The following is a 57,671-nucleotide window of genomic DNA, read 5'->3' as shown; positions in this document are numbered from 1 at the left end:
TTGGATTGGATTAAGTGCAGAAAAGACCATCTGGAGTGACATACTTTCAAAGTATCGCACCATCATTTTGTCAGAAGCAGGCTCAGGGAAAACAGAAGAAATTCGGCAAATTACTCAGCAGTTAAGGGCTCAAGGTAAAATTGCCTTTTTTATGAGACTCGAAAATATTGCTGATGATTTCGAACTAGCATTTGAAGAAGGAAGTTTAGATGAATTTGAAAACTGGATATCTTCAAATGACGAAGCTTGGCTACTTCTTGATTCCATAGATGAAGCCAAATTACGTTCACCACGTGACTTTGATACAGCCATCAAGAAAATTGGACTAAAACTTAAATTATCATTTCAGCGTGTTCATATCATACTTACAGGGAGAGCATCTGCTTGGCGCCCAAAAACAGACTTAGAACTTTGCAGTAAACAACTCCCATATACTAGACCCATTGAAAATACAGAAGAGAAAGAAAATATCTCTCAGCAAGATGAGCAAGAACCAACTTTTACAATTCTTGCTTTAGAAGATCTAGCAGTAAAACAGATCGAACATTTCGCCAAGGCTAGTGGCGTACTAGATACCCAACAGTTTTTAGATGCTCTTGAACGCGCAGAAGCATGGACGCATACGAAACGCCCCCAAGATCTAGTCGAGATAATAGATTTTTGGTTATGTGAAAACCGTATAGGCAGCCGTTTAGAGCTGATGCAAAATAGTATCAATCAAAGGTTAAGAGAATCTGATCAAAACCGTGATTTAATCATTCCGATATCCACTGAGAAAACGCGAAATGGAGCAAAGTTAGTAGCTTCTGCTTCTACTTTGACTCGTAAACAGATCATCCTTGTCCCTGATAGCCAGAGTAAAGCTGATGGCTTGTCTATAAATAAAGTGCTAAACGATTGGACCGCTCTTGAGTGTTCAGCTCTATTATCGCGTCCCATTTTCGATGAGGCAATTTATGGCACCGTACGTTTTCATCATAGATCCGTTCGCGAATACCTAACTGCGGAATGGTTTGCAGATTTACTCAAAAATGAGGCTTCTCGACAACGAATAGAAGAGTTATTTTTTAAAAAACAATATGGAATAAATGTAATCGTTCCTTCAATGCGGCCAATTTTGCCATGGCTAGTGATATTCGATGAGAAAATATGCGAAAAAGTATCAACTATGGCACCAGAAATCTTTTTTGAAGGCGGTGATCCAAGCCAATTACCTCTTATAACTCGTAATCAAATTTTATCTAGAGTCTGCAATCAAATCTCAAATCAAGGTTCACAACACTCGTCATCTGACTCTAATGCCATTCAAAGGTTTGCAACACCTGACTTATCCGATGAAATAAGAAGATTATTCCATTTATATAGATCTGATGACGAAGTAATTTGGCTTCTTATGCGAATGGTCTGGCAGGGTGAACTTTCTAGTTTATTGCCAGAAGCTATCCAAATTGCAGAGTCCCCGACCACCGAACGCTATACCCGCACAGCAGCTTTGAGAGCAGTTTTTTCACTTGGTTCAGATATAGAAAAGAACAACCTGAGAGATAGGTACTTAAACGAGTCAACAGAACTCAAACGCGATATATTGGCAGAGTTTGTGCAATCCTTATCAAACTCAGATATCAATATTGAATGGCTCTTCGCTTGCTTTAACAAAGCCAAAGCACCTAACGAGAATAACGTAGACCTACTCAAGCGTGAAACAACATCACTAGTCCAGCGCTGTAACTTACCATTTTTAGCTCCCTTTATTGAAAAAGCGACATTATTGTTCAATGAACCTCCACTTGGTAAGCAAGAAGACAGTAAAATCTCTGTCAAGTATGCATGGATATTCGAACCTGCTGCTTTTGCTGTAAAGCATCTAATTCTAGAGAGGAATTCGGAGGCATTAAACTCATCATCTTTATCGATCCTGTCAATGTATACACATTACGAGCGCGAGCACCATCTTGACTTCGATAGGGACAATAAGAATAACTTAAAACAGCTAGTTCAAGAGTGGCCTGAGCTAAATCTCACGCTGTTTTGGTTTTTAGTTGAAAATAAACGTCAGGAACTTGGTGAAAGCAAAAAAGAAGGGTTAGACCACTGGCGAAGAGTAGGAACCTGGAACTCAGTTGTTGGTTTTGCTATCAATGACTTTGAAAGCATTATTGAATTTATCGCTTCTCGCCCACTTATCGATGACAAACTTATTGCGCTTTCATTAGCTTTTGAGCTTTATTTACAATCAGGGCGCCAGCCTGAAAAACGAAGAACATTAAAAAAATCAGTATGTGGAAATCCTGTATTAGAAGAAAAGCTCTCTAACTTTATGTGTCCACCGAAACAAACTGAAGAAGAACGCAAAAGAAATAAAAAACAGCGACAACAGGAAGTTCGTTGGAAGAAACAAAATGATAGTAGAAAGCAAAGAGAGGGTATTAGGCATGCAGAATGGTACGAATACCTAAATGAGAATATTGAAAAATTACGTGATAATGGTCTTAAAGGAGCTAACAATCTATCAAATGCCCAATTGTACCTTTACGATCAACTCCACCAATTAAGTGAAGATAATTCGAGCCGTTCAGAATCAAATTGGCAGCTTCTCGTAAGTAAGTTTGGTCAATCTGTTGCACTCGCTTTCCGTGATGGAGCTGTCTCCTATTGGCGTAATAATTTGCCCATATTGCGTTCAGAAGGCGCTCCAGCTAATAGCACACCTTATATAACTTGCTTTGGTCTAATAGGTTTAGCAATTGAAGCGAATGAAATACCTTTATGGCCATCTACACTTACTGAAAAAGATGCAGAGACTGCATTTAGGTACGCGATGCATGAATTAAATGGATTTCCATTTTGGTTTGAGCAATTGTTCTCAATATTTCCAGGTTTAATATGTAAATTATCACTCGAAGAGATTAACTATGAGCTTGCTAATGAAAATGTGGAAACAGAAAGCCACTACCTTCTAAGTCGTATCGTTTGGTCTGGGAAGTGGATTTGGGATTCCCTAGCCTCAAAACTTTGCTCAGCAATTCAATCTTCCGAGCCCAGAAACTTGCAGAGTTTGGATAAAATACTGAATATTATACAAGGCTCTAGCATTAGCAATGAAGCAATAACAAAATTAGCTACGACAAGAGTAACTACTTCAGAGCATGTTCGTGAAGCTTATTGGTTTGCAGTTTGGACTGGGGTTAATCCAAGCGAAGCAATATCCGAATTTGAAGATTATCTAAAAGTACTTTCTGATGACGCGACCAAAACTACTTGCGCTATGGTCTATGTAGCCCAGTTACTTGGTACTCGCCTTAGTCGTGGCACCTATGTAAGGGATAACTTTAAAACACCTAAATATTTAAAACACCTTTATTTGTTGATGCATCAATACATAAAAGAAAGTGAGGATATAGATCGAGCTTCTGGAGGAGTATATTCTCCTGAATTGAGAGATGACGCCCAAGATGGAAGAGACAAGCTAATCAGATTATTATGTAATATTTCTGGTAAAGAAACTTTTGAAGCACTCCTATCTATTTCAGATCAACATCCAAATGGTAACGTACGCTCTTGGCTGAAAAGAGAAGCTAAAACTCGTGCAGAACAAGATATTGATCTTATTCCATGGATTGCTAATGACATTTGTCACTTTCAAAATGAACAGGAGAAAACACCAAGAAATCATAATGAATTATTTGAGCTTGCGGTGATGCGTATAAGAGATCTTAAGCATGATCTCGAGGATGGAGATAGCAGCATTGCCTCGATCCTGAAACCAATTAAATTAGAAACAGAAATTAGAAAATTCATCGGGAATTGGTGTCGAGATCGCTCAAGGGGACGATACTCTATACCTCAAGAAGAGGAACTAGCGGATGCAAAACGTCCCGATTTTCGCTGGCACTCAAGTGGTATAGACTGTCCTGTGCCAATGGAGCTAAAACTAGCAGACAAATGGTCTGGTCCAGATTTATTTGAAAGGCTAGAAGCTCAATTGTGTGGTCAATATTTACGAGATACTCGGTCTAGTCGTGGAATATTCCTGCTTGTTTATCACGGAAACAAACAACATTGGGAGCGACCCGATACTGATGACAAACTTAACTTTGAAAATCTTATCCACAATTTACAAAATCATTGGGATGATATATCCCATCGGTTTACAAATATTGACGAGATACGAGTGATAGGCATAGATTTGACCAAACGAACAAGCTGATCACCTACACTCATGCCAAAGATACGTACACTTAAGTTTGTTGGGTTCTATTTAATAACTAGTAGTGTGAGAATGGAATCAATTATTACTTACGGCCTTACCATTATTTAAGTAATGCAAAAACGGATCTCCAGAATATCCATAATGATCGATACCAACATGTTTTGTGCCTTATAAGTCAGATATACTGACTTATAAGGCACAAATGCAAAGCTTTGCTTAACCCTTAAGAGCTAAACTGATTTACCTTGTTCAACAGGCGCATAAATTCATCTTGTTCAGCTTCAGTGAGAACATCTAAAAAGCGTTCATTGACCCACTCGGCTTCGTGCACTAAGTCTTGCTCTAATGCTTTGCCGTTGTCGGTTAAAAATATTTGAAAAGCGCGACGATTGTCGGCTTCTTGGTGACGAGTGATATACCCTTGTACTTGTAGGTTGTCTAGCAGGCGGGTCATGGTGTAGTTGGCCACATCACAACGTTTAGACAGCTCAGTTTGGCTTAGCCCTTGTTCTTGCCATAGGGTAAATAATACCGGCCATAATTTACTGTCTAACTCATAACGCTTTAAACGCGTGTCGAGTTCTTGCTGCAAGGCAATATTGAGATGGGAAATCAGGTAACTTAAACTTTCAAATCGTTTCAAATGATACCTCCTACACCGTCATCAACCTGTTTAGTCTGCATCAACACATTGGCAACTAAACACGTTCGAACACAATCAGATTACCATTTCTATACGTGATAAGAAGCACTTTTAGTCAAAAGATAAATACTCATTAATGTATCGATAATAACAAGCACGATTAAGTTGGCCGACCAAGCCTCTAGTCAAAGGTGCATAAATGCCATCATCAGTGACGATAACATCAGCAATATTAACCACAGGAAGCTCTGTACCAATGCTACTAGTAAATATTAATTGAGTATTATGGGGAGGGTTAATTGTCGATCTCGTTTCATAATCCACCAATATCAACGGATAATTGTCTACAGTCACTCTGACCTTTTCAACTGGAGTAATAAGATAATATTCGTTATCTATACAGTGCAAAATACGACTAAATAACGCAGCAAACTTGGAGGGTAATGGGCTATTTAGATACAGCCAATCGCCTGATGATAGAATATGAAACAGCACATCTTCACTGCACAAAGCGGCCCCTTCTGAGTGGGTATATGAATGTAATGCCGCTGTTTCATCTGTCATATTATTGCTCTTGATTTATTGAATTAATGCACTCAGTTTATTAATTTAAGCAGGGCTTCAATTGGATGTTGAGGTTTAAATCCTGCAAAGCGTTTTACTTGGCTACGGCAAGAGTACCCTGACACTAACACTTGGCTATGCGTGGCAATTTGAGCAATAGTCGGTTGCCATGACATTTCAAACAACTGCTCTGAACGCTCAAGGTTTTCTAACTCATGGCCATAAGTACCCGCCATACCACAACAGCCTAAATTGACACTGTTAAGCTTAGCGCCAAAGTGACTGAATATGGCTTTCCATTCGTTAGCTGTATTAGGCTTAGCGGTCGATTCTGTACAATGGCTAAACCAAGTAAACTGTGGAGCATCTTCAGCTAACGGAGCAGTCTGATTGCGAGCCGTAACGATGGAGCTTAACCATTCATTGGCCAGTTTAACTTCAAATGGGCCACGCCGTTGGCCTAATGCTTCTTTGTATTCGTCGCGATAACATAAGACTAGTGCAGGATCGAGGCCTACCATAGGCATACCAAGGGCATGTACGCGGTTTAAGAAATCGGCACTGTTTTGCGCTGTTTTGGCAAACTTGTCTAAAAAGCCTTTAATGTGCGTTGGTTTGCCATTAGGTTTAAACGGCAGTAATACTGGTTTTAACCCTAGTTTCTCGATTAATTGAATGAATCGATAAACTAAACCGGCATCATAAAAACTATTGAATGGATCTTGGACCACTAACACATATTGGCTGCGTTCGGCTTCTGGTATAGCGCATAAGGCATCTAGATCATATCCACGACTGGCATGACCATCTAAGCGTTGCTTGAGCGTAGGTACCGATAATTTAGGTGCATCAACATAGCCAATGGCTTTCTTTATCACCCACTGACTCAATGGATTTTGTGACGCTAGATTAGTGAGTTTTGGCATGGCTGCCATCAGTGGTAATGAGTCTTCAATGCCAGCGACTAAATAGTCTTTAGCTGGGCGCAAATAACGCTTGTAATAAATATTAAAGAACTGCGCCCTAAATTTAGGCACATCGACTTTAACAGGGCATTGACCCGAACACGCCTTACAGGCTAAACAACCTTTAAGTGACTCCATTACTTCATGTGAATAATCGTAATCACGTTGGTTATTGATCGTATTTTGGGTACGTTGCATCCACCCTAGAGGTTTTGACTTTGCTAATGCGTCAACATCGACACCTTCAGCCTCTAACAAGCGCAGCCATTCACGCATAAGGCCCGCACGTCCTTTGGGTGACTGTACTCTATCGCCAGTGGCTTTAAATGACGGACACATGGGTGAATAGCTACTGTAGTTAAAGCACAAGCCGTTGCCATTACAATTCATCACATCAGGAAATGCATCACGCGTTTGTACTGGGATTTGTCTGTCGAAACTGCCTCTTTTGGCACTGTCGACATTAAACATTAACGGCCCAGATTTCGGCGGAGCCACTAATTTACCTGGATTTAACCTGTTGTCTGGATCAAACCAGCCTTTAATTTGCTCGAGTACAGCATAAAGCTCGTCGCCAAATACCGCTGGGCCATATTCGCCGCGGACACCTTTACCGTGTTCGCCCCACATTAAGCCACCATATTTAAGGGTTAACGCAGCCACTTGATCTGATATTACTTTTAGTAATTTCTCATCGGCTTGGTCGCACATATCCAGTGCGGGGCGCACATGCAACACACCGGCATCAACATGACCAAACATACCATATTGCAAATTATGGCTATCGAGTAGCGCTCTAAACTCCATAATATAGTCGGCTAGGTTTTCTGGTGGCACTGCGGTGTCTTCTGCGAACGCTAGCGGCTTACGACTGCCTTTGGTCGCGCCAAGTAGCCCTACTGCTTTTTTACGCATGGCGTAAATACTGTCTATGTCACTGCGCTCTTTAATGATTTGAAAGCCAACTAAACCAAATTGCTCATTGCTAAGCTGTTCTGACAGCATGAGTTCGAGCTGGGCAACTTTTTGAATCACATCTTCATCGTCACCGGTAAACTCAACCATATTAAGACCTTCAATGATCTTATTAGGTACCGCTTTGATTTGGTCTGCTACCGAATGCCAAATAATATCTTCTCGTGCAAGGTTAAGCACTTTTGAGTCGACTGTTTCAACCACTGTCGCCTTGGCTTTAACTAATGAAGGTGCATGACGCAGTGCTGATTCAAATGAGTCATATTTAATGTTCACCATCATCCGTGTTGTGGGTAAAGGTGTAAGATTAAGTTTAGTTTCGGTTATAACCGCAAGCGTACCCTCTGAACCCGCTAAAATTCGTGATAGATCAAACTGTGTTAGGTCATCATTCCACACATGCTTTAAATCGTAACCAGTTAGAAAACGATTAAGCTTAGGGAAGCGTTCAATAATGGTGTCACGCTTTTCACGGCATACCGCTGCGATTTGTTTAGCGATTGTATTGCCTAAATGATTGTCGCCATAGGGTTGTTGCTCAAGTGTTTGGTTGGCCACAGGTATTGTACTCAGTACGCTACCATCTATGAGCACGCTAGTTACACCCAATACATGATCGGAGGTTTTACCATAAACCAATGAGCCTGCACCAGATGCATCTGTATTAACCATGCCACCTATGGTAGCTCGGTTAGAGGTTGATAAATCTGGACTAAAAAAGAACCCATGTGGGCGTAATGCATCATTTAATGCATCTTTAACGACACCTGCTTGTACCCTCGCCCAACCTTCTTTGGCATTAATCTCGATGACTTGGTTTAAATGGCGAGACACATCTAAAATAAGTCCATGAGTTAATGATTGCCCATTTGTACCAGTACCGCCACCGCGAGCACTAAATGTGACTTGCTTATATTGAGGTTGAGAAGCGAGTGCCAATACAAGTTCGACATCTTGCTGATGTAATGGGTAGATGACAGCTTGGGGCAAAAATTGATACACAGAGTTATCGGTTGCTTGAATAAGCCGAGCGCTGTAACGCTTGTCTATTTCACCTTCAAATTCACTTTGTTCAAGCTCGTCGAGATACTCTAGATAGATAGGTTCTAATGTTTGTTTATGTGATAGTAAAGGTAACATAGAGGGCTTATTTATTATGGGTATATTGAATTCATTATAAACAAAAAAAAGCCGCTAAAAAGCGGCTTTTGTGTCAAGTTGATAAAATTGCAGGTTGAACTGCAATTTTTATCTCAATTTAGGCTAATTAACCATGAGCTTCGGCAAGATATAACCAAGTATCAATCACTGTGTCTGGATTTAATGACACGGTATCGATTCCTTGTTCAACTAACCAGGCTGCAAAATCAGAGTGATCTGATGGACCTTGTCCACAAATACCGACATAAGCACCTTTCGCTTTAGCCGCTTTAATGGCCATAGCGAGTAGTACTTTAACCGCTTCATCACGCTCATCAAACAAATGACTGATAATACCTGAATCGCGATCTAACCCTAATGTTAACTGAGTTAAATCGTTTGAGCCGATAGAGAAACCATCAAAATGCTCAAGGAATTGGTCAGCTAATAAGGCGTTAGAAGGTAATTCACACATCATGATAACGCGTAAACCATCTTTACCACGTTCTAGCCCTTGTTCCTTTAGCAATTCGATAACTTGAGAAGCTTCGCTTACTGTACGAACAAATGGGATCATCACTTCAACGTTGGTTAAGCCCATTTGGTTACGAACACGTTTAATTGCTTCACATTCAAGCGCGAAACAATCGCGGAATGATTCAGAAATATAACGGCTAGCACCACGGAAGCCCAACATTGGGTTTTCTTCTTCAGGCTCGTAACGGTCGCCGCCTACTAAGTTAGCGTATTCGTTAGACTTAAAGTCTGACATACGGACGATAACTTTTTTCGGGTAGAACGCTGATGCGATAGTCGCAATACCTTCAACTAAACGTGCGACATAAAATTCAACAGGCGAATCATAACCGGCAATCATGTCATTGATTTCTGATTGTAACTCAGCAGTTTGGTCGTTGAAGTCTAATAATGCTTTAGGGTGAATACCAATCATGCGGTTAATAATGAACTCTAAACGCGCTAGACCAACACCTTCGTTAGGTAAGCGGGCAAAGTCGAATGCACGATCGGGGTTACCCACGTTCATCATGATTTTCATCGGTAACGCTGGCAATGTATCAACACGGTTAGTGATGATTTCAAACTCTTGTGTACCAGAATAAATAAGGCCAGTATCACCTTCGGCACAAGAAACAGTGACGATATCACCCGTTTTGATACGGTCTGTTACATCACCACAACCCACAACGGCTGGTACACCTAATTCACGTGCGATAATCGCAGCATGACAAGTACGGCCACCACGGTTTGTGACAATCGCGCTAGCACGTTTCATGATAGGTTCCCAATCAGGGTCTGTCATGTCAGTCACTAACACATCACCAGGTTCAATTTGATCCATTTGGTCAATTGAAGTTAATACTTTGGCAACACCAGTACCAATTTTATGACCAATTGCACGACCTTCGCAGATCACATCGCCTTTGGTTTTTAAATGGTAACGTTCAATTAATTGCACGTCTTCACGGCTGCGAACCGTTTCTGGACGAGCTTGCACAATATACAGTTTGCCGTCATTACCATCTTTGGCCCACTCGATATCCATCGCACGGCCATAATGTTGCTCAATGATCATGGCTTGTTTAGCCAATTCCATCACTTCTGCATCATTGATAGAGAATACACGGCGCTGCTCAGCGGCAACGTCTTCAATTTTAACTTGCTTACCATGAGAAGCGTCATCAGAATAAACCATCTGAATCAACTTACTACCAATGTTACGACGCACTACCGCATCATGACCTTGGGATAAAATCGGCTTGTGCACATAGAATTCATCAGGGTTAACCGCGCCTTGTACTACCATTTCACCCAAACCAAATGATGAAGTGATAAATACAACGTCGTTGTTGCCAGATTCAGTGTCCATAGTAAACATCACACCAGAAGCCGCTTTGTCTGAACGCACCATACGTTGTACGCCAGCAGATAAAGCAACACCTTGATGTTCGTAACCTTGATGAACACGATAAGAGATTGCACGGTCGTTAAAGAGTGAAGCGTATACATGCTTAATTGCTAGCATGACGGCATCAAAGCCTTTAACGTTTAAGAATGTTTCTTGTTGGCCAGCAAACGATGCGTCTGGCATGTCTTCAGCTGTTGCTGATGAACGTACCGCAAATGATGCGTCTTGTGTTTCACTCGACAATTGCTCATAAGCTTCACGAATCGCTTCTTCAAGCGCTGGTTGGAATGGGGTTTCAATAACCCACTGTCTGATCTGTGCACCTACTTTTGCCAGTTCATTGACATCATCCACATCCAATGTAGCCAGAATGTCAAAAATCTTCTGGTTAACTCCACTTTGTTCAAGGAACTCATTGAACGCATGAGAGGTCGTTGCAAAACCGCCAGGAACTTGAACCCCTGCATTAGCCAGATTGCTGATCATCTCACCAAGGGATGCGTTTTTTCCGCCAACCTTGTTTACATCACCCATGCCTAATTCTTGATACCAGAGTACGTATTGCTGCACAGTTTTATCTCCGCAAGTTTTTTATTTCAGTGGCCACTTCACACGAGGGCAATAGCATCTTACACTCCCATACAACACGCGTAAATCTATAATTTTATTTGTAATTTTATTACTACAAGAGGTCAGAATGACACCAAAGGTATTCTATATTTCAGATGGGACCGCGATCACAGCAGAGGTTTTTGGTCATGCTGTACTTTCACAATTTCCTATAGAATTTGAAGCACTTACGATTCCGTTTGTGGAAACCATTCAAAAAGCCCAAAAAGTTAAGCAGCAAATAAATGATTGTTTTATTACAACAGGTGAAAGGCCGTTAGTGTTCCACTCAATCATTAATCCTGAAATTCGTAACGTGATTTTTTCCAGCGAATGTGTCGATTATGACTTTTTGAATACCTTTGTTGCGCCACTCGAACAACACTTAGGTGTGCAAGCTAAGCCATTATTGCACCGTACACATGGTAAAAGTAATCATGGCTATGAAACCCGTATCGATGCCATTAACTACACCATGGAAAACGATGACGGCCAGACAATGAAACACATGGATAAAGCCGATATTATTTTATTAGGTGTATCGCGTTGCGGTAAAACACCATCGAGTTTATATCTGTCGATGCAGTTTGGTATAAAGGCTGCAAACTACCCATTTACTGAAGATGACATGGATAATCTCAAGTTACCTGAAGCATTAAAACGCAATAAATCGAAACTATTTGGCTTAACAATTGATCCTCATCGTTTACATGAAATACGTCAAAGTCGTATGGAAAACAGTCGCTACTCCTCTCTAAGACAATGCCGTCTTGAAGTAAAAGAGGTTGAGATGATGTATAAAAAAGAACGGATCCCATTTGTGAATACCACCAACCATTCGGTTGAAGAAATTGCCACTAAAATTCTCGATATCACCGGTCTTAAACGTCACATGTTCTGATAAATAAACAATCAACTTGGGCTTTAAATAGCAGAAAAAAGCATCAAAAGGCGATGTTAACTTAGGTTGATTCGCCTTTGGCTTTTAAGGCAATCTGTTTTTTAGTGGCTACAATCCTAGGCTAAGCCTCGCATCTTTAACTTCTTTGGGTATATAATCCCGAGCAATATGATGCAGATGCATCTCACGATTTCTCGGTAATATGCATGACTATTAAAACAGATGAACTCAGAACAACCTTATTAAGCAAAGTCATTTCTCCTGCTCAGTTGGCTTCAGAATATCCTTTAACTCAAGATGCAGCTGATTACCTGGTTGCTCAACGTCGCGAAGTAGAAGCTATCATTGCAGGTGAAGATCAACGTTTACTCGTGATTATTGGCCCTTGCTCCATACATGATACTAAAGCGGCGCTAGAGTACGCGCAAAAGTTATCAACACTTCATCATGAGCTTAAAGACGACTTATGTATTTTGATGCGTGTGTATTTTGAAAAACCACGGACGATTGTGGGTTGGAAAGGGTTAATTTCAGATCCTGATTTAGACGGCAGCTTTAGCCCAAATAAAGGCTTACGTATGGCTCGTCAGTTACTACAACAAATTACTGAACTTAAATTACCAATCGCCACTGAATTTTTAGATATGGTTAACGGTCAATATATTGCAGACCTAATTACCTGGGGTGCCATTGGTGCCCGCACAACTGAAAGCCAAATTCACCGTGAAATGGCTTCTGCATTGTCTTGCCCTGTTGGCTTTAAAAATGGCACTGATGGCAATATTAATATTGCGGTTGATGCCGTTCGCGCTGCACAAGTTCCGCATATATTTTACTCACCAGATAAAGACGGTGCTATGGCGGTTTACCGTACTCACGGTAATCCATACGGCCACATTATTTTACGTGGCGGTAAAACGCCTAATTATGCCGCTGAAGACATTGAAGTCGCGCGCGCGCAGCTAGAGCAAGTTGGTGTGACTCAACGTATGGTCGTTGATTTTAGTCACGGCAATAGTGAAAAACAGCATAAAAATCAATTAAACGTTGCTGATAGCATAATGGCGCAAATGCGCAATGGCAGTACTGCAATTGCAGGCATTATGGCTGAGAGCTTTATGATTGAAGGTAATCAGAAAGTCATTAAAGGTGAGCCTTTAACCTATGGACAAAGTATTACTGATGCTTGCTTGCATTGGGCTGATTCTGAAAAGTTATTACGTGAATTAGCACAAGCGTCTCGTGACCGCAAAACCCTACTCGCTAAGTAACTAACTCTCTTCAGATTTATTTGTAAGCATGAGCAAGCTAATGCATACAAATAAAAACCACACATCCACCATAATGCCAGTCTACATAGACTGGCATTTTTTATGGCATAAGAGTTATTAGAAACGGGTATTACCACTTTAGCAAAACATAATCTTTCGATTAACAATAATCCATCTCATTCATATCAAGGTAAAAATCGCGTATGATTTCTAAATACATAAAATAACCTTATGACAATGTGCGCATCTTCAATCTTATACTCGTGTAGCAATTTAGTGACATAGAAGACCTAACCTGCATAAACGTGAGTTTACTGCTAGGATAAACGCCGACCGTGTTGATTGATCAAATAAAGCGCTTTTATCGGCAACGCAAATGCCCAATCAAATTAATGGATTAATACATGACAAGTTATATTCGAAATGCACTCACCCTCTTTCTTCTTCTATTGAGCGGTTCATTAATGGCTCAGACAGCAAATACTGACATGCCATTGCAAATAAAAAACACCAAAGCAAAAGTGTTTTATTTAGTAAGGCACGCTGAAAAGCTTGAGGGAAAAGATCCCAGCCTGTCTGCACAAGGTAAACTGCGAGCCATACGCTTAGCTAAAGTGCTATCAAGTACTCCGCTAGCTAAAGTGTTTACCACAGACTACAAACGCACTCGTGAAACCGCATTAGCAGTTGCTGAAGACCAGTACTTGGCACCCAATTTATATGATGCTGCAGATCTTAAAAAAACAGCTGAGATATTACTCAAACAGCAAGGTCATATTTTGGTGATCGGCCACAGCAATACCACTACCGCCCTGGCAGAACAGCTTGGCGCAGAAAAACAACCTGCTATTAATGATGCTAGCGAGTTTGACAGACTCTATGTCGTGACTGTTGATGGCAATAACCGTGAAGTATCCACCGTATTATTACGATATTAATAATGATATCAACTAGGTTATTATTTAGTTATTCATTACACGATTTAAGACGAGAATAAAGCGACGATTAAACGTCAATGTAAAACAGTTGATGTTGTATATTAGGAATAAAATATAGGGTATAAGGATTAAATGACTTCAATAAACTGTGCTCATTACGATTACATCGAAATCATTTGCTTGCATCAATATTCTGTGAAGTTAACCTTACATTCTGGTATTGAAGTTATTGGTAATTTTACTCAAACGACAATCGTGCAACAAGGTGGCATAAAACACGAAGCGATTAGCGGTATCACTCAACAACAGCAACCAATAGAAATTATCTTAACTGATATTCAACGTATTGATGTGCTAAGCGCTAACGCCATATTTGAGCATTTATCACTCAGTTAAAGCAGAGAAAATAAACAACATAGGGTAATATTCGACAGAGGTTAAACTCATAAAGTACAATGCGCCGCGTTTAATCCTTGTCTATTGTTTAATTTTAGGTCGTTGTATGTCCCTTGCTCAAAATCCAGATCAAACTGAAACTGATTTCCCTGAAGATATCGCCGCACGTATTATCCAATCTGAAGCTCGAGTATTTAAAGCCATTTTTCCTTCTAACACTAATCATCACAATACCTTATTCGGTGGTGATGCACTAGCATGGATGGATGAGACTGCGTTTATTGCGGCGACACGCTTTTGTCGTAAATCGTTAGTCACTGTTAGCTCCGACCGTATCGATTTTAAAAAAGCCATCCCAGCGGGCAGCTTAGCGGAACTGATTGCTAAAGTCATTCATGTTGGTAATACCTCACTAAAAGTAGAAGTGAATATTTATGTAGAAGACATGTACAAAGATCATCGAGAGCATGCCATTCGTGGCGTATTTACCTTTGTTGCAGTAGATGAAAACAGACAACCTACACAGGTGTGGCCTCACGCTTAATGGCAGCATCTTTCAGCGCAGCTATTGTGCTGCGCTTCAATCAAACAAACTGTGATATAAACCTAGACTAAAGTCTATAGTCGGCTGTTAATTCACAAAAAAGCATCATTTTGATGCATAAAGCAATAGAACACTCGATTGGTTTTCTGTTACATTGAATTAATCTTCACGTGCAACATAGAATAAAAAACGCCATGAAGCTCGAAAATTTAAATATTGTCATTGCAGATGATCATCCGTTATTTCGTAATGCCTTACGACAGGCATTGAGCAGTGCATTCAACCAAACTCAATGGGTTGAAGCCGACAGTGCTGAAGCGCTGGAAACTGTGCTTGATAACAAAGAGTGCCAATTTGATTTAATACTGCTGGATTTACAAATGCCTGGATCACATGGTTATTCGACCCTGATCCACCTTCGAACCCACTATCCAGATATTCCAGTGGTGGTTATTTCGGCCCATGAAGATATCAACACTATTAGTCGTGCGGTGCATTATGGAAGCAGTGGATTTATTCCTAAATCAGCTTCTATGGAGTCATTAACTGATGCTCTCACTGCAGTACTTTACGGTGATATTTGGTTACCAAACGGTACTGAACTAGTTCCCGTGTCTGACGATCCTACCGATAAAATGGCAAGTCGCTTATCGGACTTAACTCCACAGCAGTATCGTGTATTGCAAATGTTTGCCGAGGGACTACTCAACAAACAAATTGCCTATGATTTTGGTGTCTCGGAAGCGACCATTAAAGCGCATGCGACGGCAATATTTAGAAAACTAGGGGTTCGCAATCGCACACAAGCGGTCATAGCCTTACAACAGTTAGAAATGGAAAAAGTCGATCTTTCGTAATGCAGAATTGTACCCCACTTGCTCAACTGCCTTTTTCACAAGCGTGTGAAAACAATAAGCATGCAATATTAACTCATCTGCAGCAGTGGTTAACTCACACAACGCAGGTGCTAGAAGTCGGCAGCGGCACTGGGCAACATTGTGTTTTTTTTGCTGAGAATTTACCTCACCTTCGTTGGCAACCGAGTGATCAGGCGCATTACCTTGATCATTTACAGGCACGATTACAACATTATCCACTCAATAACTTAGCTGATGGCATCGAACTTGATGTCAATCAGTCGTGGCCGCAGTTAGCGGACGCAATCGATGCCATATACACAGCAAATACATTACACATCATGAGTCCTGCTTTGGTAGAAGTCTTTTTTGTGGGTTGTGGCAAAGTACTTGCCAATAAAGGATGCGTTGTTATTTATGGGCCGTTTAACTATTTAGGTGAATTTACGAGTGACAGTAATGCACAGTTTGATGTTTGGCTTAAACAGCAACATCCATTAAGCGGTATACGTGATATTGAATGGATAATCAGCTTGGCTAAACAACAAGGACTTATTCTTACTGAAGATGTTGCGATGCCTGCAAATAATAGAATGTTGTATTTTACTCGCACATAACCCCTATTACCCTCACCTTTATTCATTCCAGACTTCTCGCAACTAATGCGGCTAGAGTATTATCCTAAGGATAGAAATACGGTAAGCTAGCGGCCTATCGTGTTGTTAAGTCGACACCAATATTTTTAATACAAGGACACGCGTTATGGGTTCTGTTACCACCTTAAAACACCCAAATGGTCTTGAGTATGTCAACGTAGACACCGAGCTATGCCAGGCACGGATCTTTATGCAGGGCGCTCAGATAGATCAATTTATTCCTGCGGGCAAACCACCTCTATTGTGGGTTTCATCTGCTGATGATTATCTACCTGGTAATGGAATTCGTGGCGGGATCCCTGTTTGCTGGCCCTGGTTTGGCATGAATGAAAATCCTGATTTCCCTCAACATGGTTTTGCACGCAATAAAGTGTGGAAACTAGAGTCAGTCAAGGTGCATAACCAAATCGTTGATTTGGTGTTTAGCTTGCCAGAAACAGAATTTGAACGTCAATATTGGCCACATAATACTGACGTCAAAGTGCTATTTACTTTAGGCCAATCATTGTCTGTCAGTATTGTAAATACCAATAATGGCGATACAAATATTAGCTTAACTCAAGCCTTACACAGCTATTTCCCAATTGACAATATTCATCAACTAACAGCCACAGGCTTTAGCCAATCAAAATATATTGAGTTTGGACAAGGCCCGTTTCAACAACCACAAGATAGTGTCACCTTTGACCGAGAAACCGATCGTGTTTATACCGATTTACCCCGGTGCCAAGAGTTACATACACCACAAGGTACTATTGTGGTAAGCCGTGAGAATAGTCAGTCTGCGGTGTTATGGAATCCGTGGATAGACAAATCAATCAGATTGTCTCGTTTTAATGATGATGACTATCTCTCTATGGTGTGTTTAGAAGCAGCTAATGTATTAGAAGATAAAGTCGTGTTAGCCCCAGGAGAGAGCCATACGTTAACAACTGATATTAGTTGGAAGTAAACTTAAAAGCCGCAATGGCGAAGTCGGACAAATAAAAAAGGTAGCCTAAGCTACCTTTTTTTGTTTACACATTTAGCTACTTATTAAGAACATATTGGCTAGCCAGAAACAAGGCCAGCCATTCAATGCATCTTAGTTAGCCGCTACTGTACAACCTAATGGACTGTCAGAGTTTTCATAAACAATGTCACCCATTGGCGCGTAGTCAGCTGCAACGATAGTGCCTTTGTCTTTGAAGAAAGTGTATAACACTTCAGCATCAACATAACCCGTTTGGATTGGATCTAGTAATGGATAGCCGTCACCGCCTGCAGCATTAAAGCTTGGTACAGTAAAGCTGTATGACTCAGTTGCACTATAATCTTTACCGTTAATTTCGCTAATTGCGACTGTTTTAGCAGTACAATCAACAGTCATTTTAACACCGGTAATTTGCGCATATGCACCAGCACCACGTTGGAATGAAGCTACAGTACCTAAATACTCTGTCACTTCTGCACCCGTCATTGTGCTTAATGTAACCATGTTACCAAATGGTTGAACAGTTAACACGTCACGATACGAGATATCACCCGCAGCGATAGATGCACGCACACCACCTGAGTTCATCACACCAATGTCGGCGCCGACTTTAGTACGTTGTGCATCAGCAAGTAAACGACCTAAGTTGGTTTGCATGTTACGTACGTTTGCACGTTCACCATCAAGAATTGCATCGGTAGATGCGATAACTTCGTCTAATTGGCCTTGGCCACGTTCTTGATAGTAAGAAAGCAACTCTTCTAAATCAGCATCAGGCGTAATTTCATCAGCAACAAACTCTTCAGTTTCATTACCATCCGCATCTGTTACTGTCTTTTTCAAGTTAACTGGAATTAACTTATAGCTTGCTAAATGTAGCTCACCGTTAAAGTATTCAAAATCAGCACGGCCAACATACTTACCCCATTCGTGGGCTTGCATGATGTATGTACCGTTTTGCATATCTGGAGTACAGTCATCGCCTGGTGTGAAAGCAGCATAATCGTTCGTGCCAGGTTCCATACATACTGGGTTTTGTGAGTGACCACCGATAATGGCACTTAAATCACCTTCAGCTAGTGTGCGCGCTAATGTCACGTCACCAGGGGCGTTGCTGCCATTTTGAGCATCGGCATAGTGACCCATGTGAGTTGTAGCAAAAATCACATCAGCAACATTTGCTTCTTTGATTTCAGCAATCACTTTAGCGGCTTCTGTTGCTGGATCGGTAAATGTTAAATCTGAAATAAATTCTGGGTTACCAATTTTTGCAGTATCTTCAGTCGTTAAACCGATAACGGCAACGCGTAATCCATCAACATCAAATACTTTGTATGCATCAAAATAGCGAGTACCATCAGCTTTGTAGATGTTTGCCGCTAGCATAGGGAAATTAGCAATAGAACGTTGTGAGTCTAATACCGCTAATGGGTTGTCAAATTCATGGTTACCAACAGCCATTGCATCATATGCAATTTCGTTCATACCGATAAAGTCTGGTAACGCATCTTGTAAATCTGATTCTGGTACACCCGTGTTAATATCACCACCCGATAATACTAACGTTTCGCCGCCATTTGAGCTCACTTCCGCACGAATTTGATCAATTAACGCTTTACGAGCCGCCATACCATATTCGCCATCACTGTTTTCCCAAAAACGACCGTGGTTGTCATTTGTGTGCAATACCGTGAACGTTTTACAATCTTCGCCAGCTTCTACACATGTCGTAGCGACAGGAGTTTCAACTAAATGTGTTTCATCGTCACTGTTACAACCTGTTAACGCTGTTAATACAGCTGTTGCAACTAATCCTTTAATTAACATGTTTGTCATGATTTACCCCGAGTTATTATTTATTTTTTAAATCTGTGAAATTCCAATTCACAATCAGAATGATAACAAAGATTGACGACTTTTGATTTCATTTTTATGACAAAATGTGATTTTTAATACACTAATAACAAGAACTTAAGCCGTTATAAGTTCGCTGTCGCAAACAGTCTAGTTGTTAATGTACATGTTAAAAACAAGTAAAAAAAATAGCACTAACAGATAAACCGCTAAGCCATTAAAAATATTTGTTTTTTTATATGCGAACTCACAGCACCACTGTTCCAATACAAGAACAGTGGTGTTAAAGTTTTATTTCAAGACGTGTAATATCCATTGACCAATATCAGTAAGTTGGTTAGGTAAAACGCTGTGTGCCATAGGATATGTGCGCCAATTTGTCTGATAATTAGCTGCAATTAACGCATCATTGGCCATTTTTCCGGCAAACAATGGTACAACATCATCTTGTTCACCATGATGTTGCAAAATAGGTGTTGTTAGGTTTTCATCTGCAAGTTTTTCAGGTAAATGCTCGCCACCAGGTAAATAACAAGACAGAGCCATAATACCTGCTAGTTTTTGAGTAAAACGTAACCCTGTAAATAGACTCATTACCCCGCCTTGACTAAATCCGGCCAAGATAATCTTATCTGCACTAATGCCATTTTTTATTTGCTCATTAATCAACTGTTGCACGGCTAGCTCTGAACTCATCACGCCTTTAATATCTGCTCTGTCGTGTAAATCCATGCTTTTGATGTCGTACCAAGAACGCATCACATAGCCACCATTAATCGTTACGGCTTGTTCTGGTGCATGAGGGAAAATAAAACGAATACTGTGATTTGCTGGTAATCCTAAAACAGGAACCACTGGTGCAAAACCGGCACCTGAATCACCTAAGCCATGAAGCCAAATAACGCATGCTGTAGCCGTTGTTTGTGGTTCGATTACAATTGTTTCTAATGAAGACATCAAATTGACCTTATTTATATCAAAAACTTGATTCAAAGAACTAACAGCTAACTAGAGCCAATTAATTCAAGTTGCATTTAAGCATATCATTCCAATCCATTTGCAAACAGATTTGAGGGTAGCTTAGGCTTATTGTGCTTGAATACCGGTACAATTAAGTACTTGTTCTAATTGTGTCGCATTGTCGAGCTTAATGCTCCAACGCACAGTGCCACCATCTGCGGCGATAACCAAACCTTGATGAAAACAACTGATGTCGTCAACAGAAGCGGTTAATACAATATGGTTGTCATGAAAACGACACTGAATTTCATTTATGGTAACGATGAGCTTGCCGATTGAAAAATCAATAACCATGACCTTCCCTTTTAATAATGTTAAATATAACTGGATTCATCGTACTGTCACCCAAACAAAAATCCCAAGTGATTCACTTGGGATTTCAGAGTAAATAACAATATTACTTAGTGGTGATGACCACCAGCGCCATGGGCATGACCATGGGCAATTTCTTCGTCAGATGCATCTCGAGCACCAACAATTTCGATGTCGAACGTTAACTCACGTCCCGCTAAAGGATGGTTAACATCCACTGTTGCCATAAACTTACCGACTTTAATGATAGTTACCTGACGTTGGCCTTGCTCAGTGTTTACCACAGCTGCCATGCCAGGTTTCCATACCTTAGCACCCACTAAATGTTTTACTGAAACACGTTGTTCAGCATCTTGTTGACGTTCGCCATAAGTATCGGCAGCAGAAGGAGTAATGGTAAACTTCTCACCAATTTCTTTACCATTTATTGCATCTTCGATACCAGGCATCATGTTGTCGTGGCCATGCAAGTAGGCAATCGGCTCACGGCCTTCATTTGACTCAATCACATCGCCTTTCTCGTCACGCAGAGAGTAATTAAACTGCACAACCATATCGTCTTTAATGCTCATTTTTATTCCTTAACGCTAAAATTTTGCCGAAGCTTATCAAAAGGTCGCCAAAGCAGCCACAAAAAAGTCAATATTACAGGGTAATGCCCAAACGTTTAAAGGTTTCTACATCAGGAAAACCATCAGCTATTAGGCCATTTTGCTTTTGGTATCCTTGTAAACCCAATGCAGAGTTGCGACCAAAAATGCCATCCGGTTTACCCACATCAAAACCGGCATCATTCAACTTTTGCTGGAGTTGTTTTACGATTTCGCGGCTTAATCTTGGCTGTTTGGGAACGGCACGAGTTAATTCTGGTGAACCATTAATACGATCAGCCAAATGACCAACAGAAATGGCATAAAACTCAGAGCGGTTCCAACGCATTATTACATTAAAGTTGTCATAACCTAAAAACGCTGGTCCAGTATGTCCTGCTGGCAAATATAATGCGGCTTGCATATCTGCTGTGGCTATCGGTTCACCATTAGTCTGTTTAATGTTTAATGCACGCCATTGTGTTAACGGTAATACTGATTTACTGCCTAAATAATCAAATGCGTACCCTTGTGGAATGAGTACTTCTCGGCCCCAGCGTTGATCGGCTTTCCAGCCTAAATGCTGTAAAAAATTCGCCGCTGATGTTAATGCATCGGCTTCACTGTTCCATAGGTCGGCAACACCATCACCGTCGCCATCAACAGCATATTTGCGGTAATTAGTCGGCATAAATTGAGTATGCCCCATCGCACCAGCCCACGACCCTACCATTTTATTATCGGCAAAGTTATATTGCTGTTTTAACTTTAACGCTTGAATTAACTCACCAGTAAAATATTCACTGCGACGAGGGTCGCACCCTAATGTTGCCAAAGAATCAAGAACTGGCATACTCCCTTTGTAGCTGCCAAAGTTAGTTTCTAAGCCCCAAAAAGCAACAATGTATTGCCCTGGCACACCGTATTCTTTAGTTAAGTTAGCCAATAGCCCATGATGTTTTGCCATCATTTTTCGACCTTGATCAACACGCCAAGTCGTTACCCGCTTCTCAAAGTAATCGCCAAACGAAGTGGTAAACTCTGGTTGTTGATTATCAAGTTCAATCACTCGAGGCACATACTTTAAATGCGCAACAGTGGTGTCGATAATATGTTGTGATATTCCAGCCGCTTTGGCTTTTTGCTGTAAGTTAACCACACAAGTTGCAAAATCAACTTTTACAGGTTGTACAGGCTTGGGCGGAACAATTACAACCTGTTCGGGAGAGGCGGATACCGCGCAAGCACTTAATAAGGTGCTTGAAACAAACATGGAGGCAACAAACACTGAAAAACGGCTTTTATGGGTCATGAAAACACTTAATTATCACAAATGAATGACGAATATCGTGACGCATCGCATCGCAGGAAACAAGACCTGTTAGCATTAAACCCTGTTTATTTATTCAAATATGATAGTTTTAATCATGTGATTGGTATAAAGAATCAGCATAAACATAATTGTCATTAATTAAGCCTTTTCCTTATTTTGTGAGTACGTATAATGAAGGTAATTCTAACTCATTGAAGCGACTTATCATGACCGAACAAACACCCGCACTAATCGGCTTTATCGAAAATGTAAAACAACACCAAGTCTTATGGGGCTTACAAGATGAAACAGGTGAAGGTTGGGTAGTATGTGACTCATCTGAATTTGAAGAAACCGATGTAATGCCTTTATGGTCAAGCGAAGCAGCTGCGACCAGTCATTGCACTGAAGAATGGGCAGATTATAAAGCTGTTACCATTACCCTAACTGAATTTTTAGAGTACTGGGTTGGCGATTTAAATGACGATGGCGTGCTTATCGGTATTGATTGGGAAGCCGATCAAGAATGCGAAGAGATTGATCCTATTATTTTGGCAAAAGAATTAGTCGATTTCGAAAAAGAATAATTTTTTAATCAAAATAACTTAAGCTGCTCTTTATGAGCGGCTTTTTTATTTTAAGCTCACGACCTATTACGTAAAGCGTACAACCTTATGCCAACATTAATTGATATTCCTTTTGACCAGCGCCACACATGTTGGTTTTGCGCAGAGCCAAGCAATCAAATATTTACATACTACCGTATGAGCCATACCCCGCACCCTTCTCTTTCAGTACCGGCATGCAAAGAATGTGTAGGCTTGGCGAAGAAGAACCCACTAACCTCTATTTGGGATTGCCGCGATGCTGTTAAAGATCAATTAATGCACCTTTACCGCAAAGATTTAGCGATTGGAATAAACTGGACCGAACAAGAATTACAGGAGTCCGAGTTTGAGTGTAAAATCTTTGGTGGCTTTAAAAAAAGTGCATGGATGATGTACCAGATAGCTCAAGGACGCATTAACGCTAAAGGGTGGCCTTTAAGTATAGAGGGTATCTTACTCGATGGTGAAAGTAGCCATTATCAAAGTGGGTTTGAGTTTGACGGCATCGCCTTCACATCATTGCCTAAAGCGATTGAACATTACTGCAATACGTTGTCACTTGACCCAGGCTTTCTAAAGCAATTAGTTACGTTACTGGGTAAAGCCAAATTTGGCCATGCAATTAAAATAGCCAGACTCAATATTGGTATTACCCGCGAACATCAACGTAAAATTATTGACGAGCTAATAGAGGACAATGATCAGGCATAATTAGGCACTGGTATAGCCTTAATGGCAGATGAATATCTGCCATTAAGTATGTATGAGTATAGCTAAAGGTTTATACCTAAAGAAGAGTCCGTAAGCGGTCTTGCACTACGCCCACTAATAAGTCTGGCTGAAACTTAGAAATAAATTCATTACAACCCACCTTTTCAACCATCGCTTTATTAAAACTGCCACTAAGTGACGTATTTAACGTAATAAATAACGGTGCCATTCGAGGGTCAGCACGCACCTCTGCAGTGAGCTTATAGCCGTCCATTTCAGGCATTTCAGCATCGGTAATCATCATCAATAATTCATCGGCTACATGCTTACCACTATCAGCCCATCGTTGCAGCATTTGTAGTGCCTGTAAACCATCTGAAGCTTCTATAATCTCGATACCTAGTTGCGATAACGTGTCGCGAACCTGCTTACGTGCAGTAGACGAGTCATCAACGATCAATACTTTACGGCCATGCAATTGTCCCGACAGCGACTCATCTAACACACCGTCAGATAAGCTAACATCGTAATCAATAATCTCTGCAAGCACTTTCTCAACATCAATAATTGACACTAATTGAGTCAAGCCATCTTGCTCAATTTTAGTAATTGCTGTGAGGTAATTATGTCCGCCTGATGTTTTTGGCGGCGGCATAATATCACTCCAAGTCATATTAATAATATGCTCAACTTTTCCCACTAAAAAGGCTTGAACGCTGCGATTATACTCAGTAATAATCAAATTACTGTCTTCGGTAATTGGCCTTGGCGAATAACCAATCGCTTCACGTAAGTTAATGACAGGGATTGAGGCGCCTCTGATGTTAGCGACACCATAGATATTGGCATTACTGCCAGGAAACGCATTGATAGTGGGTAACTTGACAACTTCTTTTACTTTAAACACATTAATTGCGAATAATTGCGTTGAGCTAATGCGAAATAATAACAGTTCTAAACGGTTTTCTCCGACTAACTTGGTACGTTGATCTACCGTATCGAGCACTTTTCTCATAAGTCATCCACCTAACTAAAAATAACAATCTGTTCAATTATACTAAAAAACAACCATAAAAGGACGTTATAAGCATGATAGAACCGACAAAAAAGGATTAAACCTGTTGATTGAAGATCAACCCAAAGCTGTAAGTCGTATAGTAAACAATAATAACTGTAGTTGTTTAAAGCGGAGTAAAAAATGAAAAAAATATTAAATCAGGTAATAAGTATACCGTTACTCGGACTGTCTTTGCTTGGACTGTCCGCCTGTACGATTATTGATGAACCTGTTGATGTGGTAAAGCCGTTTGCACGAAATCAATATTTAGGCACCTGGTATGAAATCGCCCGTTTAGATCATTCCTTTGAGCGCAATATGTCAAATGTCACAGCACAATACTCTATTGATGGTGACAAAGTGGTGGTCATCAATAAAGGGTTTAAACAAGATAAACAACAATGGGATAAAGCTGAGGGTAAAGCCTATTTTATTGACGGTGACAATCAAGGCTTACTCAAAGTCTCCTTTTTTGGTCCATTTTACGGAGCATACCAAATACACGATATCGTACAAAATGACCAAGGACGATATACCGACTCATTGGTGATCGGTCCTAACAATGACTATGCCTGGATTTTATCTCGTACCCCCACCCTTGCTCCCGAAATTAAGCAGCGCTTTATCACTAAGCTTAAGGCATTGTCGATAAGTGAAGATAAACTCATTTGGGTTAATCAAGGTGATCGACAATAACTCGGCAAGCGTATATTTAAACAGATGCACCGTAATACAACCCAGAGGCAGTAATGATTATCCCAATTTTTCCTTTACCGATTTGCTTATTACCACAAGGGTATACGCAACTGCGGATTTTTGAAGCCAGATACAAGCGATTGGTGTCTGAGTCACTCAAAAGTGGCCAAGGATTTGGGCTATGTATGTTATCTGACGACAAAAAAACCATCATGCCTATAGGTACTCTGACACAGATTATCGATTTTGAAACATTAGAAGATGGATTATTGGGAATTAGTGTTCAAGGTAAGCAAACCTTTTTAATAAACGAAATCACAGAAGAAAGTGATGGATTAAAACGTGCAGACGTAACACTCATTGGCGGCTGGCCAAGCAATATGATTGAAGCGCAACCCGCTCAGCCACACATAAAATCCAACGAGCGCAAAAAAGATCAATATCTCAGCAAAACATTAAAACAACTGCTACAACAATATCCGCAACATTTAGCCCATTACAGCGAGAATGATTTTAACGACATTTCATGGGTATGCCAACGATGGTTAGAAATTATTCCATTGAGTGCTAAAGAAAAGTATCAGTGCATTAATAGTCACGACCATCTCTTGGCGAAGTCTTTTCTGTTCGACATCATAAAATAATTTTATTTTATGATCCGTTCATCTTAGCCAGCCGTATTGCTCACTAATGACTTAATAAACTACCCTGTGCAACCAGTTCATAGGTTGCATAAATGGCATACAAACTTATGCCCAATAGTGATTTATTGAATGCGAGTGAAAAAAATGGAAAATGTTCAATCACAAAGCGCACAAACTCGTTATGATAAGGGACATCTTGCACAAAGATCCTCAAATCAACGAAACGGTGCTATGAAATCAGACGAACCTAATCCGCTAGCAGACGAGCTTGCTCAACTTATGATGCAAGTTGCTAACAATCGCTGCAAAACATCATTTGCCAAACTTTTTTCGCATTTCGCGCCCAAGATAAACTCTTTTGGGGTCCAGCGTTTAAGCCAACAAGGTTTAGCAATGGATTTGGTACAAGAAACCATGTCTCGCGTGTGGACTAAAGCGCACTTATACAATGCGGACAAGGCTGCTGTGAGTACTTGGGTATTTACGGTTATGCGAAATCAATGTTTCGACATGCTTCGCAAAGTACAGCATAACCGAGAAGATGCATTCGGAGATGACATTTGGCCATTATTTGAATCTGATGATGCAGAAAATAATGATGATGACTTTTTGTTATCAGCAAGTTTACTGCAACATGTTGAAGAACTTCCTCCACTACAACGGCAGGTGGTTCAAGGTATTTACATGCAAGAGCTGACACAACAAGAGTTGGCAGACAAATTGAACATTCCTATCGGAACAGTTAAATCCCGACTTAGACTCGGCTTAGAAAAGTTAAAAAGCTTTATGGAGAAACATTATGATTAATTACCACCCAGATCAGCATTTGCTGTCTCTCCACGCTAAAGGCGAGTTGCCACTGTCAATGTCTATTGCTATTTCAGCCCATGCAGAATTTTGCCAGCACTGCCAACAGCAACTAGATCAAATGACAATCGCGTTGTCTGAGCAGCAGTTCGAGCAAGCTGATGCCAAAAACACAGCAGCGTTTGAAAAACATGGTGAATTCGACGATTTACTTAGCCAATTTTTGTCATCAACACTCGATACATTAGATACAGATGTACGTCTGGCTAATAACTCAACATCACAACCTGAAAGTACAGATAACAGTGTTACGATTAAAGGTCAGCATTATGCTTTACCTCGTGTGTTTAAAAAGCAAATTAATGCTTCATGGCAAGGTATAGGTAAAGTAAGTCGCCTACGCTTAGATACTGGTGAACCACAAGCAAGAGCAAGCTTGTTACACATTGCGGCAAACGGAGAAATACCGGATCACACCCATAAGGGGTCTGAGTTAACGTTATTGTTAGCAGGCGAGTTTAGTGATTGTTACAACACCTACAAACCAGGTGACTTTATGCTGCTTGATCAAGACCATGAGCATTCACCTAAAACAACTGAAGGTTGTTTGTGTTACACAATAGTAGATGCCCCGCTCTACTTTACGAAAGGCATTAGTAAGTTACTCAACCCTATTGGTGACTTACTTTATTAATTAAATTAAAATTTCTGTCAATCGCGATAAGATTTTTTATCGCGATTGAAATCATTAACTTAAAACAAAATTTGATTAAAAATATTGCTCTGAGCACTAAAAATAGACAAAAAACCTGTCTTCTTTGTCTTTTTTTCGAAAAACGTTGTTGCTATAAATGAAAAGTGAGTATAGAATCCGTACAGATTTAAAAATCTTGTTAATTTTGGTACCTACCTGTAAGTCTGCTCAACTTCCTTCGTAAACCCAAGACAAGCTTCTGCACATTTTTATTGACCATGATTTGGCCAATGTTTGTATGAATATTTTCAACAAACTTTACCTGTCATAGCATTGTCATATAACTATGTTCAACTTACCCAGTTAAGTGCAAATGAATACAAATAGTAATTAATTTTTTATTAAATTATACAGCTATTTATAAATCAACACTTGATTAGTGAGTTCAGAATAGGTTAAGTTAAATCTCGAAAAATTAATCTTTTGCACCACTAAAAAATGCCAAGGATATTATATTGAACAATTTTTTCACCCAAGGGTGATAAGCACAAATAAGGAGTGTGGCATATGTCATACAACATTAATGGACATGAAATTTCAGTTAGCTTTCCAGTTAATTCAATTTCGTCAAACAAAAATTCAATTGCTTTTACCGACAGCCTAGGTAAAAACAAAAAAACCTTTTCAAAGCGTATTGAAGCATTAAACTTCATGAAATGGTTAATATCTGCAAATAAGTAATACCTCTAACGCTTAGCGTTAATCATTTGCTCTGTTATTTAATAAACTCATTTCTCGGTATTCTCCTCTCACTTACCGATGTTTATTAAAACAGAGCAAAATGAATTACCCTTTACAATACCCTAGCAATATCTTTCTGAATTTATCTTAATTAGCGAACCGATCAGTTATTTGCTTTAGTTATCGCTATTTTGCAAATTTACGTTGGTATCTGGGTAGCATCGTTTGATTCCCCAATACCCCACCTTGATGTAAATAAACTATATCGCCTTGCCATTGCGAATGCTTAGCTAAGTAGTCTTTTAGTACTAAGAAACCAACTGGATCATACAATAACTCAAACTCAATTCCAGACACACAGACACTTTTCCACATATCAAAACAGCGCTTAGTGAGTTTACCAAAGTGATATTTATGGCCATCATTCACCACCGTAGGGTAATACTCCTTATCGACTAACTCTGAAAATTGTTGTATTAAATATTCATCACCACCCACAGTGCTGCAAGTGATAACTTCAAGGTTGAGTCGAGTAATATTATTATTCGCTAATTGTAGTTTGAGTTGTTTATTTAAATACGCCGCCGTGGTACCGGTGCCAGAAGGTAAGAACACCTTTAATTCGGTAAGATTGTTTAATTGAGCCCAATCAATAACCTCTGTTGCTAGCATGGCTAAACCAGATTCTGCATATTCGCAGCGTCCACCTTCTGGAATGTGTAATAGTGAACAATGTCGTGAATAGTTGGCCTCTATAATTTTTTTTACAACGTCGTCTAAATGCATCTGTTGATATTGAAATGCCTGTTGCAATTGACTGACATCAATAATATTAGCGCCATTAGCTATTGCTGCAGCATAATTACCCATTGGATGCTGAATAATGAAATCATTTAAATGACTCACATAATAATCAAATCGCCAGCCTCGTTGCTTAGCTAAGACTGACATTGAATATAAAGAATTAGCTTGAGCAGAACCGGAGCCAACTAGGTGAGTAATATGAGAATAATCTTTCGATAAAAAATGGTAAAACTTGCGAGCCTTATTACCGCTAAAATCTGGATGCAATAAGTCATCTCGTTTAACAAAGATACGTCTTTGTTCAAATAATATCTGCTGTACCGGACTTGTCGCAAACATGAGTAATCTCAATATTTATAAAATGAGTATTTTAACCAAAAAATGACAAAACTCACCGTTTGATTAATATATTTTACTATAGACAATCGCCGCCGGCCCTCACAAACCATAGATAATTCAATAAAATCAGAAACTTAAATTTTTGGCATGGAAATAGCTTAGTTAATGACAGGTAGTACAGGTTATGTACATTAGATTTTAATAAGGAAAAACAATGTCTCTTTTACGTTTGCTGTTTAATATTGCTTGGTTTATTTTAGGCGGTTTTGTAATGGGCTTAGCTTGGTGGCTTGCAGGACTGTTGTGTTTTATCAGTATTATTGGTATCCCATTTGGCCGAGCGTGTTTTGTGATTGGTGAAATGGCATTTTGGCCATTTGGTCAAGAAAGTGTTAATCGTAAACATTTAACCGGTAATGAAGATCTTGGTACGGGTAGCTTAGGTTTAATCGGTAATGTCATTTGGTTCTTGTTCTTTGGTATTTGGTTAGCAATTGGCCATTTAGCCCATGCTCTGGCCTGCTTTGTGACAATTATTGGTATTCCATTTGCGATACAGCATATAAAGTTAGCACTGTTAAGCTTAACGCCAATAGGACAAACCGTTATAACAAAACCAGTATAAGCGGTTATTATGCCACAAAGCCGATAACAACATGTTGTCGGCTTTTTAGTTTGTGGATGATAATATTCGTCCCAATAATAAATACAAAAGAGTAATGTATGAAATATTGGTTAATGAAGTCTGAACCCGATGACATCAGTATTGATGATTTACGTGACAGTGCAAACCATACAATGTCATGGCAAGGGATCCGTAATTATCAAGCTAGAAATTTTATTCGTGATGAAATAAGTACCGGTGACAGTGTTCTGTTTTATCATTCTAGCTGTAAAGTACCAGGTGTTGTTGGGATTGCCAGCGTCATCAACCAACCGCAACTTGATGTGAGTGCATTTGATCCTCAATCTCGTTATTTTGACCCTAAGTCAGACCTTAACAAACCACGTTGGTGGCAAGTAGATATCCAATTTACTAAGAAGCTGAACCAAATAGTCAGCTTGCAGCAACTCAAAAGCGACCCAGCTTTACAAAACATGCTATTGGTCACGAAAGGTGCTAGGTTAAGTGTTCAGCCTGTTACTGCTCTTGAATTTGAGCATATTGTTAAGCTCAGCCAAACTGCCGAATAACACAATTAACCATAGGCCGAGATGAAAAAAGGTGACTGAATTCAGTCACCTTTTTTAAATTAATCCACATAGACTCTACGATTAATTAATCATGCGTCCAATACCACCTAAAACCGAACCCTCGCCTTGATCTTTACCGCCACTAGAAGGTGCGTGAGCAATAATGCGATCGGCCATACGAGAAAATGGTAAACTCTGTAGCCAAACAGTGCCGTGCCCTTGTAAAGTGGCTAAAAACAAACCTTCTCCACCAAACACCATCGATTTAAGTGAGCCTGCACGCTGAATGTCATAATCAATACCTGGGGTAAAGCCAACTAAACACCCTGTATCAACACGTAATGTTTCACCACGTAGTTCTTTTTTAATTAAAGTACCACCCGCATGCACAAACGCCATACCGTCGCCTTTAAGACTTTGTAAAATAAAGCCTTCACCACCAAAAAATCCCACACCAAGGCGCTTATTGAACTTCATCGAGACTTGGGTACCCAATGCCGCCGCTAAAAAACTGTCTTTTTGGCAAATAAGTTCACCATTATGCTCAGCAAGATCGATAGCTAATATGGTGCCAGGAAATGGCGCTGAAAATGCAGCCTTACGTTTACGATTACCTTCATTGGTAAAATGGGTCATAAAAATCCCCTCACCTGAGATAGCTCGCTTTCCTGCGCCCCATAACTTACCAAAAAAGCCCGACTCCGGTTCAGAGCCGTCACCCATTTTAGCTTCAAATGAAATATCTTCTTCTAGGTATGTCATCGCTCCAGCTTCGGCGACAACGGCTTCATGAGGATCTAATTCTATTTCGACCAATTGCATACTGGTTCCAATAATTTCATAGTCGACTTCGTGACATTTTCTGGTCATTTTTCGCTCCTTTAAAATGAATGTTAAATAATAAGTGGCATTCTGTTTAGGTTAACAAGATGTAACTACATTCTCCATGATAACCTTTTGACATATTATGTCTTGATAGTTGTTTTTAATTTAAGTTAACCTAAACCGGTACCACTAAAGCCTGTTTGTTGCTGTTGATATAAAGCAAACTCTTGCAAGATAAGTTCGGTAAATAATTGCCCTGCTCGACCTAACGGACGTTCTAGCGTAGACACCAATTGTGGTGTAAAACTAAAACGATTACCGCCAATAAAATCCACCTGGGCTAATTGGCCGTTGGCGAGTTCTTCGGTGATGAGAAAATCAGGCATCCAACCAAAACCTAAGCCTTTCAATAACGCATTCTTTTTCATAATAAAGCCTGAAAGGTAAAACACTTTATCACCCCCAAATTGCATTTCATCACGCGCACGTTTGCCTGGAGATGAATCTTCAATGGTGAGCTCTACATGCTGTTGCAGCTCAGGCAAGCTGATGTTGTGCAACTGACTCAAAGGGTGCATGGGAGAAGCCACCAGCACACTTGTGATAGTCGGTAAAGGTTTAGGGTGATAAGACGGTCCTGTTCGATAGTCTTTTACTAACATTAAGTCAGCTTGATCTCGCTCAAAACGATGTTGTACACCGCCTAAAAACTCCATATTTAACTGGATTTTTGTCGGTATGTTATGTTCAGACATCAGCTTTAACGCGCTCATAATTGGCTCCATTGGCAGAGCACCATCAATCACCAATTCAAGTTTGGGTTCCCATCCTTGACTGAATCTGCTGGCAAGGTGCTCTATGTTAGCCAAGTGCTGCAATAAACGCTGTCCTTCAGCCAAAATCACCTTTCCCTCTGGTGTTAACTCTGCGCGGTAGTGATCACGATTAAATAAAGTTACGCCTAAATGCTGTTCTAATTTTTTAACTTGGTAGCTCACTGCAGACTGAGCTTTATGTAATCGTTCCGACGCTTTTGAAAAACTTCCTTCTTCAACAAGGACTTGCAGTACATTAAACGCATCAATGTCAATCCGCATAACCGCTCCTGTGTCTTGTTATCAATACACTTATGTAAAGCCAACGTAACCATCTAAAAATTTGATTGAGATAAGCTGTTTATTATTCTTTTTTTTGTTGATCTTTACCACTAAATTGTTAATAAGATCACATATTGGCTTGCCCAGTGCGATTAGGTCATAACAATAATCAACATTGAGCCGCGTCACACGCAGTCGATTAACCATAGGAATATCAAATGCCATTCTATGTTAAACAAGGACACATTCCGACTAAACGGCACATCGCTTTTGAAAAAGAGAGCGGGGAACTATATCGCGAAGAACTGTTTTCAACACACGGCTTTTCAAATATTTATTCCAATAAATATCACCATAACATGCCAACAAAGGCGATTGATGTTAAGCCTTATGCCCTTGATCACGGTGAGCAATGGCAAGATCCTTTAATTCAAAACTATAAACTAGATTCACGCCAAGCCGATTGCCAGGGCAACTTTTTTAGTGCTCGTAATAGAATTTTTTTCAATAACGATGTGGCGATGTATACCGCCAAAGTCACTGAGCCCACAACTGAATTTTACCGTAATGCTTATGCTGACGAAGTGGTTTTTATCCACGAGGGCGAAGGCCAGCTATTAAGTGAATATGGTGTAATCAATACCAAGAAATGGGATTACTTGATTATTCCACGCGGTACTACATACCAATTAACCTTTAATGATTATCAAAACGTACGCTTGTTTGTGATTGAATCATCGTCAATGGTGGAAGTGCCAAAACACTTTAGAAACGAATATGGCCAAATGCTCGAATCTGCGCCTTATTGCGAACGAGATATTCGCACCCCAACATTAAACGATGCTGTAGTCGAAAAAGGCGAGTTTGCCTTAGTGTGTAAGTTCGGTGAGCGTTACCAACAAATGATACTGCAATGGCATCCATTTGATTTGGTCGGTTGGGACGGCTGTGTATATCCATGGGCGTTTAACATTAGTGAGTACGCACCCAAAGTCGGTAAAATTCATTTACCCCCGTCTGAGCATTTAGTCTTTAGTGCCCACAATTTTGTGATTTGTAATTTTGTGCCTCGTCCTTACGATTTCCATCCAAAGTCGATTCCTGCGCCTTATTACCACAACAACATCGACAGCGACGAAGTGTTGTATTACGTCGACGGTGACTTTATGAGTCGTACCGGGATTGAGGCAGGTTACATGACATTACATCAAAAAGGGGTGCCGCATGGTCCACAACCGGGCCGTACCGAAGCATCGATAGGTAAAACAGAAACTTACGAATACGCAGTGATGGTCGATACTTTCGCCCCACTCAATTTAACCACACATGTAAAACATTGCATGAGTGCTGATTACAACCGTTCTTGGTTAGAAAACTAAGATTGATTTATTCCTAACCCAAGTCTCCAAAGAGAGATGGCGAGTTGACATAAAATAGAGGACACAACAATGGCTAGCGAACAAAACCCACTGGGACTTTTAGGCATCGAATTTACTGAATTTGCCAGCCCAGATAGCGAATATATGCACCAGGTCTTTATAGATTTTGGATTTTCGATGTTAAAAAAAGCGAAAAACAAAGACATCGTTTATTACCAACAAAACGACATTAATTTTTTACTAAATAAGGGCCGTACAGGTTTTTCTGCTGAGTTTGCTAAATCACACGGCCCAGCAATTTGCTCAATGGGTTGGCGTGTTGAAAATGCTGAATTTGCATTTACAGAGGCGGTTAATCGCGGTGCAAAACCTGCTAATGATGCAAACAAAGACATGCCCTACCGGGCCATCTACGGTATTGGCGATAGCTTAATTTATTTTATCGACACCTTTGGCGAGCAACACAATATCTATCAAACAGACTTTGTTGATTTAGAACAACCGATCTTAACGCCAGAAAAAGGCTTTATGGAAGTCGATCATTTAACCAACAATGTCTATAAAGGCACCATGGAAAAGTGGGCAAATTTTTATAAAGATATCTTTGGCTTTACTGAAGTACGTTACTTTGACATTAGTGGTGCTCAAACAGCACTAGTCTCTTACGCCTTACGTTCTCCAGATGGCAGTTTTTGCATCCCAATTAACGAAGGTAAAGGTAACGATAAAAATCAGATTGATGAATACTTAGGTGAGTACAACGGCCCTGGCGTACAACATTTAGCCTTTAGAAGCCGTGATATTGTGGCATCATTAGATGCGATGGAAGGCACGTCGATTAAAACCTTAGATATTATTCCTGAATATTACGACACCATTTTTGACAAGCTGCCACAAGTTACTGAAGATCGTAATCGTATTAAGCATCACCAAATCCTAGTTGATGGTGATGATGATGGTTATCTATTACAGATTTTTACCAAAAACCTGTTTGGCCCCATCTTCATTGAAATAATCCAACGTAAAAATAACCTTGGCTTTGGCGAAGGTAACTTTACTGCGTTATTTGAATCAATTGAACGCGACCAAATGAAACGCGGCGTGTTGTAATCAACAGATATAATCTGAAACATAAAAACCAGCAAATTGCTGGTTTTTATCATTTTAGGCCATTACACTCAGGCCATTAAATTGTTTACCTAAGACTCGACTCATGCCTGACTACGCCGTACTAGCCGTGTTTATACCCACGTTCTTTTTTGTCTCTATTACTCCCGGAATGTGTATGACCTTAGCAATGACACTGGGCATGAGCATTGGGGTACGTAAAACATTATGGATGATGTTAGGTGAACTTGTTGGCGTAGCTCTAGTTGCTATTGCAGCTGTGTTAGGCGTAGCCAGCATTATGCTCAATTATCCACAGATATTTGATTTACTAAAATGGGTTGGCGGCGCCTATCTAGTGTATATCGGCATTAATATGTGGCGAGCCAAAGGTAAAATGGCAGTTATCGACAATGCACAAATGAATACACGCCGTGCAAGCTTAATTAGCCAAGGGTTTATAACAGCGATAGCCAACCCTAAAGGGTGGGCGTTTATGATTTCGTTACTTCCGCCGTTTATCAATGTCGACAGTCCTGTTGGCCCACAGCTTGGTGTGTTGCTGGGTATTATTATGATAACCGAAAGTGTGTCGATGTTGGCCTATGCAAGTGGCGGTAAAAGCTTACGCCTGTTTTTAAGCCGCGGCGATAATATTCGTTGGATGAACCGTATCGCCGGCAGCTTGATGATGCTTGTAGGTGTATGGCTCGCGCTGGATTAATACAACTCAAACGAGCCTCTTATTGGATTGCCTTGTAGGGTAATTGCTCTGTCATCTGCTGGATATAAAGCTTGATGTGCTGCTGCTCTTGCTCACAAAAATCAGCAATGGCATCGTTAAAGGCTTGATGCTTGATGATATGGCTTGAATAAGTGGCAACAGGATAAAAACCTCTGGCCACTTTATGTTCACCTTGCGCTCCAGCATCAAATACACTGAGCTGATTCGCAATAGCGTATTCGATACCTTGATAATAACAAGCTTCAAAATGTAAACCATCAAACTCGCTTAACGCACCCCAATAACGACCATACAAATGATTGTCTGAAACAAAGTACAGCGCGGATGCCACAAGTTGATTGTCGCTATTTTCAATCAGTAATAACCGAATAGCCTCCCCCATAGTTGCTGCGATTAACGAAAAGAAATCAGCCGACAAATACCCTTGATGCCCAGAGCGTTTTAAATATGTACGTTGATAACATTGTACAAATCCCAGCCATTGCTCGGCGGTAGCTTTATTGCCCTCTACAAAGGTAAAGTGCAATTGTGCTTGTTGAATTTGAGCTCGTTCTTTAATGATGTTTTTACGTTTTCTTGAACTCATGCTTGCTAGAAAGTCATTAAAGTCGTTATAGCCATTATTACGCCAATGGAATTGGCAACCAAGGCGTTGAGTGACTAAGGTATTCTCCCATAATGTATGTTGTGAGTGCAGGCTAAATAACCCATGCCATGATGACCAATTACGTTCGACAAGCTGCTGGTCAATAAACTGACTAGCCTGGGTAATAACAGATTGCTTTTCATCTTCGCTTAGCAAAGGCGCAAAGCCAATACGTTGTCCTGTCGTTGGTGTAAATGGGATACTGCTGACTAATTTAGGATAATAATGTAATTGGTTTCGCTCATAAGCCTCTGCCCAAGCCCAGTCAAATACATACTCTCCCCAAGAGTGGGTTTTAATATACATCGGCATCAACGCAATTATCGTATCACCCTGACTAATGACTAAATGCTGTGGCTGCCAACCACTTTTTACGCTCACACATTGGCTTAATTCTAATGCGGATAAATATTCATGACGCGTAAATGGATGAGTGATTCCAAAGTAAGCATTCCAATCGGATTTTTTTATCTCACTAATAGTATTAACAAATCTGAATTGATAAACTAGCGCCTTGGTTTGTTCCACTAAATGCCCACCTGTAAATGCTTAATCGTTCTATTTAAAATCTCATACCAATTGTCGCTATCATGTGGCATCTTCAACAACATAATCAAATAAATAAACACCAAGGAATGATCGTGAAACGACTCCCTAAACTGAAACCATTATTACTTAGCGCAGCATTATCAGTTTCAATATGCTATCCGGCCCTACACAGCGCACCTTCTTATGCCAATGATATCTCTATTTTCAGCGAAATGGCGACTGCTCAGCCAATTTATGCCAAACATGGCATGGTCTCAAGCCAAGAAGCGATAGCAAGCAAAATTGGTGTCGATATTTTAAAGCAAGGCGGTAATGCCATTGATGCTGCTGTTGCTGTGGGTTATGCCCTCGCCGTTACATTGCCAAGAGCAGGTAACATCGGTGGCGGCGGGTTTATGTTAGTTCATTTAGCAGAGCAAAATAAAACTATTGCTATCGATTACCGTGAAACTGCGCCGAGTAAAGCCCATAAAGATATATTTTTAGACGAGCAAGGTAATGCCGTCGATAAACTTAGCCGCGAGCACGGGTTAGCGGTAGGTGTACCAGGCACAGTCATGGGCATGGAGCTTGCGTTAGCAAAATACGGCACCATGGACTTAAAACAAGTGATTGCCCCTGCAATCAAATTAGCGAAAGACGGCATTGTTGTAACCTCTGACTTATCAAATTCATTGAGCGGACTTAAATCACGCATTGCTCAATGGCCAAGTTCTGCCAAAATCTTCTATCGCGCCGATGGCAGCAACTATCAGGTGAATGACATTCTCAAACAACCAGAATTAGCTCATTCGTTGTCACTTATTGCAGCTAAAGGCAGTAAAGGATTTTACCAAGGTGAGACAGCTAAAAAGATTGTCACTGCGGTACAAAATGCAGGCGGAGTAATGAGCTTACAAGACTTAGCAAATTATAAAGTCGTTGAACGTGAACCTGTGCGTGGCAATTATCGTGGATACGAAATCGTTTCTATGCCGCCACCGTCATCTGGTGGTATTCATATTATTGAAATGCTAAACGTCCTCGAGAAATTCCCAATTGATGAGTTAGGACATAATACGGCAAATACACTACATCTTATGGCTGAAACCATGAAGTATGCCTATGCTGACCGCAGTGAATTTTTAGGTGACCCAGATTTTATTACTGTGCCAGTTAAACAATTAATTAGCCGAGAATATGCTAAAACGATTTCAGATAAAATCGCAATTAATAAAACCACACCAAGCAGTGAAATAAAACCAGGTAAACTCGCAGGTTATGAGAGTGACCAAACCACTCATTACTCTGTTGTAGACCAATGGGGTAACGCGGTAGCTAATACCTATACACTTAACTTTAGTTACGGTTCTGGCTTAGTCGCAAAAGGTACCGGTATTTTACTTAACAATGAAATGGATGACTTTTCAGTTAAACCTGGTACGCCTAACGGTTACGGCTTAATCGGTGGTGATGCTAATGCGGTTCAAGGTAATAAACGCCCATTAAGTTCAATGAGCCCAACGATTGTGATGAAAGAGGGTAAACCATTCCTGGTAACTGGTAGCCCAGGCGGTTCGCGTATTATTAATATTACCTTGCAAATTATCATGAATGTTATTGACCATAAATTGAATATCGCTGAAGCAACCGCTGCAGCGCGTATTCATCATCAATGGCAACCTGACTTTATATGGGCCGAACATACGCTAAACCGCGATACAATAACGTTACTTGAAGGCAAAGGTCATCAAGTCAAAACCCAAGAATCAATTGGCAGCACTCAATCGATTATGGTGACTGAACAAGGTATTTTCGGCGCATCAGATCCTCGCCGTGCAGGCTCTGCCGCTATTGGTCATTAAATATATGTATTGCTGTTAAATAACACCTACTCTAATGGCGACTTTATTGTAAAGTCGCCATTATTAATTATTAAGATTTAAATACCATAACAAACAAACTAAATGTTATAATTGAACGATTGATATTTTTTGTTGAAAAATTATTTTTTACTCTGCAGTTATCTCAACTCACACCCTCAGTTAAACAACACATAAAAAATAACATACTAATTCGCATTTGATGCCCAAATAAATCTTAATATATTCATAGCATTAGAAAAATCTAATATCTATTTCAACTTGCATCAGTCAAATTTTAAAACAATGGTTAATTGCATTCTTAAAATAACAGCCCATACTTTAATACAAGGATAAACATGTAATAAATGTAGGCTTTTTATTAGTAATTTCATCACTATACTTAAAATGTTATTATTAACTTGTTTTCAACTTGATATGAAAAGGTACTATGCAGCTAACTAATTTAAAAATCAGGCATAGAATTGCCCTGCTCACATTTGTTGCCATTGTCTCGTTCGTGATTTCGTTAATCATTAACGACCAAACAGGCGAAGACAATGCACAACGATTAAATGGACTTCAAAACCAACTCTACCCTGCGCTTAATATTGCAACAGTTAACCAAGGCTTATTATTACAACTAGATCAAACCATTCAGTCTGCTATTACCACAGGCGAAGAAGACAGCTTAGATGTAGCTGCAACAATGGTTAAGCAAATTACTGACAATTTAACTGAGTTGGCAATATTACTGCCAACAGAAGTTAACTATGTTCAACAACAAAAACGCGATTTAACCCTTTATCATGAAAATGCCATAAGCTTAGCTGCTGAGTTTATTAAGGATGATGTCGACTTTAATAAAATTCAAGTTCAAGCAGCTGATAACGCCAAACGCTATCAATCTTTACTCAAACAGTTTGCCGAAAAAAAACAAGCCTATTCTCAGGAGTTTGAACAGCAGATCCAAACAACAATAACCAGTACCGAACAGGCCGAAAACAGTGTGTTAATTGTCGGCATAGTCGCGACAGTTGTCATGATAGCATTCGGGCTATTAGTTAATAGCTCTATAATCAGTACTATTGATAATGTAACTCAGTCATTAAGAAACATTTCTGAAGGTGAAGGTGATTTACGTTCACGGATACAATATCGAGGGAAAGATGAAATTGCAGAACTGGTTTATTGGTTTAATCAATTTATAACTAAACTTCAATCATCAATTGCCGATACAAAGAATACGACCGAACATTTAAACGAAGTTGCTATTGGTTTATTAAATGGTAGTCAGCAAAGTGAGCGTAATGTTGAGCAGCAAAATGCAGCGATAGAGCAAATATCTCATGCGATGAAAGAAATGTTTGTGAGCGTTACCCATATTGCTGAGTACGCATCAAGTGCAGCATTAGAAGCAGAAAATGCCAATACAGAAGCTAAGAAAGGCTTTGTGATTGTAAATGATGCAGTTAACACCATTAAAACTTTAGCAGAAGAAGTACAAACTACCGCAGTTGTGGTTAATCAACTAGATACCTTTACTCACAAGGTCAATGGCATCCTTGACACCATACGCAGTATTGCTGACCAAACGAACTTATTAGCATTAAATGCAGCAATTGAAGCGGCAAGAGCAGGTGAACACGGGAGAGGATTTGCAGTTGTAGCCGATGAAGTAAGAACACTTGCTTCACGCACACAAACATCAACTCAAGAAATTCAAAAAGTATTAAAAGAACTGACAACCACTTCTAAGCAAGCGGTTGATGCGATGCAGCGCGGCATAGAAACAGCTGATAAAGGAGTTCAATCGACTTCAACAGCAGGTGAAGCACTCACGAGCATAACCAGGAAGGTCAGCGCGATATCTGAAGTCAATGATCAAATTGCTGCAGCTACAGAGGAGCAACATAATACATCAGTATTAATACAGCAATATGTGGCAGAAATGGAAAGCGGCGCACAAAAAGTCAGGGCGACTACAACGGATATGGGCGGAATAAGCGTCGATATTCAAAATATTAGTGAAAAACTGCAATCCATTACAAACCAATTTAAGGTTTGAGTGTGTTGTATCGGCAATATCTATTATAAAAATGAGCCCATTGGGCGAATGATGAGTAATAACCAGGAGTGACAACATGAAATTTAATTTGAAAGCGTTGCCAATTGCAATTTCAATCGCAATGGCACCGAGCATTGCCCTGTCTGACGAAGCTGCAGATGCTAAAATCGCCAAGCTAGAACAGCAGGTTCAAACGTTACAGTCACAGCAAAATGCTAGCCTTGCTGATAAAGTCCAATTCAATGGCTTCATCAGTGGTGCTTATATTAGCTCAGACAATGACGCTGGTTATAACAATGCAGACTCGAGTGCTAATTTCAGCGAAGACAGTAAATTAGGTTTTCAAGGTACATTTAATATTACAGACCGTACACAGGCAGTTTTACAGCTAATGATGCGTGGTAAATACGACTGGGAAGTAGAAGCTGAATGGGCTTACTTATCGCATCGTTTTGAGAATGGCGTGAAAGTACGTGGTGGTAAACTGCGCGTACCTTTGTTCATGTATTCTGACTATTTAGATGTGGGATATGCACAGCCTTTTGCTCGTCCACCTCAAGAAGTTTACGGCACAATTCCATTCTCATCTTATACTGGTGCGGGCGTGTCATATGATGTCGATTACGATGATTCAACGTTAACAATGCAAGCATTTGGTGGTGAATCTGACGTTAAAAACTCAGCAGTAAAACTGACGAACTTAATGGGTGCTAACGTAAGTTGGACTGACGAAGTTTGGACACTACGTGCTGTCTACGCACAAGCGCAACTGGATGGTCCGGTGGTAGACGAACTTGAAGTTGAATTAGCCACTAACGTCAACACAGATGCAAAATACACTGTACTTGATATTGATGATGAAAAAGGTTCATTCGTAGGTATTGGTGCAAGTTACGATAACGGCGAAATGATCGCCATTACCGAATGGACTCGCTCAGAGATTGATGCCGCCTACCCTGATACTGATTCAGGTTATTTAACTCTGGGTTACCGCATTAAAGAATTTACGCCTTATGTTACTGTGGCATACATGAAAACTCAGGATAATGACGAGCGTTTACCTGTATCACAAGCTGCCGCAATTCAAATGATTGCCTTTAATGCTGAACGTATGGCATACAGCCTAGGGTTACGCTGGGATGCGATTGATAATGTCGCGGTAAAATTTGACATTACCTATGCGGATGATTTTGGCGACACCTCAGGCGGATTCATTAATAACAGCATGGACACAACAACTGGTCAATTCACTTACGATGACACCTTGATTTACACCGTTAAATTTGACGCAGTATTCTAAGGAGTGTCGAAATGAAAACGTTATTCAGTGTACTAGCTCTAAGTTTATCGGCCATTGTTTCAGCAAACGCTGCGGTAGTGGTTATTGGCAATACCGCTTCTGGCGATATGTCAGCAAGTGATGCAAAAAAAGCCTTTTTAGGCAAAGGCGACTCATCTGTGGTCGTTTATGAACTTGAAGAAGGCAATGCCACACGCAGTGAATTTCACCAAGCCGTAACGGGTAAATCAGACGCCCAACTAAAAGCGTTTTGGTCTAAGCAGGTCTTTACCGGCAAAGGTAACCCACCTGCAACAGTACCAAACGCAGCAGCAATGAAGTCAGCGGTAGCCAGTAACCCAAATGCGATTGGTTATATTGATGAAGCTGACGTAGATGCAACGGTAAAAGTGATTCTAAAACCATAATAACGAGTTAATAATTTACTTTTTAATTACGTTATGTAAAGCCGAGGAACCAAATGGTTACTCGGCTTTTTTGTTACAAACTAATGACAATCTTTACAGTCTCATTAATAACCTTTACACCCAGACAGGTAGAATATGATGTCGAGAACAATTCAAACGATTAAATTAACAGCACTTTATTACTTATTTGAGTATATAACTAAAAAGAAAAGGAAATCATATGCCGGGTTTACCCCTTAAACCACTTTTAAGTAGCATTATAATTGTATTGACCCTCAATGCATGTTCAATAAATCGACCTCAAACAGTAATAGTAGAAACACCACTAACAGCAGAACAAATCATACAACAAAACCCAGATAATCCTTTTTTTGCTCCCTATAACACCGTCTATCAAATCCCTGATTTTGCAAATATTACCTCAGAAGATTACCTCCCCGCATTTGAAGCAGGAATTGCCGAATTACAGCAACAAATCTCGTTAATTGCCAATAACAAGCAAGCCCCCTACATTTGCTAATACCATTGAAGCGATAGAATTTTCTGGCGATTTACTGTCAAAAGTCACCCATGTCTTTTTTAACTTAACCAGTGCTGATACCAGTAATACACTGCAAACAATATCAAAGAAAATCGCACCTAAATTGTCTGGTTCAAAAGATGACATTTATCTTAATGACACATTATTCCAAAGAGTAAAAACGGTATATGACCAAAAAGATACATTATTGCTTAATACAGCTGAAACTAAACTGTTGCAGGATACTTACCTAGCTTTCACTCGAGGTGGAGCTAATTTATCTACCGAAGATAAAAACAAGTTACGCGAGTTGAATGAAAAAATTAGTAAATTGAATCTTACATTTGGTAATAACTTACTTGCAGAAACGAATGATTTTGAACTCATTCTTAATAAACCAGAGCAATTATCTGGACTCCCTCAAGATGTTATCGACACTGCAGCACGAAAAGCTACTCGTCTTGGCTATCCTGGCAAATGGGTTTTCACAACTAATCGTCCTTCTATTACACCATTTTTAACCTATGCAGATAACCGGCAGTTACGTGAAACGATTTTCAACGCTTATATTTCAAAAGCAAATCATGATAATAAGTATGATAACAAAGTCATTTTAGCTGAGATTGCCGCATTACGTGCAGACCTGGCTAAACTAATGGGTTACCAAAGTTATGCGCATTTTGTTCTAGAAGAACGGACAGCGCAAACCCCAGAAAATGTGTATAAATTACTTAATAAAATCTGGCCTGCTGCATTGAGTAAAGCTAAAAGTGAAGTGAGCGATATGCAAGCACTAGTCGATGCTCAAGGAGCTGATATCACTATACAACCATGGGATTGGTGGTATTACTCAGACAAGATCCGCGTCACTAAATATAGTTTCAATGAAGAACAAACTAAACCATATTTCTCCTTAGAAAGTACCTTAAAAGGCGTATTTTATACTGCTAATCGTCTTTACGGCATCTCATTAAAAGAACGAGATGATCTACCCAAATACCATCCTGATGTTCGCACCTGGGAAGTCTACGATAAAGACGGCAGTTTATTGGCCGTGTTTATGGGAGATTATTTTGTCCGTCAAAGTAAACGTAGCGGAGCTTGGATGAATGTATATCGACAACAATATAATATGAATGGCGTAAAATCGATGCCCATTGTTGTTAATGTCCTCAATTATCCACGCCCAGCTGGTAACGAACCCGCACTACTCACTTTTGAACAAGCGAAAACCCTATTCCATGAGTTTGGCCACGCTTTACATGGTATGTTGTCGGATGTGACTTATCGTTCACAGTCGGGTACGGCTGTACCTCGTGACTATGTCGAGTTTCCCTCACAAGTAATGGAAAACTGGATGACACAACCAGAAGTGCTCGCTCAGTTTGCGCGGCATTATCAAACAGGTGAAGTGATCCCACACTCGTTAATTGAAAAAATTCAAGATGCAAGTAAGTTCAACCAAGGCTTTTATACCGTTGAATACATGGCGGCAACCTACCTAGATCTTGACTGGCACTCACTTGAAGACAGTACTATTCGCGATGCCGCTGAATTTGAAGCGGCGTCATTGAATAAAATGGATTTAATTAATGAAATCGCCCCACGATATCGCAGCTCATATTTCTCTCATATTTTTGCAGGTAGATATTCGGCTGGATATTACAGCTATCTTTGGGCTGATATTTTAGGGGTTGATGCTTTTGAAGCCTTTAAAGAAAACGGCATTTTCGATCCAAAGACAGCTCAAAGTTTTCGCGACAATATACTCTCAAAAGGAGGAAGTAACGACCCTATGACATTATATCGACAATTTAGAGGCAAAGAGCCAGAAATAGAACCCTTGTTACGTAGTAGAGGTTTTTTAAAATAATAGGATCATCAAAAAAGCCATAATTATATTCGCAATTGAGATAATATCATTGCGAATATAATAACAAATAAACTGAATATATATTCAACCCTTTTAAAATACTGGTTAATGCAAGAATAACAAACCATATTCATATAAAACTATGAATATTAAACATACCTTTCACTTTACTAATATTTCACTTCGTAGCACAAACTCAGTTATAAGTATTATTTATCGGTAAATACGCTTAATTATTGCGCAAACTCACTTATTGAACAAATAAACTTAGTGTTTCATCACAATTCATTCACTTATTATGCTTATAATCACGACCGTGTTTTCATTTTATTATCAAAATAGGTAAATAATGTTAACGCTACGTTAGGGGCAAACAATATGCCCTGGGGTCAAATAAACAGAGAGATAATTATGTTAAATAAAAAAATACTTGCTGTTGTTATCGCTGGCGCACTGGGACTAGGCGGTTGCGGTTCAGATAATGATGATAATAAAGAGACAGTGGCAGCAGACATTAAACTGCGTGTAATGGAAACCACTGATTTACATACCAATATGATGGATTATAACTATTATTCTGGTAAAGAAGACAAAACCATTGGTCTAGTGCGTACTGCTAGCTTAATTAATGCGGCTCGTGCAGAAGTAACAAACTCAGTATTGGTTGATAACGGTGATTTATTACAAGGTAGCCCTATGGGAGACTATATTGCCAATAAATTCAAAACTGAAAGCAACATGCTTACCGATACTCACCCAGTTTACAAAGCGATGAATACGCTTGACTATGAAGTTGGTAATATTGGTAACCATGAATTTAACTATGGCTTATCATTCCTAGAGCAATCGTTAGACGGTGCAAACTTCCCTTACATTAATGCTAACGTTATTTGTGCTGACAAAGATGGGTGTTGGGATAATATATTATTTAATGAAAACATGTTCACGCCATATATTATCAAAGATAAAGTCGTTACGGACGTAGAGGGTAATGAACACACAATTAAAATTGGTTATATTGGTTTTGTTCCACCACAGATTTTACAATGGGACAAAGCAAATTTAGACGGTAAAGTTGAAGTCTTAGGTATTGTTCAAGCGGCGAATAAATTTGTGCCACAAATGAAAGCAGAAGGCGCGGATATTATTTTAGCTATTCCGCATTCTGGCATAGGCTCAAGCGAAAATCCTGGTGACCCATGGGCAGAAAACGCAACATATGCATTGACTAACGTTGATGGTATCGATGCTATTTTCTTTGGTCACAGCCACTCTGTATTCCCGTCTGCAACTTATAGTGATTTACCTAACACTGACGTAGACAAAGGTTTATTAAACGGCGTACCTGCTGTTATGCCTGGCCGTTGGGGAGATAACCTCGGTGTGGTTGATTTAGTCGTTCGTCAAGTAGAAGGAAAATGGACAGTAATCCATGATGAATCAACAGCCAAAGCTCGTCCTATCTACGACAATACCAATAAAGTTGAATTAGTTACTGGTGAAGCAAACTTACGAGATGCTATTGAAGTTGAACATAACGGTACTATCGAATATGTAAGCCAACCTATCGGCGTTGCAGCTTCTGACATGTATAGCTTCTTAACTTTAGTACAAGATGATCCAACTGTTCAAATTGTATCAAATGCACAAATTGCCCGTGTTAAAGCATTAATTACAGATGATTTAAAAGACTTACCTATCTTATCTGCATCTGCACCGTTTAAAGCCGGTGGACGTTATGCTGAAGGCGATGCAAGCCAATATGTTCAAGTTGATGCTGGCGACCTATCTTACAAAAACGCTGCCGACTTGTATTTATACCCAAATACTATGGTTGCTGTTAAAGCGACTGGGGCAGAGTTAAAAGATTGGCTTGAATGTTCTGCTAATCAATTTAACCAAATTGATCCAACGATAAGCACGCCACAAAACTTAATTAACCGTGCCGGTCACCCTACGTATAACTTCGATGTGATCGATGGCTTGACGTATAAAATTGACGTGACACAACCAAGTAAGTTTGACCGTAGCTGTGCAGTCGTGAATGCTGAAGCAAATCGTATTGTTGACTTAGCATATACAGCACCAGACGGCACAGTTATTACAGGTGATGAATTAGCAGCAATGTCATTTGTTGTCGCATCAAATAACTATCGTGCATTTGGGGGATCATTTGCAGGTACAGGCTCAGATCATGTCGTGCTTGAACTGCCTGATACTAACCGTGATGCATTATCTGCTTATATCACTGAACAATCACAACCTAATGCCACTGGCGGTTATGATGCAATGGTTGACCCATCTGCAGATTACAACTGGGACTTTAAAACAATCGACAATGCCACTGTTGCATTAGATATTCGTTTTGAAACCCAAGACAGTGAAGTTGCTGATAAGTTTGTTGCTGAAAAACAACAACGTAAAATGGTTAAATTGCCATTAACAACTGATGTTGTTGCAGGCTTTGCTATCTATAGCATTGACTTAACAACACCTGTCGCCCAGTAATCCTGACGGTTAGACACAAAAAAGGCGCTGTTAGCGCCTTTTTATTTTCTCAGCAAGCTTATTCTATTTCGAATAAGTGCCCCATTTTCTGAATATGGGCTAACGGCACCTGATGACGATTTCGCTCAGCACATAACTGCTGGTGCTGTGCATCTTTTGGCTGTCCCACTAATACTACCCTCACCTGATAACCTAAAGCCCTTGCCGCTGCTTCGTAGGCCATAAACTCCCACTTGGCGACATTGGTATTATCACAAATAACAACCGGTTCATTATGAGACATCGCATTGATGAATGACGTTAAATTAGCTTGATGATATTGCGCTAATTTTTGCGGATTGAACTGGTATTCACCATTATGCATAAAATAATCATCAGTAGAAAAATAACCATACTGCCTAATATGAAAAGACTGTTCAATGCCTAACGCGTGAAGATATTGCTCCACCCAATATGATTTGCCGCTGCCTGGCAACCCCCGCATAATAATGGCTACATTGGGATGATTCGGAGCGGCTGCAGCATTATTCATTGGGTTTATCACTGCCAATCACCTTGCCAGCTAAAATTTGATCAACTAATTGCGGTACTATTTCCCCAGCATTACCCGTTAAATGATATTGAAACTGGCTATGTCTGTCTGCAGCAATAAGGTTGACCTCAACAGTTTGTGCGCCATGATGGTTTGCTGAATCAACGAAACCTGCTGCCGGATAAACGGTACCAGAAGTCCCAATAGCAATAAATAAGTCACAACGATCTAACGCATCATGAATTCGATCCATACCAAACGGCATTTCACCAAACCACACAATATGAGGACGTAATCGCCGAGCAGGAATGCAACAAGTACAGCAATTATCAACACCAAAAGGCTCACGTAATATAAACGTTTGTAAAGATTGCGGGCAGCGACCTTTTGATAACTCACCATGCATGTGTAATAGACGGCGTGAGCCTGCACGTTCATGTAGATCATCGACATTTTGAGTGATAACTAATAACTCACCGTCAAATTCATCTTCAAGTTTTGCCAACGCTGCATGTGCAGCATTAGGTTCTACATCCCCACTATGTAGTTGCTGCCAGCGCGTATTATAAAAACGCTCTACCAAATCAATGTCACGAGCATAACCTTCAGGAGTGGCCACATCTTCAATATGGTGTTCCTCCCAAAGGCCATGTTGATCCCGAAAGGTTTTAATCCCTGACTCAGCTGAAATCCCCGCGCCGGTCAGTACCACAATTTGCCGGTACATGTTAGGTCCCTTATTATTGTTATTACATACTATATTGCTGACTTTACAGTCACACTTTTTTGCATTCCATCATTATAAAGAGATCCCCATAGATTCACTTTAGTGATGGTTTAAACGATTAACTCCATCCTATCTTATCGTCTTAGGAGTGCAATAATCCCTTAGTATAAGTAAGTTTATTTACTTGATTTTAGTGATTTAACGCAAATAATAACAACATAAGTGTGTGTTTTACTAAATATTCCGCATATAAGTTGATAAACCGTGTTAAGAGGTTTATGTTTTTAACTTCAAGACATATAATGATCAGATTATCCACCGATGAACCGATGGGTTCTGCAATCAAGAGATTAGCAATGACAGATGGAAATCAAGCGCTCAAAAAAGCCGGATTAAAAATAACCCTGCCGAGAGTTAAAATTCTAGAACTGATGCAAGACCCAGCGAACCAACATATCAGTGCTGAAGATTTATATAAGAAGTTACTCGAGATTGGCGAAGAAATTGGCTTAGCAACGGTATATCGAGTCCTCAACCAATTTGATGATGCCGGTATTTTAAATCGTCATCACTTTGAAAGTGGTAAAGCTGTGTTTGAAATGTCGACACAGCAACATCATGACCATTTGGTTTGTTTAACCTGTGATAAAGTGATTGAGTTTTCTGACGATGTTATTGAACGCCGTCAAGATGAAATCGCAATGAGACATAATATTAAACTTACACACCATAGTTTGTATCTTTATGGTCACTGTACTAACGACACATGTGATCACGCTGACGAGTAATCGGTATGTGTTGTAAAAGAACCAGCATTGTTGCTGGTTTTTTATTGTCTATTATTTGTGTTTAACAAATACTACATTAACCACGTTAGCCATAAACTAAAACTCAATACCGATAATAGAGTCGATAACACAACAGTGCTACCTAACGTTGCTTGATGTTGTTTAATTTCGGTCGCTATAAGATAAGCATTTACGCCTAATGGTGAAGCACTTAATAAGACCAACATCGCTGTATTTTGGCCAGATAGCTGAAACACCATAGCCGCCATCACATAAACTAAAGCGGGTAATAAAAGTATTTTTAAACTGCTGGCTATCAATGCCAATCGCCAGTTGTCGCCTATCCGATAAAAACTCAGATTGGCTCCTAAAACAAATAATGCACAGGCTAATGCAGGTTTGGCTAATAATACTAGACCATCATTGAGTTGTTCCCCTAAATTAAGACTCAAACCATTGGCGACAATGCCAAGAGTAATACTTAACACAACCGGATTTAACAACATAGATCGCGTAAAATTTCGCCAAGAAAAACCGTCTTGCTGAGCGCGTGAAGCCAATGCAAATGTTAACGCGAATAGAAATGCACTGTGGAAAGTAATGATCATGAATATAGAGCCAATCATTGCTTTACCCAATGCAGCAGTAATCACAGGTAAACCCACAATCACAGTATTAGAATAGCTGCAGCCTAAAGCAAAAACAGCACTTGCATCACTTCGCTGCTGGCTCTTAACACCACAATACCGATTAATGAGATAACCAATGGCAAACACGAATAACACAGGTATATAAAAAGCTAATAACGAAAATGGATCAATACTCTGTGCTAATGGTGCTACCAGCATATTGATAAATAAAAAAGCGGGTATGCTGACATAAAAGGTAAATTTACTGATCCCTGCAATATGTTCTTTATTAAAAAAGCCCGTTCGTGTGAGTCCATAGCCAAGTGCAACTATAAACATAATCGGGAAAATAATACTGACAATGGGCATCTATAAATAACCTATATAAAAGGCAATAAAAAAGGCGCCGAGGCGCCTTTTAACTAACAAGGTAATTAATTACCAGCCAGTTTTAGTACGCAATGCTTTACCAATGTCAGCTAAAGAGCGAACAGTGGTTACGCCTGCAGCTTCTAAAGCAGCAAACTTATCTTCAGCAGTACCTTTACCGCCAGCGATAATTGCGCCAGCATGGCCCATACGCTTACCTTCTGGTGCAGTAACACCAGCAATGTAAGACACAACAGGCTTAGTCACGTGTGCTTTGATATAAGCAGCTGCTTCTTCTTCAGCATTACCACCGATTTCACCGATCATAACAATCGCTTCAGTCTGTGGATCGTTTTGGAACATTTCCAATACGTCGATAAAGTTAGTACCAGGAATTGGGTCACCACCGATACCTACACAAGTAGATTGGCCGAAACCTTCATCAGTAGTTTGCTTAACAGCTTCGTACGTTAATGTACCAGAACGAGAAACAATACCTACTTTTCCAGGTAAGTGAATGTGACCAGGCATAATACCAATCTTACATTCACCAGGAGTGATAACGCCTGGACAGTTAGGACCGATCATGCGAGTGCCAGTTTCTTCTAGCTTCACTTTCACTTGTAGCATATCAAGTGTAGGGATGCCTTCTGTGATACAAACGATTAGCTCAAGGCCAGCATCGATTGCTTCAAGAATTGCATCTTTACAAAATGGTGCAGGTACGTAGATTACAGTTGCAGTTGCACCTGTAGCTGCTACCGCATCTTTAACAGTGTTGAACACTGGAAGACCTAGGTGAGTTTGACCACCTTTTCCAGGAGAAACACCACCAACCATTTGCGTGCCATAAGCAATCGCCTGCTCAGAGTGAAAAGTACCCTGACCACCAGTGAAACCTTGACAGATTACCTTGGTATCTTTGTTAATTAAAACAGACATTATTTGCCCTCCGCAGCTTTAACAACTTGTTCAGCCGCGTCAGTTAGACTTGTTGCCGCGATGATATCAAGACCAGATTTCGCCAATACTTCACGACCTAATTCGGCGTTAGTACCTTCAAGACGTACAACTACTGGCACTTTAACGCCAACTTCTTTAACTGCACCGATAATACCTTCAGCGATCATATCGCAACGTACGATACCACCGAAGATGTTAACCAATACCGCTTTAACATTGCTGTCAGAAAGAATGATCTTAAATGCTTCAGCTACACGTTCTTTAGTTGCTCCACCGCCAACGTCTAGGAAGTTAGCAGGCTTGCCACCGTGTAGATTTACGATGTCCATTGTGCCCATTGCTAGGCCAGCACCGTTAACCATACAACCTACGTTGCCATCTAAAGCGACATAGTTTAATTCAAATTTAGCAGCGTGCGCTTCACGAGCGTCATCTTGTGATGGATCGTGCATCGCTTTGATTTTTGGTTGACGGAATAATGCGTTGCCATCAATACCAATCTTGCCATCTAAACAGTGAAGGTTGCCTTCAGTTGTGATTACAAGTGGGTTGATTTCTAACAAAGCAAAATCATGGTCATTAAACATGTTCGCTAGACCCATAAAGATCTTAGTGAACTGCTTCATTTGAGTTGGGTTTAAACCTAACTTGAAGCCAAGATCGCGAGCTTGGAAAGCTTGAGGTCCTGTTAACGGATCGATGATTGCTGTGTGGATAAGCTCTGGCGTTTTTTCTGCCACAGTTTCAATATCAACACCGCCTTCAGTCGACGCCATAAACACAACGCGACGTGTGCTACGGTCAACTACAGCACCTAGGTACAATTCATTAGCGATGTCAGTACAGCTTTCAACTAGAATTTTAGCAACTGGCTGACCTTTAGCGTCAGTCTGGTACGTTACTAAGTTCTTACCTAACCAGTTTTCAGCGAATGCTCTGATTTCTTCTTTGTTGCCGGTAACTTTAACGCCACCCGCTTTACCGCGGCCGCCAGCGTGTACTTGACACTTAACAACCCATAAATCTCCGCCAATGTGGCCAGCTGCTTCTACTGCTTCTTGAGCAGTATCACATGCAAAACCTTCAGAGACTGGTAAACCATATTCGGCAAATAAAGATTTTGCCTGATACTCATGCAAATTCATGATGATCTATCCATATACTTCTAATCAAATCCAACTGGCTCACTATGAGCCAGCGACGAGGGTGTATCTACTGACTTATAAATCAAGTAGTAGACGAGTTGGATCTTCTAAGAAGTCTTTAATTGCGACTAAGAAGCCAACTGACTCACGACCATCAACAATACGATGATCATAAGAGAGTGCTAGGTACATCATAGGCAGGATTTCAACCTGACCATTCACTGCCATTGGGCGATCTTTTATGGCATGCATGCCTAAGATTGCACTTTGTGGCAGGTTTAAAATTGGCGTAGACATTAGCGAGCCAAATACACCACCGTTAGTCACAGTGAAGTTACCGCCAGTCATGTCTGCAACAGACAATTTACCGTCACGGCCTTTAATGGCTAATTCACGTACCGCTTTTTCGATTTCAGCTAAGTTCATGGTATCAGTGTCACGTAATACTGGTGTAACCAGGCCACGAGGCGTTGATACAGCAATGCTGATATCAAAGTAATTGTGATAAACGATGTCATCACCATCGATAGAAGCATTAACTTCAGGGAAACGTTTTAGCGCTTCTGTTACAGCTTTAATGTAGAAAGACATAAAGCCTAAACGAATACCATGACGCTTCTCAAAGATATCTTGATATTGCTTACGGATGTCCATAATTGGCTTCATGTTAACTTCGTTAAACGTGGTTAACATTGCCGTAGAGTTTTTAGCTTCAAGTAAACGAGATGCAATCGTCTTACGAAGACGTGACATTGGGACACGCTTTTCACTACGACCTTCTAACGGTGCAACAGGTGCAGCCGCAGGCGATGTTTTAGCAGCAGGAGCTGACTTAACAAACGCTTCAACGTCTTCTTTAGTGATGCGTCCACCCACACCTGAACCTTTAATTTTTGCAGCATCAAGATTATGCTCCGCAATTAAACGACGAACCGATGGACTTAACGCATCGCTTGACTCATCACTTGCCGTGTCTGTAGATGCTGCAGGGGATTGAGCTTCTGCTTTAGTCACTTCTTGGCCAGAAACAACACCAGCAATAAATTTAGCAATCACTTGCTCGCCTAAAACAGTGTCGCCTTCTTGAAATAACAATTCAGAGATAGAACCGTCTTCTGGAGCAACAACTTCTAACACAACTTTATCAGTCTCGATATCAACTAAGTTTTGATCGCGAGTGACCGCTTCACCAGGTTTAACATGCCAAGTAGCAATCGTTGCATCTGCAACTGATTCTGGTAATACGGGTACCTTAATTTCGATACTCATTGAAAGCTTCCCTTTATATAAATTATCTATTACGACAGTTTTAATGCGCTATTAACTAATGATTCTTGCTGGTGTACGTGCAACGATGGATAACCACATGCAGGTGCAGCTGACGCTTCACGACCGGCATAAGTTAATTGAGCACCTGCAGGAATGTTAGCCCAGAAGTGATGTTGGCTACAGTACCAAGCACCTTGGTTTTGTGGTTCTTCCTGACACCAAACAAAGTCTTTAACATGTTGATATGTTTCTAGTGCTGCACGCATTTCCACATCAGGGAATGGATACAACTGTTCAACACGAATAAGGGCAACGTTATCAAGGTTTTCTTTACGGCGTTTTTCAAGTAACTCAAAGTATACTTTACCGCTACAAAACACCACACGATCCACTTTGTTTGCATCTAATGGATCGATTTCACCAATAATATTTTGATAAGTCCCTTCAGCAAGTTCTTCTAAACTTGACACTGCTAATGGGTGACGTAGCAAAGATTTAGGTGACATAACCACTAATGGACGACGCATTGGACGGACAACTTGGCGGCGCAACATGTGGTAAACCTGTGCGGGTGTTGAAGGTACACACACCTGCATATTATGGTTAGCACATAATTGTAAGAATCGCTCTAAACGGGCACTAGAGTGTTCAGGGCCTTGACCTTCATAACCATGAGGTAAAAGCATCGTTAGACCACATAAACGGCCCCATTTCTGCTCACCAGATGATAAGAACTGATCGATTACGACTTGGGCACAGTTAACAAAGTCACCAAACTGCGCTTCCCAAATGGTCAAACCGCCTGGTTCTGCTGTGGCGTAGCCGTATTCAAATGCCAGCACTGACGCTTCAGATAATACAGAGTCAATAATATCAATTGGCCCTTGCTCATCAGCAACGTTACGCAATGGTAAATAAGTCGTACCGTCTTTTTGATTATGCAATACCGCATGACGGTGGAAGAATGTACCACGACCAGAATCTTGACCAGTAATGCGAACACGCTTTTTGTCTTCAAGTATAGAAGCATACGCTAAGGTTTCGGCGAAACCCCAATCAAGTAACTTCTCACCTTTTGCCATTGCTACGCGGTCACCATAAATTTTAGCAACGCGAGACTGTAGTACGTGGCTTTCAGGTGTATCAACTAACTTATTAGCTAAATTCTGTAAGCGTTCCATAGTCATAGAACTGGCGTAATCTTCATCCCATTCGCGATTCAAATAAGGCGTCCAGTCAACTGTGTGTAACGTCATAGGACGCCATTCTTTTACCACACAATCACCCGCGTCTAATGCATCACGGTAATGGTTAATTAAACCTGTCACTTCGTCAGCCGGAATGCTGTTTTCAGCGATCAATTTGTCAGCATAAATTTTACGCGGTGTTTGATGTTTTTTGATTTTGGCATACATTAACGGCTGTGTTGCACTAGGCTCATCCGCTTCGTTATGGCCGTGGCGGCGATAACATACTAAATCAATCACAACATCACGTTTAAATTCGTTACGATAATCAACAGCAAGCTGAGAAATAAACGCAACAGCTTCTGGGTCATCAGAATTGACATGGAAAATGGGTGCCTGAACCATTTTAGCAATGTCGGTACAGTATTCTGTAGAGCGTACATCAGCATGATTCGAGGTAGTAAAGCCCACTTGGTTGTTCACTACGATGCGAATACTACCGCCCACAGTAAAACCACGTGTTTGAGACATGTTAAACGTCTCTTGTACAATGCCCTGGCCAGTAATAGCAGAGTCACCATGGATAGTAATAGGCATCACTTGTAGGCCATCTTTACAACCACGACGATCTTGACGGGCACGAACAGAACCAATAACCACTGGATTTACGATCTCTAAGTGAGATGGGTTAAAGGCTAACGCTAAATGGACATTACCACCTGGCGTTTCAAAATCAGATGAGAAACCTTGGTGATATTTAACGTCACCTGAGCCGTGGGTATCAGCATGTTTACCCGCAAACTCGTCAAATAATTCTGCAGGTCGTTTACCTAAAATATTAATTAATAGATTTAAGCGACCACGGTGAGCCATGCCCACTACGATTTCTTTGGTACCCGCTTCACCAGCACGGTATATGATTTCGCGCATCATCGGAACTAATGCATCACCACCTTCAAGTGAGAATCGCTTGGCACCAGGGAATTTAGCACCCAGGTATTTTTCCATACCTTCTGCTGCGTTCAAGCCTTCAAGAATACGCTTCTTCACAGCGTTATCATATTTAGCTTTACCTAATGTCGGCTCAAGACGTTGTTGGATCCAACGTTTCTCATCGGTGTCAGTAATATGCATATATTCCGCACCAATCGACCCGCAATAGGTAGATTTAAGCGCATGAACAATATCAGCAAGCTTCATGGTTTCGCCGCCTAAAGCAAACGAACCAGTATTAAACTCACGTAGCATGTCTTCAGCTGTTAAGCCGTGGTAAGCAGGATCTAACTCTTGTACCGATTCGCGCTTCCACAATCCTAATGGATCAAGGTTAGCGTTTTGGTGACCACGAAAACGGTGAGCGTTAATGAGCTGTAGAACTTTAACTTGTTTCGCATCTAGCTCAGGATCGCTAACGCGAGCAGCGCCTTTGAAGCGACTTTCAAGCGCTAAACTACGAAAATAGTCACGGACTTTAGAGTGGGCGGTTTCGGGTACTTCAATTGAGGCACCGTTAACGGGCGGGAGATTATCAAAAACAAGCTGCCAATCAGCTGTGACTGATTGAGGATCTTCTTGATAGGCTTCATACATCTCTTCTACGTAGGTCGAGTTAGCACCACTTAAATGTGATGATTCGAGCCAGGCTTTCATGATGCCTTGGTGCATTGTTATTCCTTTCAAACTTGATACACGTGCTAGCCATAAACATAACAGTGAATAAGCAAGGTTATTCACCCGTAGTCTGAAATTATCTTAACAAGATAATTGCAGAAGGTCTCACATAAACACACAAAAGAGCCATCCCCATTATGAAGATGACTCTTAATCGAGCTTAATAAACTATATTATTTTGCTCTACTTCGTGCATTAAACAGCTCGCTTAAGCAACATTGACTTGATGTGACCAATCGCTTTTGTTGGGTTTAATCCTTTAGGACAAACGTCAACGCAGTTCATGATGCCATGACAACGGAACACACTGTAAGCATCATCTAGTTCAGATAAACGCTCTTCAGTCGCCGTATCGCGGCTGTCAATCAAGAAACGATATGCATGTAATAAGCCGCTTGGTCCGATAAATTTATCTGGGTTCCACCAGAAAGATGGACAAGCAGTAGAACAACATGCACACATGATACATTCATATAAACCATCTAAATGAGCACGCTCTTCAGGTGATTGTAAATGTTCACGAGCAGGCGCCTTTTCATCATTAATCAGATAAGGCTTAATTTTTTCGTATTGC

Annotated in this window: 49 protein-coding genes and 1 pseudogene (2 of these 50 running past the window's edge); 28 read left to right on the top strand and 22 right to left on the bottom strand. The window is 40.3% G+C overall.

The features are described from left to right. A protein-coding gene (hyoA, locus tag IEY40_RS00755; protein WP_188952422.1) for an NACHT domain-containing antiphage protein HyoA crosses the window boundary here: on the top strand, positions 1-4,207 show its 3' portion. Its footprint begins 113 nt before the window's first position; only the last 4,207 of its 4,320 coding nucleotides appear in the window; the start codon falls outside the window, past its left edge; the stop codon is at positions 4,205-4,207. Between the two features lie 226 nt (positions 4,208-4,433). Here hyoA and IEY40_RS00750 read toward each other — a convergent pair whose 3' ends face one another. The 4 genes from IEY40_RS00750 to ppsA all read right to left on the bottom strand — a co-directional run bounded on the left by IEY40_RS00750 (position 4,434) and on the right by ppsA (position 10,994). Next, complete coding sequence (locus IEY40_RS00750; protein WP_188952420.1) at positions 4,434-4,853, bottom strand: MarR family winged helix-turn-helix transcriptional regulator; 420 nt, start codon at positions 4,851-4,853, stop codon at positions 4,434-4,436. A gap of 111 nt (positions 4,854-4,964) precedes the next feature. Next, the gene (locus IEY40_RS00745; RefSeq protein WP_188952418.1) at positions 4,965-5,417 is read right to left on the bottom strand and encodes a DUF1285 domain-containing protein; all 453 of its coding nucleotides are present in this window, start codon (positions 5,415-5,417) and stop codon (positions 4,965-4,967) included. Positions 5,418-5,449: 32 nt separating this feature from the next. Then, complete coding sequence (gene ydiJ / locus IEY40_RS00740; protein WP_188952411.1) at positions 5,450-8,497, bottom strand: D-2-hydroxyglutarate dehydrogenase YdiJ; 3,048 nt, start codon at positions 8,495-8,497, stop codon at positions 5,450-5,452. A gap of 127 nt (positions 8,498-8,624) precedes the next feature. Next, positions 8,625-10,994, bottom strand: a complete 2,370-nt coding sequence (gene ppsA / locus IEY40_RS00735; protein ID WP_188952409.1) for a phosphoenolpyruvate synthase — start codon at positions 10,992-10,994, stop codon at positions 8,625-8,627. 127 nt (positions 10,995-11,121) lie between these two features. Between ppsA and ppsR the strand changes: the two genes are divergently transcribed. The 8 genes from ppsR to IEY40_RS00695 all read left to right on the top strand — a co-directional run bounded on the left by ppsR (position 11,122) and on the right by IEY40_RS00695 (position 17,548). Then, entirely contained in the window at positions 11,122-11,934 is an 813-nt protein-coding gene (gene ppsR, locus IEY40_RS00730) for a posphoenolpyruvate synthetase regulatory kinase/phosphorylase PpsR (RefSeq protein WP_188952407.1), read from the top strand. 206 nt (positions 11,935-12,140) lie between these two features. Continuing rightward, complete coding sequence (locus IEY40_RS00725) at positions 12,141-13,205, top strand: 3-deoxy-7-phosphoheptulonate synthase (protein WP_188952405.1); 1,065 nt, start codon at positions 12,141-12,143, stop codon at positions 13,203-13,205. A 404-nt stretch (positions 13,206-13,609) separates the two neighbouring features. Further along, the gene (locus IEY40_RS00720; RefSeq protein WP_188952403.1) at positions 13,610-14,143 is read left to right on the top strand and encodes a SixA phosphatase family protein; all 534 of its coding nucleotides are present in this window, start codon (positions 13,610-13,612) and stop codon (positions 14,141-14,143) included. 132 nt (positions 14,144-14,275) lie between these two features. Further along, entirely contained in the window at positions 14,276-14,539 is a 264-nt protein-coding gene (locus IEY40_RS00715; protein ID WP_188952401.1) for a Rho-binding antiterminator, read from the top strand. Between the two features lie 106 nt (positions 14,540-14,645). Continuing rightward, on the top strand, positions 14,646-15,083 hold the full coding sequence (locus IEY40_RS00710; protein ID WP_188952399.1) for an acyl-CoA thioesterase: 438 nt from the start codon (positions 14,646-14,648) through the stop codon (positions 15,081-15,083). Positions 15,084-15,277: 194 nt separating this feature from the next. Further along, on the top strand, positions 15,278-15,940 hold the full coding sequence (locus IEY40_RS00705) for a response regulator transcription factor (RefSeq protein ID WP_188952397.1): 663 nt from the start codon (positions 15,278-15,280) through the stop codon (positions 15,938-15,940). Continuing rightward, on the top strand, positions 15,940-16,557 hold the full coding sequence (locus IEY40_RS00700) for a DUF938 domain-containing protein (protein WP_188952395.1): 618 nt from the start codon (positions 15,940-15,942) through the stop codon (positions 16,555-16,557). Before IEY40_RS00705 ends, IEY40_RS00700 begins: the two co-directional genes overlap by 1 nt. 145 nt (positions 16,558-16,702) lie before the next feature. After that, positions 16,703-17,548, top strand: coding sequence for a D-hexose-6-phosphate mutarotase (locus IEY40_RS00695; RefSeq protein WP_188952393.1), 846 nt, complete (start codon positions 16,703-16,705; stop codon positions 17,546-17,548). Positions 17,549-17,680: 132 nt separating this feature from the next. Here IEY40_RS00695 and ushA read toward each other — a convergent pair whose 3' ends face one another. The 5 genes from ushA to IEY40_RS00670 form a co-directional block, all read right to left on the bottom strand. Then, positions 17,681-19,405, bottom strand: a complete 1,725-nt coding sequence (gene ushA / locus IEY40_RS00690) for a bifunctional UDP-sugar hydrolase/5'-nucleotidase UshA (protein WP_188952390.1) — start codon at positions 19,403-19,405, stop codon at positions 17,681-17,683. Between the two features lie 309 nt (positions 19,406-19,714). Next, the gene (locus tag IEY40_RS00685; RefSeq protein WP_188952388.1) at positions 19,715-20,380 is read right to left on the bottom strand and encodes an alpha/beta hydrolase; all 666 of its coding nucleotides are present in this window, start codon (positions 20,378-20,380) and stop codon (positions 19,715-19,717) included. 129 nt (positions 20,381-20,509) lie between these two features. Next, positions 20,510-20,737: a DUF3389 family protein gene (locus IEY40_RS00680; protein WP_160052941.1), complete on the bottom strand. Its 228-nt coding sequence runs from the start codon at positions 20,735-20,737 to the stop codon at positions 20,510-20,512. A 107-nt stretch (positions 20,738-20,844) separates the two neighbouring features. Continuing rightward, positions 20,845-21,327, bottom strand: a complete 483-nt coding sequence (locus tag IEY40_RS00675) for an FKBP-type peptidyl-prolyl cis-trans isomerase (RefSeq protein WP_188952386.1) — start codon at positions 21,325-21,327, stop codon at positions 20,845-20,847. Between the two features lie 73 nt (positions 21,328-21,400). Continuing rightward, on the bottom strand, positions 21,401-22,657 hold the full coding sequence (locus IEY40_RS00670) for a lytic murein transglycosylase (protein WP_188952383.1): 1,257 nt from the start codon (positions 22,655-22,657) through the stop codon (positions 21,401-21,403). Positions 22,658-22,884: 227 nt separating this feature from the next. Between IEY40_RS00670 and IEY40_RS00665 the strand changes: the two genes are divergently transcribed. Further along, complete coding sequence (locus IEY40_RS00665) at positions 22,885-23,244, top strand: DUF2750 domain-containing protein (RefSeq protein WP_160052944.1); 360 nt, start codon at positions 22,885-22,887, stop codon at positions 23,242-23,244. Positions 23,245-23,331: 87 nt separating this feature from the next. Beyond that, positions 23,332-23,976, top strand: coding sequence for a hypothetical protein (locus IEY40_RS00660; protein ID WP_188952381.1), 645 nt, complete (start codon positions 23,332-23,334; stop codon positions 23,974-23,976). Between the two features lie 76 nt (positions 23,977-24,052). On the opposite strand, the gene IEY40_RS00655 is transcribed toward IEY40_RS00660, so the two are convergent. Further along, the gene (locus tag IEY40_RS00655; protein ID WP_188952379.1) at positions 24,053-24,991 is read right to left on the bottom strand and encodes a chemotaxis protein CheV; all 939 of its coding nucleotides are present in this window, start codon (positions 24,989-24,991) and stop codon (positions 24,053-24,055) included. Between the two features lie 183 nt (positions 24,992-25,174). On the opposite strand from IEY40_RS00655, the gene IEY40_RS00650 reads away from it, so the two are divergent. The 5 genes from IEY40_RS00650 to IEY40_RS00630 all read left to right on the top strand — a co-directional run bounded on the left by IEY40_RS00650 (position 25,175) and on the right by IEY40_RS00630 (position 28,615). After that, complete coding sequence (locus IEY40_RS00650) at positions 25,175-25,729, top strand: lipocalin family protein (RefSeq protein ID WP_188952377.1); 555 nt, start codon at positions 25,175-25,177, stop codon at positions 25,727-25,729. 53 nt (positions 25,730-25,782) lie between these two features. Next, a complete protein-coding gene (locus IEY40_RS00645; protein ID WP_188952374.1) occupies positions 25,783-26,373 on the top strand; it encodes an LON peptidase substrate-binding domain-containing protein in 591 nt (196 codons plus the stop codon). A 144-nt stretch (positions 26,374-26,517) separates the two neighbouring features. Continuing rightward, the gene (locus IEY40_RS00640) at positions 26,518-27,180 is read left to right on the top strand and encodes a sigma-70 family RNA polymerase sigma factor (protein ID WP_188952372.1); all 663 of its coding nucleotides are present in this window, start codon (positions 26,518-26,520) and stop codon (positions 27,178-27,180) included. Continuing rightward, on the top strand, positions 27,173-27,874 hold the full coding sequence (locus tag IEY40_RS00635; RefSeq protein ID WP_188952370.1) for a ChrR family anti-sigma-E factor: 702 nt from the start codon (positions 27,173-27,175) through the stop codon (positions 27,872-27,874). The genes IEY40_RS00640 and IEY40_RS00635 overlap by 8 nt, the downstream gene beginning before the upstream one ends. Before the next feature lie 567 nt (positions 27,875-28,441). After that, on the top strand, positions 28,442-28,615 hold the full coding sequence (locus IEY40_RS00630) for a hypothetical protein (protein WP_160052950.1): 174 nt from the start codon (positions 28,442-28,444) through the stop codon (positions 28,613-28,615). Positions 28,616-28,801: 186 nt separating this feature from the next. On the opposite strand, the gene IEY40_RS00625 is transcribed toward IEY40_RS00630, so the two are convergent. After that, positions 28,802-29,758, bottom strand: a complete 957-nt coding sequence (locus tag IEY40_RS00625; protein WP_188952368.1) for a 1-aminocyclopropane-1-carboxylate deaminase/D-cysteine desulfhydrase — start codon at positions 29,756-29,758, stop codon at positions 28,802-28,804. A gap of 214 nt (positions 29,759-29,972) precedes the next feature. On the opposite strand from IEY40_RS00625, the gene IEY40_RS00620 reads away from it, so the two are divergent. Further along, positions 29,973-30,383 (top strand): YccF domain-containing protein, encoded by a 411-nt coding sequence (locus tag IEY40_RS00620; RefSeq protein ID WP_188952366.1) that lies wholly within the window; start codon positions 29,973-29,975, stop codon positions 30,381-30,383. Between the two features lie 98 nt (positions 30,384-30,481). Further along, positions 30,482-30,952, top strand: coding sequence for an EVE domain-containing protein (locus IEY40_RS00615; RefSeq protein WP_188952364.1), 471 nt, complete (start codon positions 30,482-30,484; stop codon positions 30,950-30,952). A gap of 81 nt (positions 30,953-31,033) precedes the next feature. Here IEY40_RS00615 and IEY40_RS00610 read toward each other — a convergent pair whose 3' ends face one another. Beyond that, positions 31,034-31,822: a TIGR00266 family protein gene (locus IEY40_RS00610; RefSeq protein WP_188952358.1), complete on the bottom strand. Its 789-nt coding sequence runs from the start codon at positions 31,820-31,822 to the stop codon at positions 31,034-31,036. A 125-nt stretch (positions 31,823-31,947) separates the two neighbouring features. Continuing rightward, positions 31,948-32,874: a LysR family transcriptional regulator gene (locus tag IEY40_RS00605; protein WP_188952356.1), complete on the bottom strand. Its 927-nt coding sequence runs from the start codon at positions 32,872-32,874 to the stop codon at positions 31,948-31,950. A 218-nt stretch (positions 32,875-33,092) separates the two neighbouring features. On the opposite strand from IEY40_RS00605, the gene IEY40_RS00600 reads away from it, so the two are divergent. The 3 genes from IEY40_RS00600 (at position 33,093) to IEY40_RS00590 (ending at position 36,084) form a co-directional block, all read left to right on the top strand. Next, positions 33,093-34,253, top strand: coding sequence for a homogentisate 1,2-dioxygenase (locus IEY40_RS00600; protein ID WP_188952354.1), 1,161 nt, complete (start codon positions 33,093-33,095; stop codon positions 34,251-34,253). A 69-nt stretch (positions 34,254-34,322) separates the two neighbouring features. Further along, the gene (gene hppD / locus IEY40_RS00595) at positions 34,323-35,363 is read left to right on the top strand and encodes a 4-hydroxyphenylpyruvate dioxygenase (protein ID WP_188952353.1); all 1,041 of its coding nucleotides are present in this window, start codon (positions 34,323-34,325) and stop codon (positions 35,361-35,363) included. A gap of 103 nt (positions 35,364-35,466) precedes the next feature. After that, on the top strand, positions 35,467-36,084 hold the full coding sequence (locus tag IEY40_RS00590) for a LysE family translocator (protein ID WP_188952352.1): 618 nt from the start codon (positions 35,467-35,469) through the stop codon (positions 36,082-36,084). Positions 36,085-36,103: 19 nt separating this feature from the next. On the opposite strand, the gene IEY40_RS00585 is transcribed toward IEY40_RS00590, so the two are convergent. Further along, positions 36,104-37,279 carry a GNAT family N-acetyltransferase gene (locus tag IEY40_RS00585; RefSeq protein WP_188952350.1) on the bottom strand — a complete coding sequence of 392 codons (1,176 nt, stop codon included), beginning with the start codon at positions 37,277-37,279 and terminating at the stop codon, positions 36,104-36,106. A 113-nt stretch (positions 37,280-37,392) separates the two neighbouring features. On the opposite strand from IEY40_RS00585, the gene ggt reads away from it, so the two are divergent. The 6 genes and pseudogenes from ggt to IEY40_RS00555 all read left to right on the top strand — a co-directional run bounded on the left by ggt (position 37,393) and on the right by IEY40_RS00555 (position 47,817). Further along, the gene (gene ggt / locus IEY40_RS00580; RefSeq protein WP_229776963.1) at positions 37,393-39,144 is read left to right on the top strand and encodes a gamma-glutamyltransferase; all 1,752 of its coding nucleotides are present in this window, start codon (positions 37,393-37,395) and stop codon (positions 39,142-39,144) included. A gap of 448 nt (positions 39,145-39,592) precedes the next feature. Continuing rightward, positions 39,593-41,209: a methyl-accepting chemotaxis protein gene (locus IEY40_RS00575; protein ID WP_188952346.1), complete on the top strand. Its 1,617-nt coding sequence runs from the start codon at positions 39,593-39,595 to the stop codon at positions 41,207-41,209. 76 nt (positions 41,210-41,285) lie between these two features. Continuing rightward, positions 41,286-42,509 carry a hypothetical protein gene (locus IEY40_RS00570; protein WP_188952345.1) on the top strand — a complete coding sequence of 408 codons (1,224 nt, stop codon included), beginning with the start codon at positions 41,286-41,288 and terminating at the stop codon, positions 42,507-42,509. An 11-nt stretch (positions 42,510-42,520) separates the two neighbouring features. Continuing rightward, complete coding sequence (locus IEY40_RS00565) at positions 42,521-42,916, top strand: type 2 periplasmic-binding domain-containing protein (RefSeq protein ID WP_188952343.1); 396 nt, start codon at positions 42,521-42,523, stop codon at positions 42,914-42,916. Between the two features lie 220 nt (positions 42,917-43,136). Then, positions 43,137-45,309, top strand: a pseudogene (locus IEY40_RS00560) (M3 family metallopeptidase). Positions 45,310-45,720: 411 nt separating this feature from the next. Next, positions 45,721-47,817: a bifunctional 2',3'-cyclic-nucleotide 2'-phosphodiesterase/3'-nucleotidase gene (locus tag IEY40_RS00555; RefSeq protein WP_188952339.1), complete on the top strand. Its 2,097-nt coding sequence runs from the start codon at positions 45,721-45,723 to the stop codon at positions 47,815-47,817. Between the two features lie 58 nt (positions 47,818-47,875). On the opposite strand, the gene IEY40_RS00550 is transcribed toward IEY40_RS00555, so the two are convergent. Then, entirely contained in the window at positions 47,876-48,349 is a 474-nt protein-coding gene (locus IEY40_RS00550) for an ATP-binding protein (RefSeq protein WP_188953423.1), read from the bottom strand. Beyond that, positions 48,342-49,076, bottom strand: coding sequence for a Sir2 family NAD+-dependent deacetylase (gene cobB, locus IEY40_RS00545; protein ID WP_188952338.1), 735 nt, complete (start codon positions 49,074-49,076; stop codon positions 48,342-48,344). Before cobB ends, IEY40_RS00550 begins: the two co-directional genes overlap by 8 nt. A gap of 356 nt (positions 49,077-49,432) precedes the next feature. Between cobB and fur the strand changes: the two genes are divergently transcribed. Beyond that, positions 49,433-49,864: a ferric iron uptake transcriptional regulator gene (gene fur, locus IEY40_RS00540; RefSeq protein ID WP_188953421.1), complete on the top strand. Its 432-nt coding sequence runs from the start codon at positions 49,433-49,435 to the stop codon at positions 49,862-49,864. 71 nt (positions 49,865-49,935) lie between these two features. Here the strand turns inward: fur and IEY40_RS00535 are convergent, their stop codons facing one another. From IEY40_RS00535 to IEY40_RS00510, 6 genes are all read right to left on the bottom strand, one after another. Beyond that, on the bottom strand, positions 49,936-50,862 hold the full coding sequence (locus tag IEY40_RS00535) for an AEC family transporter (protein ID WP_188952337.1): 927 nt from the start codon (positions 50,860-50,862) through the stop codon (positions 49,936-49,938). Between the two features lie 69 nt (positions 50,863-50,931). Next, entirely contained in the window at positions 50,932-51,804 is an 873-nt protein-coding gene (sucD, locus tag IEY40_RS00530; protein ID WP_160054160.1) for a succinate--CoA ligase subunit alpha, read from the bottom strand. Further along, a complete protein-coding gene (sucC, locus tag IEY40_RS00525) occupies positions 51,804-52,970 on the bottom strand; it encodes an ADP-forming succinate--CoA ligase subunit beta (protein ID WP_188952336.1) in 1,167 nt (388 codons plus the stop codon). Before sucC ends, sucD begins: the two co-directional genes overlap by 1 nt. A 75-nt stretch (positions 52,971-53,045) precedes the next feature. Further along, positions 53,046-54,239, bottom strand: a complete 1,194-nt coding sequence (odhB, locus tag IEY40_RS00520) for a 2-oxoglutarate dehydrogenase complex dihydrolipoyllysine-residue succinyltransferase (RefSeq protein ID WP_188952335.1) — start codon at positions 54,237-54,239, stop codon at positions 53,046-53,048. A 29-nt stretch (positions 54,240-54,268) separates the two neighbouring features. Then, the gene (sucA, locus tag IEY40_RS00515) at positions 54,269-57,091 is read right to left on the bottom strand and encodes a 2-oxoglutarate dehydrogenase E1 component (RefSeq protein ID WP_188952333.1); all 2,823 of its coding nucleotides are present in this window, start codon (positions 57,089-57,091) and stop codon (positions 54,269-54,271) included. A gap of 201 nt (positions 57,092-57,292) precedes the next feature. Next, positions 57,293-57,671, bottom strand: partial view of a succinate dehydrogenase iron-sulfur subunit gene (locus IEY40_RS00510; protein WP_188952331.1) — the 3' portion only. 329 nt of this gene lie beyond the right edge of the window; the window shows 379 of its 708 coding nt (coding positions 330-708); its start codon lies off the right edge, out of view — the gene reads right to left on this strand; it ends in the stop codon at positions 57,293-57,295.

Source organism: Shewanella ulleungensis, assembly GCF_014648315.1.
In the GTDB taxonomy this organism is placed as follows: Bacteria; Pseudomonadota; Gammaproteobacteria; order Enterobacterales; family Shewanellaceae; genus Shewanella; species Shewanella ulleungensis.
Note: the sequence above shows the minus strand (reverse complement) of the source record. Positions and strands in the feature narration are given on the sequence as shown.

What these genes read in the sequence shown, in the direction of transcription:
- IEY40_RS00745 (WP_188952418.1), bottom strand. Translation starts at nt 5,417, where the DNA reads ATGACAGATGAAACAGCGGCATTACATTCATATACCCACTCAGAAGGG.
- ydiJ (WP_188952411.1), bottom strand. Translation starts at nt 8,497, where the DNA reads ATGTTACCTTTACTATCACATAAACAAACATTAGAACCTATCTATCTA.
- ppsR (WP_188952407.1), top strand. Translation starts at nt 11,122, where the DNA reads ATGACACCAAAGGTATTCTATATTTCAGATGGGACCGCGATCACAGCA.
- IEY40_RS00725 (WP_188952405.1), top strand. Translation starts at nt 12,141, where the DNA reads ATGACTATTAAAACAGATGAACTCAGAACAACCTTATTAAGCAAAGTC.
- IEY40_RS00720 (WP_188952403.1), top strand. Translation starts at nt 13,610, where the DNA reads ATGACAAGTTATATTCGAAATGCACTCACCCTCTTTCTTCTTCTATTG.
- IEY40_RS00715 (WP_188952401.1), top strand. Translation starts at nt 14,276, where the DNA reads ATGACTTCAATAAACTGTGCTCATTACGATTACATCGAAATCATTTGC.
- IEY40_RS00710 (WP_188952399.1), top strand. Translation starts at nt 14,646, where the DNA reads ATGTCCCTTGCTCAAAATCCAGATCAAACTGAAACTGATTTCCCTGAA.
- IEY40_RS00705 (WP_188952397.1), top strand. Translation starts at nt 15,278, where the DNA reads ATGAAGCTCGAAAATTTAAATATTGTCATTGCAGATGATCATCCGTTA.
- IEY40_RS00700 (WP_188952395.1), top strand. Translation starts at nt 15,940, where the DNA reads ATGCAGAATTGTACCCCACTTGCTCAACTGCCTTTTTCACAAGCGTGT.
- IEY40_RS00695 (WP_188952393.1), top strand. Translation starts at nt 16,703, where the DNA reads ATGGGTTCTGTTACCACCTTAAAACACCCAAATGGTCTTGAGTATGTC.
- ushA (WP_188952390.1), bottom strand. Translation starts at nt 19,405, where the DNA reads ATGACAAACATGTTAATTAAAGGATTAGTTGCAACAGCTGTATTAACA.
- IEY40_RS00685 (WP_188952388.1), bottom strand. Translation starts at nt 20,380, where the DNA reads ATGTCTTCATTAGAAACAATTGTAATCGAACCACAAACAACGGCTACA.
- IEY40_RS00680 (WP_160052941.1), bottom strand. Translation starts at nt 20,737, where the DNA reads ATGGTTATTGATTTTTCAATCGGCAAGCTCATCGTTACCATAAATGAA.
- IEY40_RS00675 (WP_188952386.1), bottom strand. Translation starts at nt 21,327, where the DNA reads ATGAGCATTAAAGACGATATGGTTGTGCAGTTTAATTACTCTCTGCGT.
- IEY40_RS00670 (WP_188952383.1), bottom strand. Translation starts at nt 22,657, where the DNA reads ATGACCCATAAAAGCCGTTTTTCAGTGTTTGTTGCCTCCATGTTTGTT.
- IEY40_RS00665 (WP_160052944.1), top strand. Translation starts at nt 22,885, where the DNA reads ATGACCGAACAAACACCCGCACTAATCGGCTTTATCGAAAATGTAAAA.
- IEY40_RS00660 (WP_188952381.1), top strand. Translation starts at nt 23,332, where the DNA reads ATGCCAACATTAATTGATATTCCTTTTGACCAGCGCCACACATGTTGG.
- IEY40_RS00655 (WP_188952379.1), bottom strand. Translation starts at nt 24,991, where the DNA reads ATGAGAAAAGTGCTCGATACGGTAGATCAACGTACCAAGTTAGTCGGA.
- IEY40_RS00650 (WP_188952377.1), top strand. Translation starts at nt 25,175, where the DNA reads ATGAAAAAAATATTAAATCAGGTAATAAGTATACCGTTACTCGGACTG.
- IEY40_RS00645 (WP_188952374.1), top strand. Translation starts at nt 25,783, where the DNA reads ATGATTATCCCAATTTTTCCTTTACCGATTTGCTTATTACCACAAGGG.
- IEY40_RS00640 (WP_188952372.1), top strand. Translation starts at nt 26,518, where the DNA reads ATGGAAAATGTTCAATCACAAAGCGCACAAACTCGTTATGATAAGGGA.
- IEY40_RS00635 (WP_188952370.1), top strand. Translation starts at nt 27,173, where the DNA reads ATGATTAATTACCACCCAGATCAGCATTTGCTGTCTCTCCACGCTAAA.
- IEY40_RS00630 (WP_160052950.1), top strand. Translation starts at nt 28,442, where the DNA reads ATGTCATACAACATTAATGGACATGAAATTTCAGTTAGCTTTCCAGTT.
- IEY40_RS00625 (WP_188952368.1), bottom strand. Translation starts at nt 29,758, where the DNA reads ATGTTTGCGACAAGTCCGGTACAGCAGATATTATTTGAACAAAGACGT.
- IEY40_RS00620 (WP_188952366.1), top strand. Translation starts at nt 29,973, where the DNA reads ATGTCTCTTTTACGTTTGCTGTTTAATATTGCTTGGTTTATTTTAGGC.
- IEY40_RS00615 (WP_188952364.1), top strand. Translation starts at nt 30,482, where the DNA reads ATGAAATATTGGTTAATGAAGTCTGAACCCGATGACATCAGTATTGAT.
- IEY40_RS00610 (WP_188952358.1), bottom strand. Translation starts at nt 31,822, where the DNA reads ATGACCAGAAAATGTCACGAAGTCGACTATGAAATTATTGGAACCAGT.
- IEY40_RS00605 (WP_188952356.1), bottom strand. Translation starts at nt 32,874, where the DNA reads ATGCGGATTGACATTGATGCGTTTAATGTACTGCAAGTCCTTGTTGAA.
- IEY40_RS00600 (WP_188952354.1), top strand. Translation starts at nt 33,093, where the DNA reads ATGCCATTCTATGTTAAACAAGGACACATTCCGACTAAACGGCACATC.
- hppD (WP_188952353.1), top strand. Translation starts at nt 34,323, where the DNA reads ATGGCTAGCGAACAAAACCCACTGGGACTTTTAGGCATCGAATTTACT.
- IEY40_RS00590 (WP_188952352.1), top strand. Translation starts at nt 35,467, where the DNA reads ATGCCTGACTACGCCGTACTAGCCGTGTTTATACCCACGTTCTTTTTT.
- IEY40_RS00575 (WP_188952346.1), top strand. Translation starts at nt 39,593, where the DNA reads ATGCAGCTAACTAATTTAAAAATCAGGCATAGAATTGCCCTGCTCACA.
- IEY40_RS00570 (WP_188952345.1), top strand. Translation starts at nt 41,286, where the DNA reads ATGAAATTTAATTTGAAAGCGTTGCCAATTGCAATTTCAATCGCAATG.
- IEY40_RS00565 (WP_188952343.1), top strand. Translation starts at nt 42,521, where the DNA reads ATGAAAACGTTATTCAGTGTACTAGCTCTAAGTTTATCGGCCATTGTT.
- IEY40_RS00555 (WP_188952339.1), top strand. Translation starts at nt 45,721, where the DNA reads ATGTTAAATAAAAAAATACTTGCTGTTGTTATCGCTGGCGCACTGGGA.
- IEY40_RS00550 (WP_188953423.1), bottom strand. Translation starts at nt 48,349, where the DNA reads ATGAATAATGCTGCAGCCGCTCCGAATCATCCCAATGTAGCCATTATT.
- cobB (WP_188952338.1), bottom strand. Translation starts at nt 49,076, where the DNA reads ATGTACCGGCAAATTGTGGTACTGACCGGCGCGGGGATTTCAGCTGAG.
- fur (WP_188953421.1), top strand. Translation starts at nt 49,433, where the DNA reads ATGACAGATGGAAATCAAGCGCTCAAAAAAGCCGGATTAAAAATAACC.
- IEY40_RS00535 (WP_188952337.1), bottom strand. Translation starts at nt 50,862, where the DNA reads ATGCCCATTGTCAGTATTATTTTCCCGATTATGTTTATAGTTGCACTT.
- sucD (WP_160054160.1), bottom strand. Translation starts at nt 51,804, where the DNA reads ATGTCTGTTTTAATTAACAAAGATACCAAGGTAATCTGTCAAGGTTTC.
- sucC (WP_188952336.1), bottom strand. Translation starts at nt 52,970, where the DNA reads ATGAATTTGCATGAGTATCAGGCAAAATCTTTATTTGCCGAATATGGT.
- odhB (WP_188952335.1), bottom strand. Translation starts at nt 54,239, where the DNA reads ATGAGTATCGAAATTAAGGTACCCGTATTACCAGAATCAGTTGCAGAT.
- sucA (WP_188952333.1), bottom strand. Translation starts at nt 57,091, where the DNA reads ATGCACCAAGGCATCATGAAAGCCTGGCTCGAATCATCACATTTAAGT.